Here is a 55,603-nt window from a genome sequence, read left to right on the forward strand (position 1 = left end):
GTTCCGCGGCTTCGTGCAGTTCGTCAACGGGCACCCCAATGCCGGCGGCACGGTGGGCCTGGCGATCGGGCTGGCGTTGGCGCTCGGTGCCGGCGCGGTATTGGGTCCGCTGCTGGCGCCTTCGGTGCGCCGGGAAATCGGCCGCTATCAGTTGCGCGGCCGTGGGCCCCGCGCGCGTCGGCTACGCAGCCCCTACCGGGTCCCGCAGCTGGCCGGTATCCGTTACCGCGGGCGGCGGCCCGGTGGCCCCGGGGGCGTAGCAGGCTGAGCCGGGGAGTCGTCGCGGCCCGATCGCGGCGCGGCCGGTCTCACCGGCTCTTGCACAGGATGGTCAGCGAGCGGGCCGTCACCGGCACCGCGTCACCGGCAAAGACCTCGAGGTCGCTGCGGCCGGCGGGGTCGGCGGTGTCGATCACCGCACGCCAGCCCTGCGCGTAGTCGCTGGCGGGGGTGATGAAGTCCACCGGTGTCTCGCCGGCGTTGAAGCACAGCAGAAACGAGTCGTCGACGATGCGCCGGCCGCGGGCATCGGGTTCGGGCAGTGCCTCGCCGTTGAGGAAAACCATGACGCACCTGCCGAATTCGCTGTCCCAGTCCTGCCGGGTCATCTCGTGCCCGGCCGGTGTCAGCCAGGCGATGTCGCGCACCTCGTCACCGCCGCGGATCGGTCGGCCCTCGAAGAACCGCCGCCGGCGGAACACCGGATGCCCGGCGCGCAGCGCGGTCAGCGCCCGGGTGAACGCCAGCAGATCGGCGTTCTTGTCGACCAGCGACCAGTCCATCCACGACAGCTCGGAGTCCTGACAATAGACATTGTTGTTGCCGTGCTGGGTGCGGCCCAACTCGTCGCCGTGGGCGATCATCGGAGTGCCCTGGCTGATCAGCAGGGTGGCCATGATGTTGCGGACCTGGTGTGCGCGCAACGCCAGGACGGCGGCGTCGTCGGTGGGCCCCTCGACACCGCAGTTCCACGAGCGGTTGTAGCTCTCCCCGTCCCGGTTGTCCTCGCCGTTGGCCTCGTTGTGTTTCTCGTTGTAGGACACCAGATCCGCCAGTGTGAAACCGTCATGGCAGGTGACGAAGTTGATGCTGGCGCCGGGACGCCGGCCGGTCGCCTCGTACAGATCCGACGAGCCGGTCAGCCGGGAGGCGAACTCCCCGAGGGTTTCGGGCACACCGCGCCAGTAGTCGCGCACGGTGTCGCGGTACTTGCCGTTCCACTCCGTCCACAGCCCCGGGAAGTTACCCACCTGATAGCCGCCTTCGCCGACATCCCACGGCTCAGCGATCAGCTTGACCTGGCTGACCACCGGATCCTGTTGCACCAGATCGAAGAAGGCCGAAAGCCGGTCGACGTCGTGCAGCTCGCGGGCCAGCGTCGAGGCGAGGTCGAAGCGGAACCCGTCGACGTGCATCTCGGTCACCCAGTAGCGCAGCGAGTCCATGATCAGCTGCAGGGTGTGCGGGTGGCGGGCGTTGAGGCTGTTGCCGGTGCCGGTGTAGTCGGTGTAGCAGCGCGGATCGTCGTCGGACAGCCGGTAATAGGCGGCGTTGTCGATGCCGCGGAAGTTGATCGTCGGCCCCAGCTGGTTGCCTTCGGCGGTGTGGTTGTAGACCACGTCGAGGATCACCTCGATGCCGGCCTGGTGGAAGGTGCGCACCATCGCCTTGAACTCCGCCACCGCGCCGCCGGCCTGGCGGCTGGCCGCATACGAGTTGTGCGGTGCGAAGAATCCGACGGTGTTGTAGCCCCAGTAGTTTCGCAGCCCCAGCTGCCGCAGCCGGTGGTCGTGCAGGAACTGGTGCACCGGCATCAGTTCGATGGCGGTCACGTTCAGCGACTTGAGGTGATCGATGATCGCCGGGTGTGCCAGGCCGGCGTAGGTGCCGCGCAACTCCTCCGGGACACCCGGATGAGTCTGGGTCATGCCCTTGACGTGCGCTTCGTAGATGATCGTCTCGTGGTAGGGCGTGCGCGGCGCGCGGTCGGCCGCCCAGTCGAAGAACGGGTTGATCACCACGCTGGTCATGGTGTGCCCCAACGAGTCCAGCGCCGGGGGAGGGCCACCAGCGGCTGGGCCGTCCGGGTCGTTCAGGTCGTAGGAGAACAGCGCCGGGCCGAAGTCGAAGTCGCCGTGGAAGGCCTTCCCGTAGGGATCCAACAGCAGCTTGCTCGCGTCGCAGCGTTGTCCCGCGGACGGGTCGAACGGCCCGTGCACCCGGAATCCGTAGTGCTGGCCGGGTTCGACACCGGGCAGATAGGCGTGCCAGACATACCCGTCGACCTCTTCGAGGGCGATCCGGGTTTCGGTGGTGTCGCGGCCGTCGATCAGGCACAGTTCGACACGCTCGGCGACTTCGGAGAACACCGCGAAATTGGTTCCGGCCCCGTCGTAGACGGCGCCGAGCGGGTAACTGTGGCCTGGCCAGACCGTGGCGACCGGGCTCACCACCATCCGGTGGCCGCACCCATCTGCCGGCCGAGTTCACCGGTCATGGTGCGCATATAGGTCGCCGAGAGGTGATGGGAGTCGTGATAGATCAGCACATTGCCCTCCACCGCGCGGCAGATGTCGGTGTCGCACACCGCGTCGGACAGATCCAGCGGCTTGAGCAGCGGGAAGCGTTCGACGAAGTCCAGGGTGGGGTTGCGGTCGACGAGAACTTCGGAGCGTTTGATGCCGCACGACACCGCGTCGCCCCCCGATGCCAGGCAGTCCGCCGGCTGGAACGGTTGGCCGTCGCGTACCAGCCAGGGCGTGTCACGAATTCCGAGGATGGGGATTTTGTTGTCGGACAACTGTTTCCAGATCCCGATGTAGGTCCCCGGCATCACGTCGCCGGGTTTGATGTTCCACGGCCGGGTGGCGGTGGTGAACACGTAGTCGGGGTGATCGGCGATCAGCTTGTTCATCGTCTTGCCCACCCATTCGTAGCACTGCGGGTAGGGCGCGTTGTTGCCCATGATCAGCGGCACCTTCTCGGTGGACAGCGGGCAGCCCATCTTGAGGTAGGTCACCACTTTGAAGTGGTGCCGCTGGCCGAGGATGTCCAGTGCGGGCAACCAGTGTTCGGCATGTGATCCGCCGGCCAGCGCGACGGTGCGGCTGGCTTCCGGGTCGCCGTAGGTGCAGTTGATCAGGGCCGGATTGCTGAAGGTGCTGATGCACCCGTCCCGGGTGGAGCGGGGCAGGTCCTTCTTGGCCTCCAGGATGGTGGGCCGCATCCGCAGCTTGGGGACGCGCTGATGTTTGAGCAGTGCTCGGGCGCCCGGGTAGTCGTCCTTGCTGAGTTTGGCCAGTTCCTTACCGCTGGCGCGCTGGTCGGTGACGTGCTCGCGCCAGGTGAACGACGTCGCGGTCAGCGCCACACCCAGCAGCACCACCGTGGAGCCCAGCGCCAGCGTCGGCCGCTTCCACCAGCCGGGTGACGGCTTGCGCCAGGGTTTGCGCCGCGCCGGAGGGGCCCCGGCGCCGGACGGTGCGCGGTAGCGCAGCGGGTCCTCCACGAGCCGGGTGGTCAGGTAGGCCAGCACGCCGGACAGCAGCAGGATCGCCGCCCCCTCGAGCGCCGAGGCGTGCCGGTTGCCGGTGTAGGACAACCAGAAGATCAGCAGCGGCCAGTGCCACAGGTACAGCGAGTAGGCAATCGCCCCCAGGGTCACCAGCGGCCCGCTCGCCAGCCACCGGTTGGGCCAGGGCAGTTTGCCGCTGGTGCTCGGGTGCGCGTGGCGGTTGGCCCCGGCCAGGATGAACGCCACCGTGGCGCCGACCGGCACCAGCGCCCAGGGGCCGGGGAATTCTTGCACGCCTTCGATCAGGGCGCCGCAGCTCAGGATCGCCGCCAGTGCCACGGTGGCGACGGTGGTCCGCAGCCACATCGGCCAGCGGATATAGGGGATGAGCGCCCCGGCCAGTGCGCCGAGCAGCAGTTCCCAGGCGCGGGCGAAGCTGTTGTAGTAGGCCAGCGACTGGTTGGCCTGGTGGGCGACGATCGCGTACCAGAACGACGCCACGGTCAGTGCGGTGAGCAGCACCACGAACGCCGAGCGCAGGTGGGTGCGCAGCAGGCGCCGGAAGGCGAACGCGAAACCGAAGATCAGCAGCAGGAAACTGAGATAGAACTGGCCCTGCACCGACATCGACCAGATGTGCTGCAGCGGGCTGACGGCCTCACCGGCACGCAGGTAGTCCGAGGCGGTACGCGCCAACTCCCAGTTCTGGTAGTAGCCCAGGCTGGCCAGGCTCTGGTCGGCGAAGGTCTCCCAGCGGGTCTGCGGCTGGATCCATATCGTCAGCACCGCGCACGCTGCCAGCACCACCACCAGGGCCGGCAGTAGTCGGCGGACCAGCCGGATCAGGTCGGGCACCGGTGACAGCGACGAGGACGGGTTCAGCGCCACCCGCAGCAGCTTGCCGCCGAAGAAGAAGCCGGACAGCGCCAGGAAGACGTCGACCCCGCCGGAGACCCGCCCGAACCAGACGTGGAACACCGCCACCAATGCGATCGCGACACCGCGCAGCCCGTCGAGGTCGTGACGGTAGAAACCCTCCTTGCGGGTGCCCATCGCGGCGGCCGGCCCGGCGGCCGGAACGGCTCCGGCGACGGGCCCCCCAGCGGGGGGTGCCGCAACAGGTGTTGCCGCCGGTCGCGGCGGGGAGAGGGCAATCATGATCGCCCGATAATCTACCTAACCGGACGGTGGAAACCGCATTCCAACCGCTGTGACGTCCACCGGGTGTGTCAGGGGATGACCCGGGTCAGGTACGGGACCATGTTGGAGGTACGCGCCGGCGACACCGTGACCGCGGGGCTGGTGCCCTCGATCATCTGGTTGTTGCCGAGGTACAGCGCGACGCTTTGCGTGCCGCCCGGCCCGTAGCAGAGCAGATCGCCGGCCCGGGCCTGCGCGGGCGGGACCTTCTGGCCGACACTGCACTGTTCGCCGGAGGTGCGCGGCATCTTGATTCCGGCGCCGGCGAACGCGTACTGGATCAACCCGGAGGCGTCGAACCCGACGGTGGTGGTGTCGGGGATGTCCTCGGTGGGCGCCGGCGTCGTTCCGGGCAGACCCGGGGTGGTTCCCGGCAGGCCCGGCGTCGTCCCCGGCAGACCCGGGGTGCTGCTGCCGGCCGCGACGGGACCACCGGGCCGGCTGGTGCGGCCGGTGAGATCGGTCAGCGCGCCGCGGGTGGTGGCCGCCCTGGCCCGAGCGTTGTTGGTCGGGCCGTTGATGTCGCCGCCGCCGTAGACGAACGGCACCCCGCGCTGCGACAGCGCACGCTGGACCACGCGGTCCACCAGCTGGCTCTGGCCGGTCTGGGAGAGCGGGTCGGCCCCGGCCGGGCCGGCGGCGCTCAGTGTCGGGGCCATTGCCGCTGCCAGTGCGATAACGGTGGCGCAGATGCGTTTCATCGGACATCTCCTTTCGCGCCGGTAATCACGGCAGCATCATTGGTCACTTCTGTCACAAAGCGTACCGGCGGTTACGCGTGATTCCCCGCCGCCGTGGAGAAATTCGGCAACCTGTGACCGAACGGTTACGCCGGTGGCCGTCCGCACCACTGGTCCGCACTACTGTCGTCAGTCATGTCCGCGTTGAGTCCCGACCAGATCAGCGCGATCGACGCCGCACATCTGTGGCACCCCTACAGCACGATCGGCGCCGGAACACCGGCCCCGACGGTGGCGGTGGCGGCCCGGGGCGCCTACCTGACGCTGATCGTCGACGACGCCCCGGTCGACGTGCTCGACGCGATGAGCTCCTGGTGGACCGCTATCCACGGTCACGGCCACCCGACGCTGGACGCCGCGCTGACCGCGCAGCTGGGCACCATGAACCACGTCATGTTCGGCGGGCTCACCCACGAGCCGGCCGCCCGGCTGGCCCAGCTGCTGGTGGACATCACCCCGGCCGGGTTGGACACGGTGTTCTTCTCCGACTCGGGTTCGGTGTCGGTGGAGGTGGCGGTGAAGATGGCGCTGCAGTATTGGCGCGCGCGCGGACGCCCCGGCAAGCACCGGTTGATGACCTGGCGCGGCGGTTACCACGGCGACACGTTCGCCCCGATGAGCATCTGCGATCCCGACGGCGGCATGCATTCGCTGTGGCGGGACGTCTTGGCCACGCAGCTGTTCGCCCCCCTGGTGCCCCGCGACTACGACCCGGCCTACACCGCCGCGTTCGAGGCGCAACTGGAGCGTCACCGCGATGAACTGGCGGCGGTAGTCGTCGAGCCGGTGGTCCAGGGCGCCGGTGGGATGCGCTTCCACGACCCGCGCTACCTGTCGGATCTGCGCGAGGCCTGCAACCGCCACGGTGTGCTGCTGGTCTTCGATGAGATCGCCACCGGTTTCGGGCGCACCGGTGAGCTGTTCGCCGCCGACCACGCCGGCGTCAGCCCCGACATCATGTGCGTCGGCAAGGCGTTGACCGGCGGTTATCTCAGCCTGGCCGCCACGCTGTGCAGCACCGAGATCGCCCACGCCATCAGCGGTGGCGAGGCCGGCGCGCTGATGCACGGCCCGACCTTCATGGCCAACCCGCTGGCCTGCGCGGTGTCGGTGGCCAGCACCGAGCTACTGCTGGGCCAGGACTGGCGCTCCCGCGTCGGCGAGATCGGTTCCGGACTGGCCGCAGCGCTGCAGCCGGCCCGTGCCCAGCCGGGGGTCGCCGACGTGCGGGTCTGCGGCGCCATCGGGGTCATCGAATGCGAACAGCCGGTGGACCTGGCGCTGGCCACCCCGGCCGCCCTGGCCGCGGGGGTGTGGCTGCGCCCGTTCCGCAACCTGGTGTATGCGATGCCGCCGTATGTCTGCACACCCGAGGAGATCGCCCGGATCGGTGCCGCGATGCTCGGCGTGGTCCGTGCCTTAACCTGAACGGTGTTCAACGACGAGGGAGCGCACGGTGACCCGCACGGATCTGTCGCCACTGGCCTGGCTGGCCGAGGTGGAACAGCGGCGTCGGCAGGCCGGGCTGCGGCGCTCGCTGCGGGTGCGGCCCGCGGTCGCCACCGAGTTGGACCTGGCGTCCAACGACTACCTCGGGCTCTCGACGCACCCTGATGTCATCGCGGGTGGCGTCGAGGCGCTGCGCACCTGGGGTGCCGGTGCCGGAGGCTCCCGGCTGGTCACCGGCAACACCGAACTCCACGCCCGGTTCGAACAGGACTTGGCCGACTTCGTCGGCGCGCCGGCCGGCCTGGTGTTCTCCTCGGGCTACACCGCCAATCTCGGCGCCGTGGTGAGCCTGTCGGGACCGGGTTCGCTGCTGGTCTCCGACACCTACTGCCACGCGTCGCTGGTGGACGCCTGCCGGTTGTCGAAAGCTCGGGTGGTCATCACCGGTCATCGTGACGTCGAGGCGGTGGCCGCAGCCTTGGCCGAGCGCAGCGAGGAGCGCGCCGTGGTCATCACGGAGTCGGTGTTCAGCGCCGACGGTGCGCTGGCCCCGCTGCGCGAGTTGCACGAGGTGTGCCGCCGGCACGGCGCCCTGTTGATCGTCGACGAGGCGCACGCGGTGGGGGTGCGCGGCGACGGCGGCCGCGGACTGGTGCACGAGGTCGGGCTGGCCGGAGCGCCCGACGTGGTCATGACGACGACGCTGTCCAAGGCGCTGGGCAGCCAGGGCGGCGCGGTGCTGGGGCCGGTCGCGGTGCGCGACCACCTCATCGACGCCGCCCGGACCTTCATCTTCGACACCGGCCTGGCCCCGGCAGCCCTCGGCGCCGCGTCGGCCGCCCTGGGCGTGCTGACCGCGGAGCCGTCGCGGGCCACCGACGTACTGCGCCACGCCGGTGCGCTGGCCGAGATCTGCGGGGTGTCCGAACGGCCGGAGTCCGCGGTGGTCTCGGTGATCCTCGGCGACGCCGAGACCGCGGTATCGGCCGCGACCGCCTGCCTGGATGCCGGGGTGCGGGTGGGCTGCTTCCGGCCGCCGACGGTGCCGGCGGGAACGTCGCGGCTGCGGCTGACCGCGCGGGCGTCACTGTCCGACGAGGACCTCGAGCTGGCCGGCCGGGTGCTGACCACGGTGTTGCGCGATCATCCCGCCGTGACCCGATGACGATCCTGGTGATCACCGGCACCGGCACCGGTGTCGGCAAGACGATCACCACCGCGGCGCTGGCCGGTTGCGCACGGCAGGCCGGCCTGGACGTGGCGGTGGGCAAGCCGGTACAGACCGGCACCGCCGACGGCGACGACGACCTGGCCGACGTCGGCCGGCTGTCAGGGGTCACCGAGCTGTTCGGAACCGCCCGGTACCCGGCCCCGCTGGCCCCGCTGGCAGCCGCCGAACTCGCCGGGAGGGCCTTGCCGACCCGTGCCGACCTGCTGGAACTGATCCGTGCCGCCGACCGGCCCGGCCGGTTGACCCTGGTCGAAGGCGCCGGGGGACTACTGGTCGAACTGGCCGCCGGCGGCGTCACGCTGCGCGATCTGGCGGTCGATCTCGGCGCCGCCGTACTGGTGGTGGCGAACGCCGAACTGGGCACCCTCAACCACACCGCGCTTACCTTGGAATCCCTTGCCGGACAGGGGTTGTCGTGCGCCGGTCTGGTCATCGGCAGCTGGTCGGGTCAGCCGGGGCCGGCCGCCGCCGGCAACCGCACCGCGCTGGGCCGGCTGGCGCCGGTGCGCGCGGTGCTGCCGGAGGGCTCGGGCCGGCTCGACGCGTCGCAGTTCTCGGACCTGAGCCGCGCCGCGTTCGACACCGACTGGGTGCGCTCCTTGGTGGGCTGAGCGATGGTGCACTCGATCGAGTTGGTCTTCGACACCGACACCGAGACGGCCATTCGGCGGATCTGGGCGGAGCTGGCCGCTGCCGGAGTGCCCAGCCAGGCGCCGGCCGCCCGCCCACACGTCACCCTGGCGGTCACCCAGCGCATCGATCCGCAGGTCGACGCCGTGCTGGCCACCGTTGCCGACCGACTGCCGATGATCTGCACGCTTGGCGCGACGCTGATCTTCGGCCGCTCCCACGGTGTGCTGGCCCGGCTGGTGGTGCCGACGGTGGCACTGCTGGAGCTGCACGAGCAGGTGTACCGGTTATGCGTGCCCCACCTGATACCCGGGCCGATGCCCAACGTCGCGCCCGGCCAGTGGACGGCGCACACCACGCTGGCACGGCGGGTCGGCCCGGCGCAGTTGGGCCGCGCCCAGCGCATCGCCGGAGGCGCCGATATCACCGGCCGATTCGTCGGGCTGCGACGCTGGGACGGCAACGCCCGCACCGAATATCTCCTGTAGGGGGTGCGTCGGCTAGCCGATCGCGAGTCCGGCCCGTACCGCGAGACCGTCGATCAGCAACCCGAGCCCGAACTCGAACGCGCTGCCCGGGTCGGCGTCTGGCTCGATGTCGGCGGCTCCGGCGGCATCCCACTGCATCCGGGACTGCTCGTCGGCGGTGAACCCGAGCACGTAGTAGACGACGGTGCGCGCCACCTGCCCGGCTTGCTCGGGGTGCACACCCGCCGCCGTCGCCGCCTCGGCCAGCAGTGCCATGACGGCGGTAGCGGCCCGCGACTGGCCGGCGGCCAGGCTCGCCGACACCAGCTCGGCGCCGTCGGTGTGCGACAACAGCGCGTCGCGCAGTCGTTCGCACACCGTCCGGATCCGCCACTGCCAGGCGCCCGGCCCCGGGTCCGCGCACGCCGGGGTCAGCACCCGGTCGGCAACGGCCCCGAGCAATTGCTGTTTGTTGGCGAAATGCCAGTACAGTGCGCCGGGGCTGACATTGAGCTCGCGCGCCAACCGGCGCATCGACAGATCGGCGATGCCGTAGTCGTCCAGGAGGGTGGCCGCCGCGGCGACTATCCGGTCTTTGGAGTCAGGTTTGTGCAGCTGCACCCCGCTACCTTAACCTGAACACCGTTCAAGTCTTGAGGGATCAGCGGGGACCCGCGTCGACGGCGATGCAGGGCGCCCGGCGAGGGGGCCGAAGCGATGAGAAGGAGCTACCGGGCATGACAGACGACATCCTGGCGCTGGCGCGTGAACAGGTACTGGAGCGCGGCGAGGCGTTGGGGGCCGATCAGGTTCTCGAGGTGCTGCGGCTGCCCGACGATCGGCTCGAGGAGTTGCTGGCGCTGGCCCACGATGTGCGGATGCGCTGGTGCGGCCCCGAGATCGAGGTCGAGGGCATCATCAGCCTGAAAACCGGTGGCTGCCCGGAGGATTGCCACTTCTGCTCGCAGTCGGGGCTGTTCTCCTCGCCGGTGCGTAGCGCGTGGCTGGACATCCCCAGCCTGGTCGAGGCGGCCAAGCAGACCGCCAAGACCGGCGCCACCGAATTCTGCATCGTGGCCGCGGTGCGCGGGCCCGACGAGCGGCTGCTGGCCCAGGTCTCGGCGGGTATCGAGGCGATCCGCAACGAGGTCGACATCCAGATCGCGTGCTCGCTGGGCATGCTGACCCAGGAGCAGGTGGACCAGCTCGCCGCGATGGGCGTGCACCGCTACAACCACAACCTGGAGACCGCCCGCTCGCACTTCCCCAACGTGGTCACCACCCACACCTGGGAGGAGCGGTGGGAGACCCTGCGGATGATCGGTAAGGCCGGCATGGAGGTCTGCTGCGGCGGCATCCTGGGTATGGGGGAGACCCTGGAGCAGCGCGCGGAGTTCGCCGCCGAACTGGCCGAGCTGGACCCCGACGAGGTGCCGCTGAACTTCCTCAACCCGCGCCCGGGCACTCCGTTCGGCGACCTGGAGGTGCTGCCGGCGGCCGACGCGCTGCGCGCCGTGGCCGCCTTCCGGCTGGCGTTGCCGCGCACCATGCTGCGGTTCGCCGGCGGCCGCGAGATCACCCTGGGCGACCTGGGCGCCAAGCAGGGCATCCTGGGCGGGATCAACGCCATCATCGTCGGCAACTATCTGACCACGCTGGGCCGTCCGGCCGAGACGGACTTGGAGTTGCTCGACGATCTCCAGATGCCGATCAAGGCGCTCAACGCCACCCTCTGATGGTTCGCGACCTGCCCGCTCCGGTGGGAGCCGGCGACTACAACGTCTACACGGGCGTGCAGCGCGACGACCCCGCCGGTGGATCGCTGCCCACGGCCGCCCAATTGGGCCTGGAGCCGCCGCGGTTCTGTGGCGCCTGCGGACGCCGGATGATGGTGCAGGTTCGGCCGGATGGCTGGTGGGCCAAGTGTTCGCGGCACGGGCTGGTGGATTCTGCCGACCTGGACACTCGGCGATGAGGGCCCCCGGCGCACCGTCGGACCGCGCCGCGCCGCGGCTGAGCCGCCGGCGGGCGTGCCTGATCCTCGCCGGCGGGCTGGGCATCGCCGGGCTCCCGGTCGGGGCGCTGTGGGGGTGGATCGCCCCACCGGTGCACGGCGTGGTGGCACTCACCCGCGGTGGTGAGCGGGTGCAGGCCTACCTGGGCAACGAAGCCGATCACTTCTTCGTCGCCCCGTTTCTGCTACTGGGCATGTTGGGCGTGCTGGCGGTGGTGGCGGCCACGCTCGCCTGGCAGTGGCGAGCCCATCGGGGACCCGGCATGGTGGCCGGGCTGTCGGTGGGCCTGACCGCGGGCGCGGCGCTGGCGATGCTGGTCGGCGGCGCGGTGGTGCGTCACCGTTACGGCGTGATCGACGTGGACGGTGCGCCGGTGTCACCGGAGAATCGGGTGCACTACGTCGTGGAAGCCCCGCCGGTGTTCTTCGGACACACGCCGTTGCAGATCGCGGCCACGCTGCTGTTGCCGGCGGCGACGGCGGCGCTGGTCTACGGCCTCTGCGCCACCTGGAGCACCTACGATGACCTGGGCGGTTATCCGCCCGAGCCGGAGCAGCGCCTGCCGCCGTTGCCGGCCGTCACAGCGGAAGGCGGCGCAGCGCCCCACCGGTGACCACCCGCGCCGCCACCAGGCCCAGCCGCGCCAGGCCGAGGTAGGTCTTGGGGTTCAGCAACGTGGGCCATTGGCTCTGCACCGCGCCTGCGGGCAGCGGCCGGCCCGCGAACCGGTCCCGCAACCAGTCCAGCACCATCGGCGCCGACAGCGGGTGCAGCGAGATGTGCTCACTGAACGGGTCGCGGTGGTAGGTCAGCCGGGCGCCGGCGGCGATATAGGCCTCCGCCAAGTGGTCGATGTGCACGACGGAAATCACCTGGTCGTGAACTGCCTGCAGCATCAACACCGGTGGTTTCGGAGCATGGTTACCGAGCTTGGTGTCCTCGAAGACGTGTTGTACCGCGGGGAGTTCCACCAGGTCCTGGAGCGGCTGATCGATGAACTCCCCGAGTGACTTGTGGTGCATCCGCATGATGGCGCCGACCGTGGTCATGGACTCCAGCGAACGCATCAATGCCTTGCCCTCGGCGGTGGCGTGGTCGTCGATCACCTTCTGCAAGTCGGGGTAGACCTTCGCCAAGGTGGCGATCATCACCGCGGGCAATCCGGAGAAGAACGTCCCGTCCAACCCGAGGAAGGTGTGCCCGAGATCACCCACCGGCGACCCGAGCACCGCACCGACGATGTTGAGTTCGGGGGCGTAATCGCCGCCGACTTCCGCCGCCCAGCCGGTGGCCAAACCGCCGCCGGAATAGCCCCACAACCCCACCGGGGCGTCGCGGGACAGCCCCAGTTGCTCGGCGCCCAGGGCGGCACGCACCCCGTCGAGCACGCAGTAGCCCGGTTCGTACGGTGCTCCCCAGTGCCCGTCGCGGCCCTCGTGGTCGGGGATCGACACCGCCCAGCCTTGCTCGAGGGCCGCGACGATGAGCACGAACTCGAGCTGGGTGAACGAGCCGTAACCCCTGGCCCGCCGGCGCAGCGCATAGGAGGGAAAGCAGCGGCTGTCCACCGCGTCGATCGCGCACTGGTACGACACGATCGGACAGGGGCGGTTGCGATCGCGGTCCGCGGGGACCAGCACCGTCGTCACCGCCGCCTGCGGCACGTTGTTGCGATCGACGGTGCGGTAGAGCAGCTGGGTGGCCACCAGTTGCTGCGGGATCAGACCGAGAAATGCCAGGTCGACCTCGCGGGAGCGCAGCACGGTGCCGGCCACCGCGTGCTGGAAGCCGGCCGGCGGTTCGTAGAACGGGTCCTCGGCCGGCCGCAGCGGGCGGTCGCCGGCCGACAGTGGCTGGTGGGGGGCCTGCCCGATCCACTCGACAGATGTTTCGCGGGCCAGGTTGTCCAAGTCCATCCCGCCATTGTCGCTTAAGAAGGTATTAAGAATCCAGTCCGACATACCCTGGCGGCCGCAATGCCGCGAATTCGTCGGTGACGCGCAGCTCGGAGTCGGTGAATCGGTAGCGCGCGGCCGGCCGGCCCCCGCTGCGGCCGGAGCGGGCGGTGGTGCCGGTGCGCGTAATCACCCCCCGGCGGACCAGCACCCGCTGAAGATTGGTGGCGTCCACCTGGTATCCGAGCACGACGCTGTAGATGTCGCGCAGCGTTGAGATGATGAATTCGGTTGGCGCCAAGCCGAATCCGATATTCGTGTAGGACATCTTGGCCACCAGCCGGCTGTGGGCGTGCGCCACCATCGGGGCGTGGTCGAACGCCATCGGCGGGAGGTCGTCGACCGGATGCCAGTGGGTGTCGCCGGGCAGCTCGGGGTCGGCGGGGGAGGGCACCAGGCCCAGAAACGTCGAAGCGATGGTGCGGGCGCCCGGCACCCGGCCCGGGTCGGAGAACACAGCCAGCTGCTCAAGGTGGGCGATCTCACGTAGGTCCACCTTCTCGGCCAGCTGACGGCGCGCCGACGTGGTCACGTCCTCGTCGTCGCGCAACAGTCCACCCGGCAGCGACCACCGTCCGAGCTGGGGTTCTCGCGCCCGTTGCCACAGCAGAACGTTGAGCCGGGGGTGGCGGCTGTCGACGTCGCCAACCTGGAAGACCGCGGTGAGGACTTCATGCGCGGTGCTAGTATGAACCATGTTTTCGATTGTAAGTCGAAAACCTAATTCGCGAGAGGAGTCACCATGACCACCCTCACCGACAGCGGTGTGCAGGCGGGCCGCCTGGCCGACCGCATCATCAACTCGCCGGCCGGCTACAGCGGTATCGAGCCCGACCAAGAGTGGGTGGCCGAGATCCTCCGGCTCAAGAAACAGCGCAACGCCACGATCCTGGCGCACAACTACCAGCTGCCGCCGATCCAGGACATCGCCGACCACGTCGGGGATTCGCTGGGGCTGGCCCGCATCGCTGCCGAGACCGACGCCGACACCATCGTGTTCTGCGGCGTGCACTTCATGGCCGAGACCGCCAAGATCCTGTCTCCGGACAAGACGGTGCTGATCCCCGACGCCCGGGCGGGCTGCTCGCTGGCCGACTCGATCACCGCCGAGGACCTGCAGGCCTGGCGGGACGACCACCCCGGCGCGGTGGTGGTGTCATATGTGAACACCACCGCGGCGGTCAAGGCGCTCACCGACTACTGCTGCACGTCGTCGAACGCCGTCGACGTGGTCAATGCCATCGACCCGGACCGTGACGTGCTGTTCCTGCCCGATCAGTTCCTGGGCCAACACGTAGCGCGGGTCACCGGGCGCAAGAACATGCACATCTGGGCGGGCGAATGCCACGTGCACGCGGCGATCAACGGCGACGATCTCGAGGAGAAGGCCCGGGCCAACCCGAATGCCGAATTGTTCGTGCACCCCGAATGCGGGTGCGCGACGTCGGCGCTATACCTGGTCGGCGAGGGCCACTTCCCCGAAGAGCGGGTCAAGATCCTGTCCACCGGCGGGATGCTCGAGGAGGCCCGGCGCACCCAGGCCGAAAAGGTGCTGGTGGCCACCGAGGTCGGCATGATCTACCAGCTGCAGAAGGCGGCGCCGCAGGTCGACTTCGAGGCGGTCAACTCCAAGGCGGCCTGCAAGTACATGAAGATGATCACCCCGGCGGCCCTACTGCGCAGCTTGACCGAAGGCGCCGACGAGGTCCACGTCGACCCCGAGACGGCGCGGCTGGCGGCACGCAGCGTGCAGCGCATGGTCTCGATCGGGCACTCCGCCCCGGTCAGCAAGTGACCGGTGGCCCCAGCTGGCAGCAGCGCGCCGACGTCGTCGTCATCGGCACCGGGGTCGGCGGGCTGGCCGCCGCCCGCGCGGCACGCCGGGCCGGCCGGGACGTGGTGGTGCTCAGTAAGGCAGACACCGGATACGCGGTGACCGCGACGCACTACGCCCAGGGCGGGATCGCGGTGGTGCTGCCGGGTACCGACGACTCGGTGCAGGCCCACGTCGCCGACACGCTGGCCGCCGGGGCCGGACTGTGCGACCGCGACGCGGTGACCTCGATCGTCGCCGACGGCTATCGTGCGGTCTCCGAATTGGCCGGTGCCGGTGCGCAATTCGACCGGGTAGGCGATGGCAACTGGGCGCTCACCCGCGAGGGCGGGCACTCACGGCGGCGCATCATCCATGCCGGCGGCGACGCCACCGGAGCCGAGGTGCAGCGGGCACTGGATCACGCCGCGGCCGGTCTGGACATCCGGCACGGCCAGCTGGTGCTGCAGATCCTGCGTGACGCCGACACCGTCACCGGCGTGCTGGTGGCCAACGCCGACGGCATCGGGGTGATCCAGGCCCCGTCGGTGGTGCTGGCCACCGGTGGTCTGGGCCAGCTGTACCGGGCGACCACCAATCCCGGCGGCGCCACCGGGGACGGCGTGGCCCTGGCGTTGCGGGCCGGGGCCACGGTGAGCGATCTGGAATTCATCCAGTTTCACCCGACCATGCTCTACAGCAACGCCGCCGGCGACAGGCGACCGCTGGTCACCGAGGCGGTGCGCGGGGAGGGCGCGAAGCTGATCGACTCCCGGGGTGACTCGGTCACCGCCGGGGTGCACCCGATGGGCGATCTGGCGCCGCGCGACGTGGTGGCGGGTGCCATCGACACCCGGCTGCGGGAGACCGGTGACGCCTGCGTCTACCTGGATGCCCGCGGGATCTCCGGCTTCGAGAACCGGTTTCCGACCGTCACCGCGGCCTGCCGCGACGCCGGTGTCGACCCGGTCAGCCAACCGATCCCGGTGGTGCCCGGCGCCCACTACAGCTGCGGCGGCGTCGTCACCGACGTCGCCGGCCGCACCGAGCTGGCCGGGCTGTTCGCCGCCGGCGAGGTGGCCCGCACCGGTATGCACGGCGCGAATCGCTTGGCCTCCAACAGCCTGCTGGAAGGCTTGGTGGTGGGAGAGCGCGCCGGGTCGGCGGCGGCGGCGCACGCGGTGGCGGCCGGACACGTGCGGGCCGTCGCGGCCGAACCGGGCCGGCAGGCCGTAGTCGAGCGACAAACCGTGCAGCAGGCGATGTCGCGTGATGCGTCGGTGGTCCGCGACGCCGAGGGACTGCGGCGTCTCGACGAGCTGTTGTCAGTTGCCGAGGAGCGGACGGTCGCGGACCGCAAGGGTTGCGAGGACGCCGCGCTGACGCTGGCGGCCCGGGTGGTCGCCGAAGCCGCGTTGGCGCGCACCGAGAGTCGCGGCTGCCACCACCGGGCCGAATACGCCGGCGCCGACGGCGGGCAGGCCCGCAGCACCACGGTCCGGTTGCGCGACGGCGCGGTGACGCTCGAGGCGCCGACAGCGGTGGCATTGTGACACCGCCACAGCCGTTGTCGCCGAACGATCTCGACGAAGTTCGCCGCATCATCGCCCGGGCGCTGGACGAGGACCTGCGATACGGATCCGACGTCACCACCACCGCGACGGTGCCGGCCGACGCGGTGACCGAGGCGGCGCTGGTGACCCGGGCGGCCGGTGTGATCGCCGGGGTCGACGTCGCCCTGCTGGTGCTGGACGAAGTGCTCGGGCGCGAGGCCTACCGGGTGCGCGACCGGGTGGCCGACGGCGCCCGGCTGGATCCCGGCGCGACGGTGCTGAGTCTGCAGGCCGACACCCGCGGGCTGCTGACCGCCGAACGCACCATGCTCAACCTGATCTGTCACCTGTCCGGGATCGCCACGGCCACCGCGTCCTGGGTGGATGCCGTGGACGGCACGTCGGCACAGATCCGCGACACCCGCAAGACGCTGCCTGGCCTGCGGGTGCTGCAGAAGTACGCGGTGCGCGTCGGTGGCGGCGTGAATCATCGGATGGGGCTGGGAGACGCGGCGCTGATCAAGGACAACCATGTCGCCGCGGCGGGATCGGTGGCCGAAGCGCTGCGCGCGGTGCGCGCCGCCGCCCCCGACGTGGCCTGCGAGGTCGAGGTCGATTCACTGGAACAGTTTGACGAAGTGCTCGCCGAGGGGCCCGAACTGGTGCTGTTGGACAACTTCCCGGTGTGGCAGACCCAGACCGCGGTGCAGCGCCGCGACTCCCGGGCGCCCGGGGTGCTCCTGGAATCGTCCGGCGGGCTGACCCTGGACAGTGCGGCCGCCTACGCCGCCACCGGCGTCGACTATCTGGCCGTGGGTGCGCTCACCCACTCGGTCCAGGTGCTCGACATCGGCCTGGACATGTAGGCGGCGTCAGCTGACGTCGGCGATGAGCACCGCCACCTTGTTGTTCTGCAGGCGCACCGCGAACGGCAACGACTTGTCCGCCGAGCCCGCCGGCAGGATCCGCGGGTTGGTCAGGTGCAACTCCCGGCGGAACAGGCGCACGTCGGCCTCCCCGGCGGCCAGCACGTTCTTGACCCAGTCGGCCTTGCCGTGGCCCAACGCGATCGCCAGCACGCCGCCTTTGCGGTAGGTGGTCACCACCGTCTCGTAGGGCTTACCGGATCTGCGGCCCCGATGCTTGATCACCGACATGCCCGGCAGGAACTTGGACAGCGGTTTGACCACCGGGTTCATGTACTTGATCTGTAGCCGGTCCAGCCACGGCGGGAACACCACCGGCAGCTTGGACGTGCCATCGGCACTCTTGTCGGCAGCCATACGGACTCCGTTCGTCGTGGGTGATCAGGTGATGTCTGCGACCAGTATCCCGACCCATCGGGCGCCCACCCGGGTGATCCACGGCAGGCCATCGGTGTTGCCGCCGACCGGCACGATCCGCGGGTTGGTGACATGGACCTCGCGCCGGAACAGGCGCACGTCGGCTTCGCCGGCGGCCAGCACGTTCTTGACCCAGTCGGCTTTGCCGTGACCGAGCATCACCGCCAGTCGTGGGCCCTTGCAGAATGCGCGCACCACGGTCCGGTAGGGGTTGCCGGACTTGCGGCCCCGATGCGCGATGACCGCGAAGGTGGGGAGGTGGAATCGTTTGACGACGGGGCTTTGGATCTTGCGCTGCAGGTAGTCCAGCCAGTCCGGGAAGACATACGGCACCCCGGGAATGCTCTTGGGGTGATCATTGGTCGACAACCGGCAACTCCGCTCTTGAGCTCACATCTGCTGACCACCCTAGTCGGGCTGTCGACCGCACCGGAGCGGCTTGGACCGCCGACGTTCAGGGCGACTCCCAGGGCGCAGACCGACGTGACGAAATCCACTTGAGCCGTTCTGGGACAATGGTCGGCGTGACCACACCGCTGATGTCGCGCATCGATTTGCGTGGCGCGAACCTGTCGGCAGCGTCGCTGCGGGCCGCCCTGCCACGCGGCGGTGTCGACATCGAGGCGGTGTTGCCGCAGGTGCGCCCGATCGTCGAGGCGGTCGCCGAGCGGGGGGCCGTTGCGGCACTGGAGTTCGGCGAGTCCTTCGACGGGGTACGCCCTACCGCGGTCCGGGTGCCCGCTCCGGCGCTGCAGGACGCACTGACCGGGTTGGATCCCGCCGTGCGGGCCGCCCTGGAGGTGGCGATCAGCCGCGCCCGTGCGGTGCATGCCGACCAGCGGCGCACCGACACCACCACCACGCTGGCGCCGGGGGCGACCGTCACCGAACGCTGGGTTCCGGTCGAGCGGGTCGGGTTGTACGTGCCGGGCGGCAACGCGGTCTACCCGTCCAGTGTGGTGATGAACGTCGTCCCGGCCCAGACCGCGGGGGTGGACTCGCTGGTGATCGCCAGCCCGCCGCAGAGCGGCCTGCAGGGCCAGTTCAACGGCCTGCCGCACCCGACCATCCTGGCCGCGGCCCGCCTGCTCGGCGTGGACGAGGTCTGGGCGGTCGGTGGTGCGCAGGCGGTGGCGCTGCTGGCTTATGGCGGTGTGGACTTGGGGGACGCGGCTCAGGCCGAACTGGCCCCCGTCGACATGATCACCGGGCCCGGCAACATCTACGTGACCGCCGCCAAACGACTGTGCCGTTCGCAGGTCGGCATCGACGCCGAAGCCGGACCCACCGAGATCGCGATCCTCGCCGACCACACCGCCAACCCGGCTCATCTGGCCGCCGACCTGATCAGCCAGGCCGAGCACGACGAGCTGGCCGCCAGCGTGCTGGTCACCACCGACCCCGAGGTGGCCGATGCCACCGACCGCGAGGTCGCCGCGCAACTCGAGACCACCGTGCACCGCCAGCGGGTGACCACGGCACTGTCCGGACCGCAGTCAGCGATCGTTCTGGTCGACGACCTGAACGCCGGCGTCGCCGTCGTCAACGCCTACGCCGCCGAGCACCTGGAGATCCAGACCGCCGATGCCGCCGCGGTGGCCTCGCGAATCCGTTCGGCGGGAGCGATTTTCGTCGGCCCGTACACACCGGTGAGCCTCGGCGACTACTGCGCGGGCTCCAATCACGTGTTGCCGACCGCCGGCAGCGCGCGGCACTCCAGCGGGCTGTCGGTGCAGACCTTCCTGCGCGGTATCCACGTGGTGGACTACACCGAGGCCGCGCTCAAGGACGTCAGCGGACACGTGATCGCGCTGGCGAACGCCGAGGATCTGCCGTCGCACGGCGAAGCGGTCCGGCGGAGGTTCGAGCGGTGACCGGCGGTGACCGGCGGCCGGGTTCCGACATCACGCTGACCGACCTGCCGCTGCGCGAGGATCTACGCGGCAAGTCGCCCTACGGTGCACCGCAACTCGAGGTGCCGGTGCGGCTGAACACCAACGAGAATCCGCACCCGCCCAGTGCGGCGCTGGTCGACGACGTCGCGGCCTCGGTGCGCGAGGCCGCCGCCGAGTTGCACCGCTATCCCGACCGTGACGCGGTGGCGCTGCGCACCGATCTGGCCGGATATCTGAGCACCCAGACCGGCGTCGAAGTCGGGCCGGAGAACGTCTGGGCGGCCAATGGCTCCAACGAGATCCTGCAGCAACTGCTGCAGGCCTTCGGCGGCCCCGGCCGCAGCGCGATCGGATTCGTCCCGTCGTATTCGATGCACCCGATCATCTCCGACGGCACCCAGACCCGGTGGCTGGCCGCGAACCGGGCCGAGGACTTCGGCTTGGACGTCGCGGTCGCGGTCAGCGCGATCACCGACCGCAGCCCCGATGTGGTGTTCGTCGCGAGCCCGAACAACCCGTCGGGGCAGAGTGTTTCGTTCGATGACCTGCGCAGGCTGCTCGACGTGGCGCCGGGAATCGTGATCGTCGATGAGGCCTACGGGGAGTTCTCGTCGCAGCCCAGCGCGATCGGGCTGATCGCCGACTATCCGGCGAAGCTGATCGTCACCCGCACCATGAGCAAAGCCTTCGCGTTCGCCGGCGGCCGGCTCGGCTATCTCATCGCCGCCCCCGCGGTGATCGAGGCGATGCTGCTGGTGCGGTTGCCCTATCACCTGTCGGTGGTCACCCAGGCCGCCGCCCGCGCCGCGCTACGGCACGCCGATGACACCCTCGGCAGTGTCGCGCAGCTCGTCGCCGAACGGGAACGTGTCTCGGCGGCATTGGCGAACATGGGATTTCGGGTCATCCCCAGCGACGCCAACTTCGTGCTGTTCGGCCGCTTCGCCGATGCGCCCGCAACCTGGCAGCGCTATCTGGACGCCGGCATCCTCATCCGCGACGTCGGCATCCCGGGATATCTGCGCGCCACCACCGGTTTGCCGGAGGAGAACGACGCGCTGCTGGCCGCCAGCGAACGACTCGCGGCCACCGAACTGGCTCGCCACCAACAGCTAGGAGCATCATGACCCGCCGTGCCCGGGTGGAACGCACCACCCGTGAATCCGAGATCACCGTCGAACTCGACCTGGACGGCACCGGAATCGTCGACATCGACACCGGGGTGCCGTTCTACGACCACATGCTGACGGCGCTGGGCAGCCACGCCAGCTTCGACCTGACGGTGCGCGCCAAGGGCGACATCGAGATCGAAGCGCACCACACCGTGGAGGACACCGCGATCGTGCTCGGACAGGCGTTGGGCGAGGCGCTCGGTGACAAGAAGGGCATCCGCCGGTTCGGCGACGCCTTCATCCCGATGGACGAGACCCTGGTGCACGCCGCCGTCGACGTGTCCGGGCGGCCCTACTGCGTGCACACCGGCGAGCCGGATCACCTGGTGCACACCACGATCGCCGGAACGCAGGCGCCGTACCACACCGTGATCAACCGGCACGTGTTCGAGACGCTGGCCTCCAACGCCCGCATCGCTTTGCACGTGCGGGTGCTCTACGGGCGCGATCCGCACCACATCACCGAGGCCCAGTACAAGGCGGTCGCCCGTGCGCTGCGCCAGGCGGTCGAGTCCGACCCGCGGGTGACCGGTGTGCCGTCGACCAAGGGTGCGCTGTGACCGCCGGACCCGCGGTGGTGATCCTGGACTACGGCTCCGGCAACCTGCGCTCGGCCCAGCGCGCCCTGCAGCGCGCCGGCGCGGTCGTCGAGGTGACCGCGGACCCCGACGCGGCGGCCGCCGCGGACGGTCTGGTGGTCCCGGGCGTCGGGGCGTTCGCGGCCTGCATGGCCGGGCTGCGCCGGGTGCACGGCGAGAAGATCATCGCCGAACGGGTGGCTGCCGGGCGTTCGGTGCTGGGGGTCTGCGTCGGCATGCAGATCCTGTTCGCCCGCGGCGTGGAGTTCGGCGTCGAGACGGCCGGCTGCGGCCAGTGGCAGGGCGTGGTCAGCAGGCTGGACGCCCCGGTGATCCCGCACATGGGCTGGAACGTCGTGGACGCCGCCCCCGGCAGCACGCTGTTCGCCGGGATGGCTGCCGACACCCGGTTCTACTTCGTGCACTCCTATGCCGCGCAGCACTGGGAGGGCCGTCCGGAGGCTTTGGTGACCCGGGCGACCCATCGGGTACCGTTCCTGGCGGCTGTCGAGGACGGGCCGTTGGCCGCCACCCAGTTTCACCCCGAGAAGAGCGGGGATGCCGGGGCGAGACTGCTGAGCAACTGGGTGGAGGCATTGTGAGTACGTCTGTGAACGAGACATTGGTTCTGCTGCCGGCCGTCGACGTGGTCGACGGGCGTGCGGTGCGACTGGTGCAGGGCAAAGCCGGCAGCGAGACCGAGTACGGCTCGGCGCTGGACGCCGCATTGGGCTGGCAGCGGGACGGCGCGGAGTGGATTCACCTGGTCGACCTGGACGCCGCCTTCGGACGGGGTTCGAATCGGGAACTGCTCGCCGATGTGGTTGGGCGCCTTGACGTGAAGGTCGAACTGTCCGGCGGCATCCGTGACGACGATTCGCTGACGGCGGCGCTGGCCACCGGTTGCGCGCGGGTGAATCTGGGCACGGCCGCCCTGGAGAACCCGCAGTGGTGCGCTCGTGCCATCGCCGAACACGGCGAGAAGGTCGCGGTCGGGCTGGACGTTCAGATCGAGCCCGGGCACCCCGGCGGCGCACACCGGCTGCGGGGCCGCGGTTGGGAGACCGACGGCGGTGATCTCTGGCCGGTTCTGGAACGCCTTGACCGGGAAGGCTGTTCGCGCTATGTCGTCACCGATGTGACCAAGGACGGCACGTTGGGCGGCCCCAACCTGGAACTGCTCGGCGAGGTCGCCGCCCGCACCGACGCACCGGTGATCGCATCCGGGGGAGTGTCCAGTGTCGATGACCTTCGCGCCATCGCGACGTTGGTGGACCGCGGCGTCGAGGGCGCGATCGTCGGCAAAGCGCTCTACGCCGGGCGGTTCACCCTGCCCGAGGCGCTCGCCGCGGTGCGGGGCTAGGACCGCGCGTGGCGCTGGACACCGCGGAACTGGACGCCCTGGTCGCCGAGGCGTCGAGAATCCTGGATGTCGCGGCGCGACCCTTCCTCGACGGCCATCGGGCGGGATCTGCAGTCCGCAAGGGAGGCAACGACTTCGCCACCGAGGTCGATCTGGCCCTGGAGCGCCAGATCACCGACGGGCTGGTGTCGGCGACCGGCATCGGTGTGCACGGCGAAGAGTTCGGCGGTCCACCGATCGACTCGCCGCTGGTGTGGGTGCTGGACCCGATCGACGGCACGTTCAACTACGCCGCCGGATCACCGATGGCCGCAATCCTGCTGGGTCTGCTGCGCGACGGTGAACCCGTCGCCGGGCTGACCTGGCTGCCGTTCACCGGCCAGCGCTACACCGCGGTGGCCGGTGGCCCGCTGCTGCGCAACGGGGCGGTGCAGCCGACGCTGGGTCCGGCGGCGCTGTCGGACTCCTTGGTCGGCGTGGGCACGTTCAACGTCGACTGGCGTGGGCGCTTCCCGGGCCGCTACCGGCTCGAGGTGTTGACCGGCCTGAGCCGGGTGACGTCGCGGCCGCGGATGCACGGCGCGACCGGGATCGACCTGGCTTATGTCGCCGACGGCATCCTCGGCGGCGCGATCAGCTTCGGCGACCACATCTGGGATCACGCCGCCGGCGTCGCCCTGGTGCGCGCCGCCGGCGGGATCGTCACCGACCTCAACGGCGCGCCCTGGACGGCGCAGTCACGCTCGGCGCTGGCCGCCGCACCGGGGGTGCACACCGAGATGCTCGACATCCTTTCCGCGGTCGGCGCACCGGAGGACTACTGACATGCAGCAGCACAGCGATGTGGCGGTGCGGGTCATCCCGTGCCTGGATGTCGACGGCGGCAGGGTCGTCAAGGGCGTCAATTTCGCCAACCTGCGCGATGCCGGTGACCCGGTCGAGCTGGCTGCGGCCTATGACGCCGAGGGCGCCGACGAACTGACCTTCCTCGACGTCACGGCGTCGTCGTCCGGTCGGGCCACCATGCTCGAGGTGGTCGCCCGCACCGCCGACCAGGTGTTCATCCCGCTCACCGTCGGCGGCGGTGTCCGCACCGTGGCCGATGTCGACGTGTTGCTGCGGGCCGGTGCGGACAAGGTGTCGGTGAACACCGCCGCCATCGCCCGCCCGGAGCTGCTGGCCGAGCTGGCCCGCCAATTCGGCTCCCAGTGCATCGTGCTGTCGGTCGACGCGCGCACCGTTCCGGCCGGATCGGCGCCCACCCCGTCCGGGTGGGAGGTCACCACCCACGGTGGACGACGCGGCACCGGTATCGACGCGGTCGAATGGGCGGTGCGCGGTGTGGAACTCGGGGTGGGCGAGATCCTGCTGAACTCGATGGACGCCGACGGCACCAAGGCGGGATTCGATCTGCCGATGCTGCGCGCGGTGCGTGCGGCGGTGCGGGTGCCGGTGATCGCCAGCGGGGGCGCCGGCGCGGCCGAGCATTTCGCCCCTGCGGTCGACGCGGGCGCCGATGCGGTGCTGGCGGCCAGCGTGTTTCACTTCCGGGAGCTGACCATCGGACAGGTCAAGGCGGCGATGGCGGCCGCCGGGATTGTGGTCCGATGACGGTCCCCGGGCTGGACCGGGCGATCGCGGCCCGGCTCAAACGCAACGCCGAGGGCTTGATCGCCGCGGTGGCACAGCAGCGCGGCAGCGGCGAGGTGCTGATGGTCGCCTGGATGGACGACGCCGCGCTGGCCCGCACCCTGGCTACCCGTGAGGCGACGTATTTTTCGCGGTCCCGGAACGAGCAGTGGGTCAAGGGCGCGACGTCCGGCCACACCCAGTACGTGCATGCGGTGCGGTTGGACTGCGACGGCGACACGGTGCTGTTGGAGGTCAATCAGACCGGCGGAGCCTGCCACACCGGAGACCGCAGTTGCTTCGACGCCGACGTGTTGCTCGGTCCCGCAGATTGATTCACCCGCGGCGGCCGGGCGGTATGCTGGCCGACTGTGAACTCCGACGAGTCTGACGACTGGTACCTGTTGGAACACAAGCAGCGACCCAGAGGCTTGGAGCTCGAGCGACTGTCGCTGCAGATCGACACCCACTACGCCAAGGGCACGGTCAGCGACATCGAGGCGCACATGCCGCGCGATGGGTCGCGGATCGTCGCGCTGACGAATCAGTTGAGTGAATCGCAGGCGAACCTGGAGTCGACCTCGGCGCGTTTCAACGAGGTGGCATCGGAAATCCCGGGGGATATCGTCGGGTTAAGCGAACGACTGTCCGGAATTCTCAACGGTGCGGTCGCTGAGGCGGACGATATTCGCGCTGAGGCGCAGCGCTTCGCCGATGAGGTGCGCGGCGCCGCCCAGGACGAGGCGGCCGCGATTCTCGAAGACGCCGAGGCGCAACGCCGAGAGGCGGCCGAGTTGCGGGCCGAACTGGAGACACAGCACAAGCAATTGCGCACCCAGGCCGCCCACCTGCGCCGACAGGCCGTGATGAGCGCCGCCGAGATCATGCGGGAAGCCGAGAACCACGCCTCGGTGATCTTGACCGAGATGAATCAGGCGATCAACAGCCACGTGGCCGACGCCCAGCAGCGCCTGGCCGAACTCATCGATGCGCGGGCGAAAATCGTCAACCAGATCGAGCGCACGACGTTTCAAGTTAATCGCAAATCCGAAGTTAACGATAATAACCAGAGTGCCGGTGCCGTTCAGGTCAGCCGTGAATCGACGCCGCCGCCCAGGGAATCGTGGTTCCGCGAGAACCGCCCGCACTGACGCCATTTTTTGCTGTAGCAATTTCGGCAACACCTCCGCGACGGTCTGCTACGCTTCCTCGCACGGCAGCCGAATCATGCCTACTGAGCTGCCGTTATTCGGAGAAAATCGCTGGATGCGCAGTGCTGTCCAGCCGAAGGGCAAATCCTGTCGGGAGGAGTTGAATCGGTGGTGTCAGCAATTCCGGAATTCGAAACGCAGCTGCGCGGCTTCGATCGCAATGAGGTCTCCAATTACATTGCGCGTCTCCATCACAAAATCGAAATTCTGCAGCAGAACGCCAAATCACTCGACGCCGTCAAAGCGCAGGGTCGATTTGACCGGGAACAGCTCGCCGCCGAGGTGAAACGGCTGCAGAACGACATTGTCCGGATGACCGCCGACGCCGAGGCGCAACGGCAGGAACTCACCGCGGAACTGGCACAACTGCAAAGCCAGTTCGAGCAGGTCAGCGGTCCGGTCGACTCGGTGGAAGGCATGTCGGATCGCATCTCGCGGATGATGCGGATCGCCTCCGAGGAAGCCCGTCGCACCAAGGAACTGGCCCAACAGGACGCCGAGTCGCTGACCGAGGAACTTCGCGAGCAACTGGAGGCCGCCCGGTACGACCGCGCCGCCGCCGGCGAGGCGTTGGCTGAACTGCAGGCCTCCGCCAACTCGCGGCGGGCGAAGATCCTCGACGTCGCGACCGCCGAGGCCGAGGAGATCCTTCGGCTCGCGCACCGGGAACGCGACCAGATCACCCGGGAGATCGAAGACGCCGAGCGCAGCCGCCGCGAGGTCTACCAGCGGCTGGCCGAAGAGGACGAGCGCAACCGCCGCGCGGCGCAGGAGGCCCTCGACGAGCAGGTCAAGCTGGCCTGGGAGGAAGACGAGAACAACCGCCGGGAGGCGCGGCGGCGACTGGACCAGAAGATGCAGGCCGCGTGGGAGCAGACCGAGGCCAGCATCGCCAAGCTCGACGCGGAAGCCCGGCTGGAAGCCTCGACGCTGATCGCCACTGCCCAGCGGGAGGCCAACGCGCTCGGCGAGCGGACTCGGACGGCGGTGGAGCTGCTGGGACGGGAGCGGGCCGGAATCCTGACGCATCTCAACGCGATCAGGAGCTGGATCGACACCGCCGTCGGCGACGACGGCGAGCGGCATTCCTCGGCTTGAAGCAAACGGCGGATCCTCCGGACGGGCAAAAGAGTCCTCATTTCGCGGAAGCCGTCCGCACCTAAGCGGACGTTTGCCCACCGTGAGACCGGTGACACGCATTGCCGGGTCTGATACGCTCCGTCGCACGGTGAGTTGGATGAGCATGCCCATTTAGGCTCGCGCACAAGCTAACTCAGTGGAACGCTGCTTGGCTGCGGAACCGAGAACCGAACCCGACAGGTACCTAGGAGTAACGCCGGTGGCGCTGGAGATTCCGGAATTCGAAACGCAGATGCGCGGTTTCGATCGCAATGAGGTTGCCGACTACATCGCTCGTCTGCACCACGAGATCGATATCCTGCAGGACCGCAACAAGTCCCTCGAGGCCGCCAAGTCGCAAACTCGATTCGACCGGGAGCAACTCGGCGCGGAGGTCACCCGGCTGCAGAACGACATCGTGCGGTTGACCGCTGAAGCGGACTCCGAACGGCAACGCCTCACCGGCGAACTGGCGCAACTGCAAAGCCAGTTCGAGCAGGTCACCGGCCCGGTCAACTCGGTGGAGGGAATGTCGGACCGGATCGCGCGGATGATGCGCATCGCCTCCGAGGAAGCGCGGCGCACCAAGGAACTGGCCCAACAGGACGCCGAGTCGCTGACCGGACAACTGCGCGAGCAGTTGGAGGCGGCCAGCCACGACCGTGCCGCCGCCAGCGAGGCGCTGGCCGAATTTCAGGCTTCCACCAACGCGCGCCGGGCGAAGATCCTCGATGCCGCGACCGCCGAGGCCGATGAGATCCTGCGGATCGCGCACGAGGAGCGCAGCCGCATCGCCCAGGAGATCGAAGAGGCCGAGCGCAGCCGCCGCGAGGTCTACCAGCGTCTCGCCGAGGAGGACGAGCGCAACCGCCGTGCGGCGCAGGAGTCCCTGGACCAGCAGATCAAGCTGGCCTGGGAGGAAGACGAACGCAACCGCCGGGAAGCCCAGCACCGGCTGGACCAGAAGATGCAGGCGGCCTGGGAGCAGGCCGAGGCGAACATCGCCAAGCTCGACAAGGAAGCCCGGCTGGAGGCGTCCTCGTTGATCGCCACCACCAAACGCGAGGCCAAACAGCTCACCGAGCGCACCCAGTCCGAAGTGGCTCTGCTGGTACGGGAGCGATCCGGCATCGTCACCCACCTCAACGAGATCCGCAACTGGATCGACACCGCCGTGGGCGAGAACCTGCGGGCCGCCGACGACGTCGCGTCCGACGACGAACTCGAGGCCGAACCGGCCGAGACCGACGACAGCGACACCGACGCAGCCGACAGCGACACCGCCGCCGACGAGTAGACGTCCCGGACCGCCGGCTAGGCCGAGGAACGCGCCCGCAGCAGCTCCAGCGCCGTATCGGCGTGGGTGGCCATGGAGAACTCGCTGGCGATCACGCCCAGCACGGTGCGGTCGGTGTCGATGACGAACGTGGTCCGCTTCACCGGCAGCAGCTTGCCCAGCAGCCCGCGCTTGACGCCGAACTGGCCGGCCACCGTGCCCGCGGTGTCGGACAGCAGCGGGTAGTCGAAGCCCTGCTGGTCGGCGAATTCGGCCTGCTTGGCCACCGCGTCGGCGCTGATGCCGACCCGTTGCGCCCCGACCGCGGCGAACTCGCCGGCCAGATCGCGGAAGTGGCACGCCTCCTTGGTGCAGCCGGGCGTCATTGCCGCCGGGTAGAAGAACAGTACGACCGGCCCGTCGGCCAGCAGCGCACTGAGTCGCCGCGGTGTGCCGGTCTGGTCGGGGAGTCCGAAGTCGGCCACGGTGTCGCCAGTTTTCATGGCCGCCAGGCTACTCCCGGCCGCACGGGTGGGGTCTGGGAAGATGGGCCCGTGCAAACCCCCAGCAACGCCGGCGTCACGTCCAGGGCGGACTTTCGGGCGCTGGCCGCCGAGCACCGCGTGGTCCCGGTGATCCGCAAGGTGCTGGCCGATGCCGAGACCCCGCTGTCGGCCTACCGCAAGCTGGCCGCGAACCGGCCCGGCACCTTCCTGCTGGAATCGGCCGAGAACGGTCGGTCCTGGTCGCGGTGGTCGTTCATCGGTGCCGGGACGTCGTCGGCGCTGACGGTTCGGGACGGCCAAGCGGTGTGGCTGGGTCAGGTGCCCCAGGACGCTCCCACCGGCGGCGACCCGCTGCAGGCGCTGCGCGAGACGCTGGAACTGCTGGAAACGGCCGCCATTCCCGGGCTGCCGCCGCTGTCGAGTGGTCTGGTGGGCTTTTTCGCCTACGACATGGTGCGCCGGCTGGAACGCCTTCCGGAGCTGGCCGTCGACGACCTGCAGCTGCCCGACATGCTGTTGCTGCTGGCCACCGACATGGCCGCGGTCGACCACCACGAGGGCACCATCACGCTGATCGCCAATGCGGTCAACTGGAACGGCACCGACGAGCGGGTCGACGAAGCCTACGACGACGCGATCGCCCGGCTCGACGTGATGACCGCGGCGCTGAGTCAGCCGCTGGAGTCCAGCGTCGCCACCTTCGACCGGCCCGATCCGGTCTACCGGCGGCAGCGCACCCCCGAGGACTACGGCGCCATCGTCGACCGGCTGGTCGGTGAGATCGAGGCCGGCGAGGCGTTTCAGGTGGTGCCGTCGCAGCGTTTCGAGATGGACACCGACGTGGATCCCATCGATGTCTACCGGATGCTGCGGGTGTCCAATCCGAGCCCGTACATGTATCTGCTGCAAGTGCCCGATGACGTGGGGGGAGTGGCCTTTTCGATCGTGGGTTCCAGCCCCGAGGCATTGGTGACGGTCCAGGACGGCCGGGCGACCACCCACCCGATCGCCGGAACCCGCTGGCGCGGCGCGACCGAGGAGGAAGACCAGCTCCTGGGCAAGGATCTGCTCAACGACGAGAAGGAGCGCGCCGAGCACCTGATGCTGGTCGACCTCGGGCGCAACGATCTGGGCCGGGTATGCGTACCGGGCACGGTGCGGGTCTCCGATTACAGCCACATCGAGCGCTACAGCCACGTCATGCACCTGGTCTCGACGGTCAGCGGGCTGCTCGCCGAGGACCGCACCGCGCTGGACGCGGTGACCGCCTGCTTCCCGGCCGGCACGCTGTCCGGGGCGCCCAAGGTGCGCGCCATGGAGTTGATCGAAGAGGTCGAGAAGACCCGCCGCGGGCTCTACGGCGGTGTGGTCGGCTATCTCGACTTCGCCGGCAACGCCGACTTCGCGATCGCGATCCGCACCGCGTTGCTGGCCGGAGGTACCGCTTACGTGCAGGCCGGCGGCGGCGTGGTGGCCGACTCCAACGGCCCGTATGAGTACACCGAAGCCTCCAACAAGGCCCGCGCGGTGCTGGCGGCGATCGCGGCCGCCGAAACGCTGACTGCCCCCGGCAGCGATGACTGAGGATCGGGCCCGGGGCGGCAAGCGGGTACTGCGTGTGGCGCAACTGCTGCTGGTGCTGGCCGCCGGCGGGTTGTGGGGCGCCTCGCGGCTGCCGTGGGTGCTGATCCACTCGTCCGACGGGCTGGGGCAGCCCAAGGACGTCACGGTCACCGGCGCGTCGTGGTCGACGGCGCTGGTGCCCCTGGCGCTGCTGTGCCTGGCCGCCGCGGTCGCCACGGTGGCGGTGCGGGGCTGGAAATTACGGGTGCTGGCCGTGTTGATGGCCGCAGTGAGCCTGGCAGCCGGATATCTGGCCGTCAGCATGTGGGTGGTTCGCGACATCACGCTGCGGGCCCTCGACATCGCCGAGATCCCGCTGACATCGCTGCTGGCATCCGACCGGCGCCTCACCGGCGCGGTGTTGAGCCTGCTGGCAGCCCTGGCTGTGCTGGCCGCTGCGGCGCTGCTGATGCGGGCCGCCGCACACCACACCGACGACAACGCCAAATACGAGACGCCGGCGGCGCGGCGGGCGGCCACGCGGGGCGCCGACGCCGTCGCCGGTGCCTCAGAGATGTCGGAACGAATGATGTGGGACGCGCTCGACGAGGGTTGCGACCCGACAGACCCGCCGCCCGGCCCGGACGCCGAGGGCCGGTGACACCGGTGGCGGTGACGGTGGTTACCCTTCGATGAAGGTCCCGGACAAGGGGAGCCAAGCGGGGAGAGGAACCGGCAGACATGAGTTCGGCAACCGTGCTCGACTCCATCATCGAGGGAGTCTGCGCCGACGTTGCCGCCCGGGAGGCCGTGGTCAGCCTGGCGGAAGTCAAGGCGGCAGCCGAGGCCATGCCCGCGCCGCGAGACGTCATGGCAGCCCTGCGAGAGCCCGGAATCGCGGTCATCGCCGAGGTCAAACGCGCCAGCCCGTCCAAGGGGCAACTGGCCCCGATCGCCGATCCGGCCGAACTCGCCTGCGCCTACGCCGACGGCGGTGCCCGCGCGATCAGCGTGCTGACCGAACAGCGCCGCTTCAACGGCTCGCTCGCGGACCTCGACGCGGTCCGCGCCGCGGTGTCGGTTCCGGTCCTGCGCAAAGACTTCATCGTGCGGCCCTACCAGATTCACGAAGCCCGGGCCCACGGCGCTGACATGCTGCTGCTCATCGTCGCCGCACTCGAACAGCAAGCCCTGGTCTCGATGCTGGACCGCACCGAGTCGCTCGGGATGACCGCTCTGGTCGAGGTGCACACCGAGGAAGAGGCCGACCGGGCCCTGACCGCCGGCGCCAAGGTGATCGGGGTCAACGCCCGCGACTTGCACACGCTGGAGGTCGACCGGGACTGCTTTGCGCGGATCGCGCCGGGCCTGCCGACCGAGGTGGTCAAGATCGCCGAGTCCGGTGTGCGCGGCACCGCGGACCTGCTGGCCTATGCCGGTGCCGGCGCGGACGCCGTCCTCGTCGGCGAGGGCCTGGTCACCAGTGGCGACCCGCGGGCGGCCGTTGCCGATTTGGTCAGTGCGGGTAAGCATCCGTCCTGCCCGAAGCCCGCCCGCTAAATGTCGGATACCGCGCACCCGAACCTTCCGCGCGCCAGCGCCGGAGTCGCCGAACCCAGCCGGCACGATCCCGATGCCCGCGGGCACTTCGGCGCCTACGGCGGCCGCTATGTCGCCGAGGCGTTGATGGCGGTCATCGAGGAGGTCACCGCCGCCTACGACAAGGTGCGCAATGACCGGGAGTTTCTCGACACCCTCGACAACCTGCAGACGCATTACACCGGCCGCCCGTCGCCGCTGTACGAGGCGCAGCGTCTGACCGCCCACGCCGGCGGCGCCCGCATCTTCTTGAAGCGCGAGGACCTGAACCACACCGGCTCGCACAAGATCAACAACGTGCTGGGCCAGGCCCTGCTGGCGCGGCGGATGGGCAAGACCCGGGTGATCGCCGAGACCGGTGCCGGTCAGCACGGGGTGGCCACTGCCACCGCCTGCGCCCTGCTGGGCCTGGAGTGCGTGATCTACATGGGAGCCGTCGACACCCGCCGCCAGGCGCTCAATGTGGCTCGGATGCGGTTGCTGGGCGCCGAGGTGGTCTCGGTGGAATCGGGCTCGCAGACGCTCAAGGACGCCATCAACGATGCGTTCCGGGACTGGGTGACCAACGCCGATCGCACCTACTACTGCTTCGGAACCGCGGCCGGGCCGCACCCGTTCCCGACCATGGTGCGCGACTTCCAGCGGATCGTCGGGCTGGAAACCCGCACGCAGATCCAGCAGCTGGCCGGCCGGCTGCCCGATGCCGTGGTGGCGTGTGTCGGCGGCGGGTCGAACGCCATCGGCATCTTCCATGCGTTCATCGACGACCCGGCGGTGCGGCTGATCGGGTTCGAAGCCGGCGGCGACGGCGTGGCCACCGGCCGGCACGCCGCGACGTTCGCCGGCGGATCGCCGGGGGCGTTTCAGGGCTCGTTCTCCTACCTGCTGCAGGACGAGGACGGCCAGACCATCGAGTCGCACTCCATCTCGGCGGGTCTGGACTATCCGGGAGTCGGCCCGGAGCACGCCTGGCTGCGCGAGACCGGGCGCGCCGAGTACCAGCCGATCACCGACGCCGAGGCGATGGAGGCGTTCGGAATACTCTGCCGCACCGAGGGCATCATCCCGGCGATCGAATCGGCGCACGCGGTGGCCGGCGCGCTCAAGCTGGCCGCCGAGCTGGGACCGGGCAAGGTCATCGTGGTCAACCTATCCGGACGCGGCGACAAGGACGTCGAAACCGCCGGGAAATGGTTCGGCCTGCTGGGCGACGAGGGCGGCCCGGCATGACCGATCACACCGGTGACCGGCTGGGCCCGATGTTCGCCGCGTGCCGGGCCGAGGGGCGCGCTGCGCTGATCGGCTACCTTCCCACCGGTTACCCGGACGTGCCGGGGTCGGTCGCGGCGATGACCACCCTGGTCGAATCGGGTTGCGACCTCGTCGAAGTCGGCGTGCCCTACTCCGATCCGGGTATGGACGGCCCGACCATCGCACGCGCCACCGAGGTGGCCCTGCAGGGTGGCGTCCGGGTTCGTGACACCTTGACCGCGGTCGAGGCGATCACCGGTGCCGGCGGCCGTGCGGTGGTGATGACCTATTGGAATCTGGTGCTGCGCTACGGCGTTGACGCGTTCGCCCGCGATCTGGCCTCGGCCGGCGGGCTGGGGCTGATCACGCCCGATCTGATCGTCGACGAGGCGGACGATTGGCTGGCGGCATCCGAGCAGCACCGGCTGGATCGCATCTTCCTGGTGGCACCGTCGTCCACACCGCAGCGCTTGGCCGAGACCGCACGGGCATCGAGCGGCTTCGTCTACGCGGCGTCGACGATGGGTGTCACCGGTGTCCGTGACACGGTGTCGAATGCGGCGCCGGAACTGGTGCGCAGGGTCCGGGAGGTCTCGGACATTCCGGTCGGGGTGGGTCTGGGTGTGCGTTCCGGGGCGCAGGCCGCCGAGATCGGCGGTTACACCGACGGTGTCATCGTCGGCTCGGCGCTGGTCACCGCACTCGCCGACGGCCTGGGCGCGCTGCGCTCGCTGAGCGAGGAACTGGCGTCCGGTGTGCGTCAAAGGATTCCACAGCCATGACGTTGAACTGGCTCACCTACTTTCCCAGTCCGGCTCGCGGTGTCTGGCATCTCGGCCCGGTCCCGATCCGCGCCTATGCCCTGTGCATCATCATCGGCATCGTCATCGCCCTGCTGATCGGTGACCGCCGGTGGCGGGCGCGGGGCGGTGAGCCGGGGGTCATCTACGACATCGCGTTGTGGGCGGTGCCGTTCGGCTTGATCGGTGGGCGGCTGTACCACCTGATGACCGACTGGCGAACCTACTTCGGTGAGGGCGGCGCCGGCTGGGAGGCCACGCCGCGGATCTGGGACGGTGGCCTGGGGATCTGGGGTGCGGTGGCACTCGGCGGGATCGGCGCATGGATCGGCTGCCGACGTCGCGGGATCCCGTTACCGGCGTTCGGTGACGCTGTCGCGCCCGGGATCGTGTTGGCGCAGGCGATCGGCCGGCTCGGCAACTACTTCAACCAGGAGCTCTACGGCCGCGAGACGACCTTGCCGTGGGGTCTGGAGATCTTCTGGCGGGAGGATGCCGCCGGGGTGCGCGATCCGCACTTGCTCGACGGCGTGTCGACCGGCGAACTGTACAAGATCGTGCAACCGACGTTCCTGTACGAATTGCTCTGGAACCTGGCCGTATTCGTGGTGTTGATCTATGCCGACCGGCGGTTCCGCATGGGGCACGGCCGGTTGTTCGCGCTCTACGTCGCCGGCTACTGCGTCGGGCGCTTCGGCATCGAACTGCTGCGCGATGACGCGGCCACCCACATCGCCGGGATCCGGGTCAACTCGTTCACGTCGACGTTCGTGTTCATCGGGGCGGTGGTCTACATCCTGCTCGCCACCAAGGGCCGCGAGGATCCCGACGTCATCCGCCGCGGGTGGGAACCCGGCGAAGTGGACGACCAGGTCGCTGCGGACGAGCCCGAGCCGGCGCCCGAAGAAGAGTTGGTGGCGGTCGGCGCCGCGAACGGCGTCGGGTCCGTGGTCCGGGTACCGAAAAGACTTACCGGCGAAGACGAAACCGAGCTGGATGAGGTCGGTGCCGACGCCGGTACCGAGCTCGAAGACGCCGAGAACGCCGAACTCGACGCGGAGACCGACCAGGACGAGGCCGACGCTGACGAGGCCGAGTCCGACGAACCCGTCGCCGACGCAGGTGACGAAGACGCCGGCGGCGTCGAGGACGAAGCCGTCGAAGACTCCGGTGGCACAGGCGACGAACCGGCCGAGGACGACGAGCCGGCCGAGGCCGAAGAAGAGCGCGCCGAGGTCGACGAGGGCGGCGAGGAAGCGGCCGAGGTCCCGGAGTCGGCACCGCAGAGCGATGACCAGGCCGAGGAACCCGACACCGACGACCCTGACGACACCGAAGACCCTGACGACGCCGAAGACCCTGAAGACGCTGAAGATTCCGAGGCGGCACCGGAGTCCGACGACGTGCCCGAGGCCGAGGCGGACGCGGTCGCTGCGGCCAACGACGACGCCGAAGACCACGAGGAAACCGCGACCGACGACGAGGACGACGAAGACGACGAGGACGACGAGTCTGAGGACTCCGACCAGCGCTGATTTTTCTCCCACCGGCATCGCCGGTTTTTCTGGCATGCTGCAAGACATGACCGATCCGTCGTGGCCGCCGGGTTATCCGCCCCCGTACCCGGGCTACCCCGACGCGCTGGCGCCCTATGGTCGTGATCCGGCCACCGGGCAGCCGTACTCCGACAGGTCGAAAGTGATCGCAGCCCTGCTGCAGCTGCTGGGCTTGTTCGGCTTCCTCGGATTCGGGCGTATCTATCTGGGCCGAACCGGGCTGGGAATCGTGCAGTTACTGGGCTGTCTGCTCGTCGTCGCGGCGACGTGGGGCATCGGTATCGGCGTTCCGGCCGTCTGGGGCGTCGTCGAGGCGATTCTGATACTCGCAGGGCGGGTGCACGACAAGCAGGGCCGACCGCTGCGCGCCGGGATCTGACGTGCCAGACGGCCGCTCGCCACGCGGCTTTCGGCCGGCGCCAAGCGTTCCTGAGCGGAGCGGCTCAGCCGGCCCGACTATGCTTGGGTCGTGAATCGACGCGGCAAGATCGTCTGTACTCTCGGTCCAGCGACCCACTCCGCGGAGATGGTCAGGGCATTGGTCGACGCGGGCATGGATGTGGCCCGGCTGAACTTCAGCCACGGCGACCACAAGGACCATCAGGCCTCGTACGAATGGGTTCGTAGCGCCTCGGACGCGACCGGGCGGGCGGTGGGCGTGCTGGCCGACCTGCAGGGACCCAAGATCCGGCTGGGACGTTTCGCCGACGGCTCGGCCTACTGGGCCAACGGGGAGACCGTCCGCATCACGGTCTCCGACTGCCCGGGCGGCCATGATCGGGTGTCCACCACCTACAAGCGCCTCGCGGCCGACGCCGAGCCCGGCGACCGTGTCCTGGTCGACGACGGCAAGGTCGGCCTGGTGGTGGAGCACATCGACGGCGAAGATGTGGTGTGCACCGTCACCGAGGGCGGCACGGTCAGCAACCACAAGGGCATCTCGCTGCCCGGCATGAAGGTCTCCGCACCCGCGCTGTCCGAGAAGGACATCGAAGACCTCGAATTCGCCCTGGACCTCGGCGTCGACATGGTGGCGCTGTCCTTCGTGCGCTCGCCGTCGGATGTGGAGTTGGTGCACGAGGTGATGGACCGGGTCGGTCGCCGGGTCCCGGTGATCGCCAAGCTGGAGAAACCGGAGGCGATCGAGAACCTCGAGGCCGTGGTGCTGGCGTTCGACGCGGTGATGGTGGCCCGCGGTGACCTGGGGGTGGAGCTGGCGCTCGAAGAAGTCCCGTTGGTGCAGAAGCGCGCCATTCAGGTGGCGCGCGAGAACGCCCGCCCGGTGATCGTCGCGACCCAGATGCTGGAGTCGATGATCTCCAACTTCCGGCCCACCCGCGCCGAGGCGTCCGACGTGGCCAATGCGGTGCTCGACGGCGCCGATGCGGTGATGCTGTCCGGTGAGACGGCCGTCGGCAAATTCGCCCTGGAGGCGGTGCGGACGATGAGCCGGATCGTGTGCGCGGTAGAGGAGAATTCCACTGCGGCACCGCCGTTGTCGCATGTGCCGCGTACCAAGCGCGGGGTGATCTCCTATGCGGCGCGCGAGATCGGCGAGCGCCTCGACGCCAAGGCGCTGGTGGCGTTCACCCAGTCCGGTGACACCGTTCGCCGGCTGGCCCGGTTGCACACCCCACTGCCGTTGCTGGCTTTCACCGCGCTTCCCGAGATTCGTAGCCAGCTCGCAATGACCTGGGGCACTGAGACTTTCATCGTTCCGCAGATGCAGTCGACCGATGGGATGATCCGTCAGGTCGACAAGGCACTGCTGGAGATGTGCCGTTACAAGCGCGGTGACCTGGTGGTGATCGTCGCGGGCACCCCGCCGGGCACCGTCGGCTCGACCAACCTGATCCACGTGCACCGGATCGGGGAGGACGACGTCTAGTGCCGACCGAGTCGAACACGGACTTCCAGGAGCTGTTGGCCGTCCTGGATCTCAAGGCCAGCGAACCCGACGTGTTCACCGGATCGCACCCCAGCAAGACGCCGCTGCGCACCTTCGGCGGACAGCTGATGGCGCAATCGTTCGTGGCCGCCAGCCGCACCGTCTCGGAGCATCTGCCGCCGGGCGCACTGTCGGTCCACTTCATCAACGGCGGGGATCCGGCCCACGACATCGAATTCCGGGTCCACCGGCTGCGCGACGAACGGCGGTTCGCCAACCGCCGGGTCGACGCGTTGCAGGGCGACACCCTGATCGCCACCGCGATGGTCTCCTATCTCTCCGGCGGCCGCGGGCTCGAACACGGCGTGGAAGCGCCGGCGGTCGCCGATCCGGAGACGCTGCCCCGGGTCCGAAAACTCCTGGAGGGATATGAGGAGGTCGTGCCCGGCTTCGTCAATGCGCCGCACCCGGTCGACTGGCGCTACACCAACGATCCCGCCTGGGTGATGCGCGACAAGGGTGGGCAACTCGGCCATAACCGGGTCTGGATGAAGGCCGATGGGGTTTTGCCCGAGGATCCGGTGCTGCACACCGCCCTGATGGTGTACTCGTCGGACACCACCGTGCTCGACTCGATCATCACCAGCCATGGGCTGTCATGGGGCTTCGACCGGATCTTCGCCGCGAGTGCCAACCACACCCTGTGGTTCCACCGGCCGGTCCGGTTCGACGACTGGGTGCTCTACGCGACGTCATCGCCGGTGGCGGCGGACTCCCGCGGATTGGGCGCCGGACACTTCTTCGACCGGTCCGGGCAGGTGATCGCCACCGTCACCCAGGAGGGCGTCCTGATGTACTTTCCCAACGCCAAGCGCTGAGCAAAGCGGCGGCCGGCTTCGCCTCGCTTGCAGTCTTCGCTAGGCCGGCATCAGCGCCGAGTCCGAGGACTCCTGCACCATCGGGGCTTCGGCGGTGCCGAACTTGTTCTCGAAATGCTCGCGGAACCGGTCGGTGCACTGCTGTTGAGCGGCCGCGTCCGACCCCGCCTTCGTCATGCAGTCCACGTAGTCGCCGCCGCCGGCCGTCCGCCAGATGCCGACGTAGACGAAGATGCAGCCGATTCCGGCGACGACCGCCAGGGCACCGAGCACGATGCCGGAGATCGCGACCCCGCCGTTGTCGGCTTCACCGCGTTTGGCGCGGCCGCGGCCGATGAACCCGAGCACCACCGCCACGATTCCCAGCACCACACCGCCGACCACCGACAACGCGGTCACGATGCCGGCGATGGCGACCACCAGGGCGGCGATGCCCGCACCGTTGCGGGGGGCGCTGACCTGGCCGGGGGGTGGATAGCCCGGGTAGTTTCCGGGCGCCGGATATGGGTACGGGTACGCCGGCGGGGGGTAACCACCGCCGGCCGGAGGCCAGGACGGTTGAGACTCGGGCATTGCGTGCGCTCCACATCAGGGCATTCGACAGGTGTCAGCAGGGTCAGATCTCAGGGTACCCGCGTCGGCCCGTTCGGGCGCTGGAGCAGGCGGGCACCCGGCCCGGGGGACCGGGTCAGGCGGTGGCGCCCCTGCGGGAGGCCCGTCGGATGCTGACGGCGGTGATGATCTCGGCGATGCCGATGACGATCAGCCAACTGCCGACGACCAGCGCCAGGATCCACAGCGAGGTGAACGGCGCCGCCAGAGTCACCAACCCGGCCAGCAGGCTGACCACACCCATGAAGATCTGCCAGCCGCGGCCGGGCAGCGCCGGGTCGCTGATCGCGGCAACGGCGGTGGCCACACCGCGGAAGATGAAGCCGACCGCGATCCAGATGGCCAGCAGCAACACCGCGAGAGCTTCCTCGTCGGAATTGAAATGCCGGAAGCACAGTATGGCCAGGATCAGCGAAGCCGCCCCGCTGATGAAGAGCAGCACCCGCCCGCCCGCCGATATCACCGGCAGGCTGAACGCGAAAATCGTCTGTGCCACACCGGTTATCAGCAGGTAGATGCCGAACAGTACGGCCGCGGCCAGGATGGTCCGGCCAGGCCAGGCCAGGATCAGCACGCCCAACACCAAGGCCAGGACGCCGGAGATCAGCGTCGACTTCCACAGATGCGGTAGCAGCTTCGGAGCAGCGTTCGTTTCCATGCCCGGAGCATGGCACACGGGCCGCTGCCAGGGACGGATTCAGCGTGACCGGTGCGCCGCGTCCCTGGCGTAGACCTCGGCGAGGAACTGCTCGACGGCTACCGCCGTGTGCGCCGCCCGGGGTGAGCCGAAGATGTCGAACGCGTGCTGGGCCACCGGCAACTCCGCATAGACGACGGGGTTCGCGCTGACATCGCGCAGCCGGGCGGTGAAGGCGCGGGCCTGCTCGACCGGGACCAGCGAGTCGTTGCTGCCGTGCAGCACGAAAAAGGGCGGGGCGTCAGCCGAGATGTACGTCATCGACGACGCGGTGCGATAGGTATCCGGGAATCGGCGCCGGCTCTGCTTGAACACATAAGCGCTGAGCGCGGGTGTCAGCAGCGGATGCAGATCGGTGTCGCCGGTGAAGTCGTAGACGCCGTAGAAGGGAACCGCCGCGCGCACACTGGTGTCGGCATCGGCGAAGCCCGGCTGGAACTGCGGGTCGCCCGCGGTCAGTGCGGTCAGCGAGCACAGGTGCCCACCCGCCGAACCGCCGGTGACCGCGACCCAGTCCGGGTCGCCGCCGTAGTCGGCGATGTGGGCTTTGGTCCAGGCCAGGGCACGCTTGACGTCGATGATGTGATCCGGCCAGGTCGAGCGCGGGCTGAGCCGGTAGTTGATCGACACACACACCCAGCCCCGTTCGACCAGATGGCTCATCAGCGGATGCGCCTGGCCGCGTTTGCTTCCCACCATCCAGGCGCCGCCGGGCACCTGCAGCAGCACCGGAGCGCGGCCGTCGTGGGGCAGGTCGCGATGCCGCCATATGTCGAGGGTGTTGCGGCCACCGTATTCGCCGTAGGGGATATCGGCGTCGGTGGCGTAGTCGCGGTAGGCCCGCATCATGCGGACCAGGCCGGGCGCTTTGGCGATCTCGCCGTCGGGTCCCGGACTCTTCCAGAGCTCACGGCCGTCGGTGCGCCGGTCCGCACCGAGCTCGGCATCCAGGGCCGCGGTCAGGGGCCGATCCGCGGTGCGTCCGAGATGGTTGAGCCCGAGCAGGCCCAGCCACGACAGCACCGACACCAACCAGCTGAACCGCCGCGCCCGGGGCGGCAACCACCGCGACACCGCTGCCAGCGCCGCGGACTGCCCGGCCAGCAGTTGCAGCGGGAGTTCCGAGGCGAACACGCCGAACGCGAACGCATACAGCGACGGATAGCCGTGCTTGCTAAGCGGGCGGTAGCCATTGAGCGTGGTGGCGAGCCCGGCCAGCGAGCCGAGCACAGCCAGAAGCCTCGTCATTGCGCTCCTTCGCGTGGGGGACAACCCTCCGGCACCCTACCGAAACCGGTCGAGTCGCCCCGTCAGTGCGCAGGCACCGACAGTGAGCGCGACGCCGGACCGCGGGAGGCCGGCGGGTGGGCACCGACCAGGAACCAGGTGTGCATGACGCCTTTGCCCTTGACCTCGACGTCGCCGCGCTCCTCGAACACGAACTCGCTGCTCAACCGCTCGTAGACGTCCTGCGGAACCTGGACACGGTCCGCTACGCCGGTCGACTCCATCCGGGAGGCGAGGTTGACCGCGTCCCCCCACACGTCGTAGAAGAAGCGGCGGTTTCCGACCACACCGGCGACGACCGGGCCGGCGGCCAGACCGATCCGCAGCGACACCGGCCGGCCCAGCGGATCCCGCAGTGCGGCGATGGTGTCGGCGATGTCCAGTGCCAGCCGCGCCAGCGCGTGCAGATGATCGGGCCGCGGGTCGGGGACTCCGCTGACCACCATGTAGGAATCACCGCTGGTCTTGATCTTCTCCAGCCCGTGCCGCTCGACGAGCCGGTCGAGGCCGGTATAGAGCTCATTGAGGAATTCGACGAGCTGCCCCGGGTCGGTTTGGCTGGCCCGCCGGGTGAAGTCGGCGATATCGGCGAACAGCACCGAGGCATCGGGGTAGCTGTCGGCGATGACGTCGACCGCCGGGTTCTTCAGCCGGTCGGCGACGGCCGTGGGCAGGATATTGGCCAGCAGCGCTTCGGAACGCTCGTATTCAGCCTCCATCGCCGCTTCGGCGTGGGCGATCTCGCGCAGCGCGTACCAGATGGTGGCGACCACCATGAAGCAGGCCGAGACGACCACCAGCACGAAGGACAGGTCGCGGAGCCAGCCCGGCTGATCCAGCTTGTAGGTAGGAACCAGGAACTGCAGGGCGATCGTCAGCGCGGCGCCGACGCCTGCTACCACGGCGGCCAGCTTGATCCGGTCCACGCCGAGAATGAGCAAGCTGATCGACGCCGAGGCCAGGAAGTAGAACTGGATGCCCGACCCGGTGCCGACCACCCAGCAAATTACGAACGTCGTCAGGTAGGCGATCCCGACGAACGTCAGCGGCGCGATGAGTTCGCCGTAGCGGTAGAGCATCGGGGTGAAGACGAAGGCGGCGGCGGCGACCAGATTCATCGCACCGATCCACCAGTAGGTTGGGGCGGCCCAGATCTCCAGCATCCCGAAGCCCGCGCTGATGATCGCGGCGAGGCCGGCGGAGACCTTGAGGATCCGCAGTCGCTGCGACAGCCGCGCCGCGTAGTGGCGGGTGCGCGCCGGCATGCAGTGCCAGTGCCGGTCGGGAGGCCTCGACTCCGCCGACACCGCGAGAAACCGCTTGACGGTCACCTTCAACAGCCTAATCCCGTGAGCAGCGGCGCTGGGCTTTCCTTCGGCGGCTAGGGTCACCGAGCATGGTGCTGCGTTCCATCGCGCTGTTCGTGCTGGCCGCCGTCGCGGAGATCGGCGGCGCCTGGCTGGTGTGGCAGGGGGTGCGTGAGCACCGTGGTCTGCTGTGGGCCGGGGCCGGTGTGATCGCCCTGGGCTTGTACGGCTTTGTGGCGACGCTGCAGCCCGACGCTCACTTCGGCCGGATCCTGGCCGCCTACGGCGGGGTGTTCGTCGCGGGCTCATTGGCCTGGGGCATGGCCTTCGACGGGTTCCGGCCCGACCGCGCCGATGTCCTCGGCGCGCTGATCTGCCTGATCGGGGTGAGCGTGATCATGTACGCGCCCCGCTGAGCGGTTCCGCGTCAGCAGGCGAGCGGGCGGATCGGCGGTCGGTGATCGGGTGTTTCTCGGTGCCCTCGGTGAGATTCGAACTCACACTGTACGGGTTTTGAATCCGTTTCCTCTGCCAGTTGGGATACGAGGGCCGAGCGCCTGTCGCGCGGGTCTCCACGATAGACGATGCCCCGAAGGGTTGCCGCCGCCGGCAGGCGCGACAGAATGGGGTGATGACTGCGTCGACATCCGAGGGCGGCCCGCGTCCTGCCCGCCGGGTCCTGATCGCCGAGGACGAAGCGCTGATCCGGCTCGACCTCGCCGAAATGCTGCGGGAAGAGGGCTATGAGGTGGTCGGTGAGGCCGGCGACGGCCAGGAGGCCGTCGAGCTGGCGGAGCTGCTGCGCCCCGATCTGGTGATCATCGACGTCAAGATGCCGCGCCGCGACGGCATCGACGCGGCCTCGGAGATCGCCGGAAAACGCATCGCGCCGATCGTCATGCTCACCGCGTTCAGCCAGCGCGACCTGGTGGAGCGGGCCCGCGACGCCGGGGCGATGGCCTATCTGGTCAAACCGTTCTCGGCCGGGGACCTGGTGCCCGCCATCGAGCTGGCGGTCAGCCGCTCGGAGGAGATCACCGCGCTGGAACGCGAAGTCAGCAGCCTGTCGGAGCAACTCGAGACCCGCAAGCTCATCGAGCGCGCCAAGGGACTGCTGCAGACCAAGCAGGGCCTGAGCGAGCCGGACGCGTTCCGGTGGATTCAGCGGGCGGCGATGGACAAGCGGACCACGATGCGCCAGGTGGCCGAGGTGGTGCTGGAAACCCTCGACACTGCGGCGAACCCCCCGGCCTGAGCACCGTTGCCCCGGTTCAACCAGTAGTCTCGATGACGTGCAGCGCAGAATCATGGGCATCGAGACCGAGTTCGGTGTCACCTGCACCTTCCACGGCCACCGCCGACTGTCACCCGACGAGGTGGCGCGGTACCTGTTCCGCCGGGTGGTGTCCTGGGGCCGCAGTTCGAATGTGTTCCTGCGCAACGGCGCTCGGTTGTACCTGGACGTGGGCAGTCATCCGGAGTACGCCACCGCCGAATGCGACAGCCTGGTCCAGCTGGTCACCCACGACCGGGCCGGCGAACGGGTGCTCGAAGATCTGCTGATCGACGCCGAGCAGCGGCTGGCCGATGAGGGGATCGGCGGCGACATCTACCTGTTCAAAAACAACACCGACTCGGCGGGCAACTCCTACGGCTGCCACGAGAACTACCTGATCGTCCGCGCCGGGGAGTTCTCCCGGATCTCCGACGTGCTGCTGCCGTTCCTGGTGACCCGCCAACTGATCTGCGGCGCCGGCAAGGTGCTGCAGACCCCCAAAGCCGCCACCTTCTGCCTGTCGCAGCGCGCCGAGCACATCTGGGAGGGCGTGTCGAGCGCCACGACCCGATCGCGTCCCATCATCAACACCCGCGACGAGCCGCACGCCGACGCCGAGAAGTACCGCCGGCTGCACGTCATCGTCGGGGACTCCAACATGTCCGAGACCTCCACCCTGCTCAAGGTGGGCAGCGCGGCACTGGTGCTGGAGATGATCGAGGCGGGGGTGCCCTTCCGCGACTTCTCGCTGGACAACCCGATCCGGGCGATCCGCGAGGTCAGCCACGACGTCACCGGCCGACGCCCGGTGCGGCTGGCCGGCGGGCGCCAGGCCGGCGCGCTGGACATCCAGCGCGAGTACTACGGGCGGGCGGTGGACTACGTACAGACGCGGGCCAGCAACCCGCAGCTCGCGCAGGTCATCGACCTGTGGGGCCGCCAGCTCGACGCCGTCGAAACCCAGGATTTCGCCAAGGTGGACACCGAGATCGACTGGGTGATCAAACGAAAGCTGTTCCAGCGCTACCAGGATCGCTACGACATGGAGCTGTCCGATCCGAAGATCGCGCAGCTGGACCTGGCCTATCACGACATCAAGCGGGGCCGCGGGGTGTTCGATCTGCTGCAGCGCAAGGGGCTGGCCGCCCGGGTCACCACCGACGAGGAGGTCGACGAGGCGGTCGACACGCCGCCGCAGACCACCCGCGCCAAGCTGCGCGGCGAATTCATCAGTGCCGCACAGGCCGCCGGCCGGGACTTCACCGTCGACTGGGTGCACCTCAAGCTCAACGATCAGGCCCAGCGCACCGTGCTGTGCAAGGACCCGTTCCGGTCGGTCGACGAGCGGGTCAAGCGCCTGATCGCCAGCATGTAGCACCCACTTCCGACCGACCCGCCCGCCGCCAACGCCTATCCTCCTTGCATGGCGACTGCCAAAGTCGAACGACTACTGAACCTGGTCATCGCACTGCTGTCCACGCGCGGTTATCTCACCGCGGAGAAGATCCGCGCCACCGTGATCGGCTACGGTGAAAGCCCCAGCGACGAAGCGTTCTCCCGGATGTTCGAGCGGGACAAGAACGAGCTGCGGGATCTGGGCATTCCGCTGGAAACCGGGAAGGCTTCGGTGTTCGACACGGTCGACGGCTACCGCATCAACCCCGATGCTTACGCGCTGCCCGCCATCGAGCTCACCACGGAGGAGGCCGCCGCCGTTGCCGTGGCGGTCCAGCTGTGGCAGTCGCCCCAGCTACGGGCCAACGCCCAGGGGGCGGTGGCCAAACTGCACGCCGCCGGTGTCGAGGTGGACCCGGCGCGCGCCGACGTACTGGTGGCGCCCCCGGCGGCGCTCCCGGGCATCCACCGAGCCGAGCCGGCGCTGGGCGCCCTGATGGACGCCGTGCAGGCGGGGCAGGCCGTGCAGTTCGGCCACCGCCCGTCGCCGGTTGATCCGTACGTCACCCGCACCGTCGAGCCGTGGGGGGTGGTGACCCACGGCGGCCGCTGGTACCTGGTGGGCCATGACCGCGACCGCGATGCGGTACGCACCTTCCGGATGTCACGGATCGCCGACGAGGTCACCTCGATCGGGCCGCCGGGCTCGGTCACCCGCCCCGACACCGCCGACCTGCGCGCGATCGTCGCCGAGGCGGTCGGCGAAGCCCCGAGCGGGCTGCAGGCCCGGATCTGGGTCGCCGACGGTCGGGCGGTGGCACTGCGCCGGGCCGGCACGGTGCTCGAGCGCCACACCCTGGCCGGCCGCGACGGCGACATCGTCGGCGTCGACATCGGCACCCACGACCGGCTGGCCCGCGACATCGCCGGGCACGGCGCCGACGCCGTCGTGCTGGATCCGCCGTCACTGCGCGACGACGTGGTGGCCCGGCTGACCGCCAGCGCCCAGGGGGTGCTCGCGTGAGCCAACTGTCCAAGCGGCTGGTCCGGCTGCTGAACATGGTGCCGTATCTGCAGGCGCGTCCGGGTATCACCAAGAAGCAGGCCGCCGCCGAGCTCGGCGTGAGCCTGACGCAGCTGCAGGCCGACCTGCATCAGCTGGTGATGTGCGGCATGCCCGGTTACGGGCCGGGCGAGCTGATCGACGTGACGTTCTACGACGACCGCCTCGACGTCCACGAGACCGCGGGCGTGGACCGGCCGTTGCGCCTGACGTCGCCGGAGGCCACCGCCATGCTGATGGCGCTGCGGGCGCTGGTCGACATGCCCGGCATCGTCGACCCCCGAGCGGCGCGCAGCGCGATCGCCAAGATCGAGAACGCCGCCGGCCAGGCCGCCCACCGGGCACCCGAAGCCGCGGAAGATGACGACCCGGTCGCCGGCGTCGTCCGCGACGGTGTGCACCGTCACCGGGCTATCAGCATCGACTACTACGCCGCCTCCCGGGACACCTCGTCGCGCCGGGTCGTCGACCCCATCCGGGTGGTGTTGATCGCCAACCACAGCTACCTGGAGGCCTGGTGCCGCGACTCCGCCGGCGTGCGGTTGTTCCGCTTCGACCGCATCGACGACGCCGAGCTGCTCGACGAACCCTCGGCGCCGCCGGAACCGGCACGCCAGGCCGAGACCGACACCTCGCTGTTCGACGCCGACCCGTCCCTGCCGGTCGCCACCGTGCGGGTGGCGCCCGCGGCGGCCTGGATGTTCGAGTACTACCCGATGCGCCTGATCGGTGAGTCGGCCGACGGCTGGCGGGAAGCGGAGATGACCTACGCATCCGACGAGTGGCTGACGCGGCTGCTGCTGGGCATGGGCGACGAGGTGCAGATCGTGGCGCCCGCATCGGTGGTCGACCGGGTGCGCGACGCCGCGACCGCCGCGCTGGCGGCCTATGGGAAAGTAGGCGCGTGACCGCATTCAACGCCGGAATCCTGATGGCCGATATCGTCTTCCTGGCCGTGGTGATCGGTGTGGTGGCGGCCATCGTTTTCCTGGTCAAGGCCAAGTCGAAGCCGGCGAGCCAACCGCCGGTGCCCCCGAATTGGTATCCCGATCCCGTCGACCCGGAACTGCTCCGCTATTTCGACGGTCAGAGCTGGACCGGGGCCACCCGCCCGCGGCGTGCGCTGCCGGAATCCTGAGCTGCGGTAGCATCGAGGCGACGTCTGGAGGTAGGCAAAGTGAACGCTTTAGCACCGTCTCACCTGGCGATCCTCGCCGTCGCCGTGATCATCTTGTTCGGCGCCAAGCGACTGCCCGACGCGGCGCGCTCGCTCGGTAAGTCGATGCGCATCTTCAAGTCCGAGGTTCGCGAACTGCAGAACGAGGCCAAGCCGGATTCGACCGCCACGTCGACCACCGTCTCCTCCGAGCGGGTCGACCCGCCGGCGGCCGGTGGCCACTCGGCGTAGCCCGGCCTCCCGTCGCGGCATCCGCGTCTGATCCACTGTGCCCACGCTCGGAGCTCTGCGGCGGCTGGACCCGCGGCTGCGTCGCAGCCGTACCAATCCCGACGGGACGATGTCGCTCGTCGACCACCTGCGTGAGCTGCGCACCCGGCTGCTGATCTCCCTCGCCGCGATCGTGGTGACCACGATCATCGGCTTCGTGTGGTACGGCCGGCCGTTGTTCGGGCTGGAGAGTCTCGGTGAGTGGCTGCGCCACCCGTACTGCGAGCTGCCGGCCTCCTCGCGCGCCGCGATCGCCCCCGACGGGCAGTGTCGCTTGCTGGCCACCGCGCCCTTCGACCAGTTCATGCTGCGCCTCAAGGTGGGGTTGGCCGCCGGAGTCGTGCTGGCCTGTCCGGTCTGGTTCTACCAGTTGTGGGCGTTCATCACGCCGGGCCTCTACCGCAAGGAGCGGCGCTTCGCGGTGGTGTTCGTCGTGTCGGCGGCGGTGCTGTTCGTCACCGGCGCCATCCTGGCCTATCTGGTGTTGTCCAAGGCGCTGGGTTTTCTGCTCACCGTGGGCAGCGATGTGCAGGTGACCGCCCTGTCCGGTGACCGCTATTTCGGCTTCCTGCTCAACCTGCTGGTGGTGTTCGGCATCAGCTTCGAGTTCCCGCTGCTGATCGTCATGCTCAACCAGGTCGGGGTCCTGAGTTACGCCCGGTTGAAGGAGTGGCGACGCGGCCTGATCTTCGCGATGTTCGTGTTCGCCGCTTTCTTCACCCCCGGGTCGGACCCGTTCTCGATGATCGTGCTCGGCTGCACGCTGAGCCTGCTGCAGGAGTTCGCCATCCAGATCGCCCGGTTGCACGACAGACGCAAGGCCCGGCGGGAGGCCACCACGCAGCTACCCGACGAAGAAGCCTCGCCCCTCGAGGCGCCGGCACCCGTGACAGCCCCGCATGAGTAGTCCTCCCGCAACCCCCGGCGCCAGTGAGCTCGAGCGGTTCACCGCGGAACTGCCGTTCGGGCTGGACGACTTTCAGCGCCGGGCGTGCCAGGCGCTGGCGGACGGTCGGGGAGTGCTGGTCTGCGCACCGACCGGTGCGGGCAAGACCGTCGTCGGCGAGTTCGCGGTGCATCTGGCCCTGGCCGCCGGCGGAAAGTGTTTCTACACCACCCCGATCAAGGCGCTGAGCAATCAGAAGCACACCGATTTGGTGGCCCGCTACGGCAAGGGCCGGGTGGGTCTGCTGACCGGCGATCTCTCCGTCAACGCCAACGCGCCGGTGGTGGTGATGACCACCGAGGTGTTGCGCAACATGCTGTATGCGGATTCACCTGCGCTGCAAGGGCTTTCCCATGTCGTCATGGACGAGGTGCACTTCCTGGCCGACCGGATGCGAGGCGCGGTCTGGGAAGAGGTCATCCTGCACCTGGCCGAGGAGGTGCGGTTGGTCAGCCTCTCGGCGACGGTGAGCAACGCCGAGGAGTTCGGCGGCTGGATCCAGACGGTGCGCGGGGACACCACGGTCGTCGTCGACGAGCACCGCCCGGTGCCGCTGTGGCAGCACATGATGGTCGGCAAACGGCTCTTCGACCTGTTCGAATCCGGGCCCGACACCGACGAGAAGGGAACTGCGGGACGGCCTCGCGTCGACCCACAACTGCTGCGGCACATCGCACATCGTCGCGAAGCCGACCGGCTCACCGACTGGCCGCCGCGCCGCCACTCCGGCAGGGGAGGCCCCGGCCGGCCGAGCTACCGGCCGCCGATGCGCCCCGATGTGATCGCGGTGCTCGATTCGGCCGGCCTGCTGCCGGTGATCACCTTCGTGTTCTCCCGGGTCGGCTGCGATGCCGCCGTCAAACAGTGTCTGCGTTCACCGCTGCGGCTGACCACCGAGTCGGAACGGGCCCGCATCGCCGAAGTGATCGACCACCGCTGCGGGGACCTCGCCGACGACGACCTGGACGTGCTGGGCTACTACGAATGGCGGGAGGGGCTGCTGCGCGGGCTGGCCGGCCACCACGCCGGGCTGCTGCCGGTGTTTCGCCACACCGTCGAAGAGCTGTTCGCCGCGGGTCTGGTCAAGGCCGTGTTCGCCACCGAAACCCTGGCGCTGGGCATCAACATGCCGGCCCGCACCGTGGTGCTCGAGCGGTTGGTCAAGTTCAACGGGGAACAACATGCCGCCCTGACACCGGGCGAGTACACCCAGTTGACCGGCCGGGCCGGCCGGCGCGGCATCGACGTCGAGGGCCACGCGGTGGTGTTGTGGCATCCGGGGGAGAGCACCGCCGAGCCCGACCAGGTGGCCGGGCTGGCCTCCACCCGTACCTTCCCGTTGCGCAGTTCCTTCGCGCCGTCGTACAACATGACGATCAACCTGGTCCAGCGGATGGGCCCCGAGCAGGCCCACCGGCTGTTGGAACAGTCGTTCGCCCAGTATCAGGCCGACCGCTCCGTCGTCGGCCTGGTGCGCGGCGTCGAACGCGGCGAACGCAGCCTCGACGAGATCGCCGCCGAAATCGGCGGCCGCGATTCGCCGGTACTCGACTATGCCCGGTTGCGGGCGCAGATCTCCGAACGGGAACGGGCCCAGGCGCGCGCCTCACGGCTGCAACGCCGTCGGGCCGCCAGTGACGCGCTGGCCGCGCTGCGCAAGGGCGACATCATCACGCTCGCCCATGGCCGGCGCGGTGGACTGGCGGTGGTGCTGCAGTCCGATCGGGATTCGGACGAGCCGCGGCCACTGGTGCTCACCGAGCATCGCTGGGCGGGCCGGATCTCCTCGGCGGACTACTCCGGCGCCGAGGGGCCGATCGGCACCATGAGCCTGCCCAAGCGGGTGGAGCACCGCCAACCGCGGGTCCGCCGCGATCTGGCCTCGGCGTTGCGGTCCGCGGCGGCCGGCCTGGCGGTGCCCCAACACAGCGGCAGGCGCCGCGGTGGCCAGCCCGACGCCCCGGCCGACCCGGAACTGGCCGCCCTGCGGCAGCGGATGCGTGACCATCCCAGCCACGGCGACGCCGACCGCGAGGTCAAAGTGCGCACCGCCGAGCGCTACCTGCGCGTGGAGGCCGACAATGCGCAATTGCGCAAGAAGGTCGACGCGGCCACCAACTCGCTGGCCCGTACCTTCGACCGGATCGTCGGGTTGCTGGCCGAACGGGGTTTCATCGCGATCGGTGACGGCGATCCGAACGTCACGACCGACGGCCGGATGCTGGCCCGGATCTACAGCGAGAGCGACCTTTTGGTCGCCGAATGCCTGCGCACCGGCGCCTGGGACGGGTTGGGCCCCGCCGAACTGGCCGCAGTGGTCTCCGCGGTGCTCTACGAGTCACGCGGCGGCCAGGATTCCGGCGGGCCGGCCGGCTTCTCGCCCCTGCAGCCGCCCACCGAGCCGGTGCGCCGCGCGCTGCATCACACCCGCAGGCTCTCGGCGTCGCTGCGGGCCGACGAGCGCCGTCACCGGATCAATCCCAGCCGCGAGCCCGATGAAGGCTTCGTCGCCGCGATGTACCGCTGGGCCCGCACCGGCGACCTGGCGTCGGCATTGGACGCCTCGGAAGGATTGGGGGCCGGCTCGACCGCGCCGTTGTCGGCGGGGGACTTCGTGCGCTGGTGCCGTCAGGTGCTCGACCTGCTGGATCAGCTGCGCAATGCCGCTCCCGGCGCCGAGTTGCGGACGACCGCAAAACAGGCGATCGACACGGTTTTACGCGGCGTCGTCGCCGTTGACGCCGGGTAGGCTGGTCCGGGCGCTACGGTGGAGAGCCGGCGGTGATCAGCACCCGCTACGTGAGAGGACTTGGGGAACAACGATGAGCGGACCGCAGGGATACGACCCGACGCAGCCGTGGCAGCCTCAGCAGCCCGGGCAGCCCGAAGAGCAGCCGGGCACCGGACAGGGGCCGGCCGCCGGCGCCGAGCAGCAGTGGCAGCAGCCGGCCTACACGCCGTCGCAGTACCCGCAGTCCTACCCGTCGGCGCCGCAGTATCCCGGCTACCCGCAGCCCGAGCAGTACGGCCAGCCCGGCGGTTACGGCCAGCCCACCCCGTACGGCCAGCCCGGCGGTTACGGCCAGCCGGGACAGTACGGCCAGCCCGGCGGTTACGGTCAGCCGGGACAGTACGGTCAACCCGGCCAGTACGGTCAGTACCCGCAGCAGCCGGGCCAGTTCGGTCAGCCCGGCTCCGGCGGCAAGCGCCCGAATGCGTTGGTGGGCACCGTGCTCGCCGCGTGCTTGGGGATCGCCGCCCTGGTGGTGCTGGTGCTGGGCTTCTGGAAGCCGGGGTTCTTCGTCACCACCAAACTCGATATCGACAAGGCGCAGCAGGGCGTGCAGCAGATCCTGGCCGACCAGACCAACGGCTACGGCGCCAAGAACGTCAAGGACGTGCGCTGCAACAACGGTCAGAGCCCGGTGGTCAAGCAAGGCGACACGTTCAACTGCGAGGTCAGTATCGACGGGACCAAACGCCAGGTGACCGTCACCTTCCAGGACAACTCCGGCACCTACGAGGTCGGCCGGCCCAAGTAGTCCCGGCTGGGACCGCCGCATCAACCCGGCTCAGTCCGGCAGCGTGTCCAGGGCCCGCTGCAGCCGGGCTATCGATGACCCGACACCGAGACGGTCCGCCAGCGCGGCGACCCGGGCCGGGTCGGCAGCCACCCGCGGCAGGGTGTCCGACGGCGTCGACAGCGTGACGGGTGCGTCGGTGGCCACCTGCACCACCGGGCCGGCGGCGACGATGTAGTCATGGGCCGCCAGCAGTTTCGCCCGCACGCCCTTGGCCATCGAGGAAGCCGGGTCGGCGGCAGCGGCCAGCACCGCCGCCAGCGAACCGTACTGGGCCAGCAGCCCGACCGCGGTCTTCTCGCCGACGCCGGGAACGCCGGGCAGGCCGTCGGACGGATCACCGCGCAGCAGTGCCATTTCGGCGTAGGCGGCGCCGGCGCGCGCGGCCGGCAGCCCGTAGCGCTCGGCCACCTCCGCGGGCCCGAACAGGGTGGCCCGTGCCAGCCCGCGTCCCAGGTAGAGCACCGAGACCGGTACCGGGTCGTCGGTGACCACCTGCAGCAGATCGCGGTCGCCGCTGACGACGATCACCGGGTCGCGGCGCTCGGCTGCCGCCAGCGTGCCCAGTACGTCGTCGGCCTCGAAGTCGGGCGCGCCGGCGGTGGCGATCCCGAAGGCATCGAGCAGGTCGGCGATCATGTCCACCTGGGGACTCAGCTCGTCGGGCACCTCCTCGATATCGGCGGTGTCAGCGCCTTCCGGGGCCGGTTCGGCGACGCGGTGTTCCTTGTAGGACGCGACGAGGTCGACCCGCCACTGCGGGCGCCAGTCCAGATCCAGGCAGACCACCAGCCGGCCGGGTTCGTGTCGGGTGATCAGGGTGGTTACCGAGTCGAAGAATCCGCGTACCGCGTTCACCGGCCGGCCGTCGGGCGCGGTGATCGAGGACGGGACGCCGAAGTAGGACCGGAACCACATACTGGCACCGTCGAGCAACAGCACGGGAGCAGGCATGAGTGCCAGCTTATTTGCGGCCGGTTAGCCTGATGTGCGTGACTTCCCGGTTCGACAGCAGCGTCTACGCCCACCGCCTGGCCGCCGCGGCCGCCGCCACCGGAAAGGCCGGCCTGGCCGGTCTGGTGATCACACCGGGCTACGACCTGCGCTACCTGACCGGGTCGCGGGCTCAGACCTTCGAACGGCTCACCGCGCTGGTGCTGCCGGTTTCGGGCCCGCCCACCATGGTGGTGCCGCGACTGGAACTGGCGGCGCTGCGCGAATCGGCGGTGGCGGATCTGGGCGTGGCGGTGCGGGACTGGGTCGACGGCGAGGACCCGTACCGCATGGTGGGTGAGGCGCTGGGGGGCCGGCCGGCAACCGCGGCGGTCACCGACGCGATGTCGGCGCTGCATCTGCTGCCGCTGATCGATGTCCTCGGGGCGACCCCGGTGCTGGCCACCGACGTGTTACGTCAACTGCGAATGATCAAGGATCCCAGCGAGATCGATGCACTGCGCAAGGCCGGTGCGGCGATCGACCGGGTGCACGCCCGGGTGCCGGAGTTCCTGGTGTCGGGCCGCACCGAAGCCGACGTCGCCGCCGACATCGCCGACGCGATTGTGGCCGAGGGCCATTCCGAGGTGGCTTTCATCATCGTCGGTTCGGGCCCGCACGGCGCCGACCCGCATCATGAGTGCTCGGAGCGTGAACTCGCGCTCGGCGACATCGTGGTGGTCGACATCGGTGGTCCGGTCGAACCCGGATATCACTCCGACTCGACTCGAACCTACAGCCTGGGTGAGCCGGAACCCGAGGTTGCCCACCGGTATTCGGTGTTGCAGCGAGCGCAACGCGCCGCGGTCGAGTGTGTTCGTCCGGGAGTCACGGCGGCGCAGGTCGACGCGGCGGCACGCGATGTGCTGGCCGAAGCGGGTCTGGCGGAATACTTCGTGCATCGCACCGGTCACGGTATCGGCCTGTCGGTGCATGAGGAGCCTTACATCGTCGCCGGTAACGACATCGCCCTGGCGGCCGGGATGGCGTTCTCGGTCGAGCCCGGCATCTACTTTCCCGGCGAGTGGGGCGCACGTATCGAGGACATCGTGCTCGTCACCGCCGACGGCGCCGAAGCACTGAACAACCGGCCGCACGATCTGGTGGTGGTCGGGGTCTAGCGGGTGCCGCGGTCGAGCAGATCCGCCGATCCCAGTACCCGTTCCACCTGCACTTCGATCACCACACGCTGCGGATTGACCCGCGGCGTCCGGTATCGCTGCGCGTAGCGCAGTTCGGCGTCGCGGACCGCGGCGACCGCATCGTTGACGGTTGCGCGGCCCTCCAGGGAGAGCCACCGCGCGCCGTCGACCTGGCTGAGCACGGCCACGCCGGCGCGGTCGGCGTTGACCGCCTTCTGCGAGCCACCGGTGGTGATCACCCGGGCGATATGGGTTTTCGGGTCGAAGGTGAAACCGACCGCGACCACATGGGGCGAGTTGTCGGCGCGCAGTGTGGTCAGCATCGCCAGGTGCCGTTCCGTGAGGAACGCCAGCGCGTCACTGGTGAGCCGGGTCGTTGCGTTCGCCATCACCGCTCACGCTAGCGCAGGTGATAATCACAGCCGTGAACGACACGGTGGACGGGCCGGTGGTGATTTTCGGCGGGCGCAGCGAGATCGGGGGAGAACTGGCGCGCCGGCTGGCACCCGGGGCGACGGTGGTGCTGGCCGCCCGGTCCGCCGACCGGCTCGACGCCGAGGTCGACGCGGTGCGCAACGCGGGTGCCGCTGCCGTGTACACCGTCGAGTTCGACGCCGACGACCTGGCGGGCCACGGCCCGCTGGTCGCGCGGCTGGTTGCCGAGCACGGACCGATCGGCACCGCCGTGGTGGCCTTCGGGATTCTGGGCGACCAGGCACGCGCCGAGGCCGACGCCGCACATGCGGTCGCCATCGTTCATACCGACTACGTCGCTCAGGTCAGCCTGCTCACTCACCTGGCCACGGCGATGCGAGCAGCCGGCCGGGGCCGCATGGTGGTGTTCTCGTCGGTGGCCGGGATGCGGGTGCGGCGGGCCAACTACGTCTACGGCTCGGCCAAAGCCGGCCTCGACGGCTTCGCCGGTGGACTCGCGGACGCACTGCACGGCAGCGGGGTGGGGTTGCTGATCGTTCGGCCCGGGTTCGTGATCGGGCGGATGACGGCCGGCATGAAGCCGGCTCCGCTGGCCAGCACCCCGGCGCAGGTGGCGGCGGCGACGGCTCGCGCACTCGAGCGGGGGCGGCGCACGGTTGCGGTTCCCCGGCGACTGCGGATCATGTTCATCGTCATGCGCCTGGTGCCGCAGACCGTGTGGCGGCGGATGCCGCGTTAAGGCACCGAATAGCCCCGCGACCGGGTAATTTCGAGGTTCGAAACGCCCGAACTTATCAAGTTAATTAAAATTCACACCTAAATCACATGTGACGAGCTGGTTTCCGCCCGCCGAACAGGACTATGGTGTAAAACCATGGACGATCGTGATAAAGACCCGTCGGTGGTGCTGCCATACCTGATCGGACGGCCGCTGCCCGCCACCGAAGTTTACGAGGCCTTCGGCTATCGCAAGTCGGCCTATTACAAGGCAGCCCACGAGGGCAGGCTGATCACTGCCGACAACCTGCTCCGGGTGGCCCAGCACTTCGGCTTGAACGCTGTGGACCTGCTGGTGCGCTACGGGTTGATCTCGCCCGACGCGGTGGCCGCCTACATCGACTCGGCGCAGCCGAACGGCTCGCCGTTGCCCAAGCTCGCCGAACTGCACCCGGTCGCGAGCCGGCCCCCGCTGTAGCCGCGCCGGCTCAGCCCGCCCATCGGCGAATCG

The 55,603-nt window shown here is 69.4% G+C and carries 59 protein-coding genes and 1 tRNA gene (1 of these 60 running past the window's edge); 44 read left to right on the forward strand and 16 right to left on the reverse strand.

Annotation, left to right across the window (positions count from 1 at the left end; genetic code table 11):
• Window positions 1-268: the 3' portion of a threonine/serine exporter family protein gene (locus AWC24_RS10030; protein WP_085084480.1), read on the forward strand. It extends 1,103 nt beyond the left edge of the window; only the last 268 of its 1,371 coding nucleotides appear in the window; its start codon lies off the left edge, out of view; it ends in the stop codon at window positions 266-268.
• A 40-nt stretch (window positions 269-308) separates the two neighbouring features.
• Here the strand turns inward: AWC24_RS10030 and glgX are convergent, their stop codons facing one another.
• From glgX to ripD, 3 genes are all read right to left on the reverse strand, one after another.
• Window positions 309-2,456, reverse strand: a complete 2,148-nt coding sequence (gene glgX, locus AWC24_RS10035) for a glycogen debranching protein GlgX (protein WP_085084482.1) — start codon at window positions 2,454-2,456, stop codon at window positions 309-311.
• Complete coding sequence (gene sucT, locus AWC24_RS10040; protein ID WP_109560391.1) at window positions 2,447-4,672, reverse strand: acetyltransferase SucT; 2,226 nt, start codon at window positions 4,670-4,672, stop codon at window positions 2,447-2,449. Before sucT ends, glgX begins: the two co-directional genes overlap by 10 nt.
• A gap of 71 nt (window positions 4,673-4,743) precedes the next feature.
• Window positions 4,744-5,415 (reverse strand): NlpC/P60 family peptidoglycan-binding protein RipD, encoded by a 672-nt coding sequence (gene ripD / locus AWC24_RS10045; RefSeq protein ID WP_085084486.1) that lies wholly within the window; start codon window positions 5,413-5,415, stop codon window positions 4,744-4,746.
• A 174-nt stretch (window positions 5,416-5,589) separates the two neighbouring features.
• On the opposite strand from ripD, the gene bioA reads away from it, so the two are divergent.
• Genes bioA through AWC24_RS10065 form a run of 4 tightly spaced genes read left to right on the forward strand, consistent with a single transcriptional unit; the run spans window position 5,590 to window position 9,252 of the window.
• On the forward strand, window positions 5,590-6,882 hold the full coding sequence (gene bioA / locus AWC24_RS10050) for an adenosylmethionine--8-amino-7-oxononanoate transaminase (protein WP_163705325.1): 1,293 nt from the start codon (window positions 5,590-5,592) through the stop codon (window positions 6,880-6,882).
• Window positions 6,883-6,910: 28 nt separating this feature from the next.
• Window positions 6,911-8,068 carry an 8-amino-7-oxononanoate synthase gene (bioF, locus tag AWC24_RS10055; protein WP_085084490.1) on the forward strand — a complete coding sequence of 386 codons (1,158 nt, stop codon included), beginning with the start codon at window positions 6,911-6,913 and terminating at the stop codon, window positions 8,066-8,068.
• Window positions 8,065-8,745, forward strand: coding sequence for a dethiobiotin synthase (gene bioD / locus AWC24_RS10060; RefSeq protein ID WP_085084492.1), 681 nt, complete (start codon window positions 8,065-8,067; stop codon window positions 8,743-8,745). The genes bioF and bioD overlap by 4 nt, the downstream gene beginning before the upstream one ends.
• 3 nt (window positions 8,746-8,748) lie before the next feature.
• Complete coding sequence (locus AWC24_RS10065) at window positions 8,749-9,252, forward strand: 2'-5' RNA ligase family protein (RefSeq protein WP_085084494.1); 504 nt, start codon at window positions 8,749-8,751, stop codon at window positions 9,250-9,252.
• Between the two features lie 12 nt (window positions 9,253-9,264).
• Here AWC24_RS10065 and AWC24_RS10070 read toward each other — a convergent pair whose 3' ends face one another.
• Window positions 9,265-9,852 (reverse strand): TetR family transcriptional regulator, encoded by a 588-nt coding sequence (locus tag AWC24_RS10070; protein WP_085084496.1) that lies wholly within the window; start codon window positions 9,850-9,852, stop codon window positions 9,265-9,267.
• 116 nt (window positions 9,853-9,968) lie between these two features.
• Between AWC24_RS10070 and bioB the strand changes: the two genes are divergently transcribed.
• Genes bioB through AWC24_RS10085 form a run of 3 tightly spaced genes read left to right on the forward strand, consistent with a single transcriptional unit; the run spans window position 9,969 to window position 11,859 of the window.
• Complete coding sequence (bioB, locus tag AWC24_RS10075; RefSeq protein WP_085084498.1) at window positions 9,969-10,967, forward strand: biotin synthase BioB; 999 nt, start codon at window positions 9,969-9,971, stop codon at window positions 10,965-10,967.
• On the forward strand, window positions 10,967-11,206 hold the full coding sequence (bsaP, locus tag AWC24_RS10080) for a biotin synthase auxiliary protein BsaP (protein ID WP_085084500.1): 240 nt from the start codon (window positions 10,967-10,969) through the stop codon (window positions 11,204-11,206). Before bioB ends, bsaP begins: the two co-directional genes overlap by 1 nt.
• The gene (locus AWC24_RS10085) at window positions 11,203-11,859 is read left to right on the forward strand and encodes a DUF2567 domain-containing protein (RefSeq protein WP_085084502.1); all 657 of its coding nucleotides are present in this window, start codon (window positions 11,203-11,205) and stop codon (window positions 11,857-11,859) included. The genes bsaP and AWC24_RS10085 overlap by 4 nt, the downstream gene beginning before the upstream one ends.
• Here the strand turns inward: AWC24_RS10085 and AWC24_RS10090 are convergent.
• The gene (locus AWC24_RS10090; protein WP_085084504.1) at window positions 11,825-13,162 is read right to left on the reverse strand and encodes a lipase family protein; all 1,338 of its coding nucleotides are present in this window, start codon (window positions 13,160-13,162) and stop codon (window positions 11,825-11,827) included. The two genes, AWC24_RS10085 and AWC24_RS10090, sit on opposite strands and share 35 nt — an antisense overlap.
• 25 nt (window positions 13,163-13,187) lie before the next feature.
• Entirely contained in the window at window positions 13,188-13,898 is a 711-nt protein-coding gene (locus tag AWC24_RS10095; protein WP_085084506.1) for an NUDIX hydrolase, read from the reverse strand.
• 45 nt (window positions 13,899-13,943) lie between these two features.
• On the opposite strand from AWC24_RS10095, the gene nadA reads away from it, so the two are divergent.
• From nadA to nadC, 3 genes are read left to right on the forward strand one after another with little or no spacing between them, the layout of a single operon-like run.
• Window positions 13,944-14,996: a quinolinate synthase NadA gene (gene nadA / locus AWC24_RS10100; protein WP_085084508.1), complete on the forward strand. Its 1,053-nt coding sequence runs from the start codon at window positions 13,944-13,946 to the stop codon at window positions 14,994-14,996.
• Entirely contained in the window at window positions 14,993-16,567 is a 1,575-nt protein-coding gene (locus tag AWC24_RS10105) for an L-aspartate oxidase (protein ID WP_085084510.1), read from the forward strand. Before nadA ends, AWC24_RS10105 begins: the two co-directional genes overlap by 4 nt.
• The gene (gene nadC, locus AWC24_RS10110) at window positions 16,564-17,433 is read left to right on the forward strand and encodes a carboxylating nicotinate-nucleotide diphosphorylase (RefSeq protein ID WP_085084512.1); all 870 of its coding nucleotides are present in this window, start codon (window positions 16,564-16,566) and stop codon (window positions 17,431-17,433) included. Before AWC24_RS10105 ends, nadC begins: the two co-directional genes overlap by 4 nt.
• 6 nt (window positions 17,434-17,439) lie before the next feature.
• Here nadC and AWC24_RS10115 read toward each other — a convergent pair whose 3' ends face one another.
• Together AWC24_RS10115 and AWC24_RS10120 are read right to left on the reverse strand one after the other, a co-directional pair.
• Window positions 17,440-17,850 (reverse strand): nitroreductase family deazaflavin-dependent oxidoreductase, encoded by a 411-nt coding sequence (locus AWC24_RS10115; protein ID WP_085084514.1) that lies wholly within the window; start codon window positions 17,848-17,850, stop codon window positions 17,440-17,442.
• A gap of 24 nt (window positions 17,851-17,874) precedes the next feature.
• Window positions 17,875-18,279, reverse strand: a complete 405-nt coding sequence (locus tag AWC24_RS10120) for a nitroreductase family deazaflavin-dependent oxidoreductase (RefSeq protein ID WP_085084516.1) — start codon at window positions 18,277-18,279, stop codon at window positions 17,875-17,877.
• Between the two features lie 146 nt (window positions 18,280-18,425).
• Here AWC24_RS10120 and hisD point away from each other — a divergent pair, with 146 nt between their 5' ends.
• The 11 genes from hisD (at window position 18,426) to AWC24_RS10175 (ending at window position 28,174) form a co-directional block, all read left to right on the forward strand.
• Window positions 18,426-19,784: a histidinol dehydrogenase gene (gene hisD / locus AWC24_RS10125; protein ID WP_085084518.1), complete on the forward strand. Its 1,359-nt coding sequence runs from the start codon at window positions 18,426-18,428 to the stop codon at window positions 19,782-19,784.
• 29 nt (window positions 19,785-19,813) lie between these two features.
• The gene (locus tag AWC24_RS10130; RefSeq protein ID WP_109560399.1) at window positions 19,814-20,932 is read left to right on the forward strand and encodes a histidinol-phosphate transaminase; all 1,119 of its coding nucleotides are present in this window, start codon (window positions 19,814-19,816) and stop codon (window positions 20,930-20,932) included.
• Window positions 20,929-21,537, forward strand: coding sequence for an imidazoleglycerol-phosphate dehydratase HisB (gene hisB, locus AWC24_RS10135; RefSeq protein ID WP_085084522.1), 609 nt, complete (start codon window positions 20,929-20,931; stop codon window positions 21,535-21,537). Before AWC24_RS10130 ends, hisB begins: the two co-directional genes overlap by 4 nt.
• Window positions 21,534-22,157 carry an imidazole glycerol phosphate synthase subunit HisH gene (hisH, locus tag AWC24_RS10140; RefSeq protein WP_085084524.1) on the forward strand — a complete coding sequence of 208 codons (624 nt, stop codon included), beginning with the start codon at window positions 21,534-21,536 and terminating at the stop codon, window positions 22,155-22,157. The genes hisB and hisH overlap by 4 nt, the downstream gene beginning before the upstream one ends.
• Window positions 22,158-22,177: 20 nt before the next feature.
• Window positions 22,178-22,918 carry a bifunctional 1-(5-phosphoribosyl)-5-((5-phosphoribosylamino)methylideneamino)imidazole-4-carboxamide isomerase/phosphoribosylanthranilate isomerase PriA gene (gene priA, locus AWC24_RS10145; protein WP_085084631.1) on the forward strand — a complete coding sequence of 247 codons (741 nt, stop codon included), beginning with the start codon at window positions 22,178-22,180 and terminating at the stop codon, window positions 22,916-22,918.
• A gap of 8 nt (window positions 22,919-22,926) precedes the next feature.
• Window positions 22,927-23,742: an inositol monophosphatase family protein gene (locus AWC24_RS10150; RefSeq protein WP_109560393.1), complete on the forward strand. Its 816-nt coding sequence runs from the start codon at window positions 22,927-22,929 to the stop codon at window positions 23,740-23,742.
• 1 nt (window position 23,743) lies between these two features.
• Window positions 23,744-24,529: an imidazole glycerol phosphate synthase subunit HisF gene (gene hisF, locus AWC24_RS10155; RefSeq protein WP_085084526.1), complete on the forward strand. Its 786-nt coding sequence runs from the start codon at window positions 23,744-23,746 to the stop codon at window positions 24,527-24,529.
• Entirely contained in the window at window positions 24,526-24,882 is a 357-nt protein-coding gene (hisI, locus tag AWC24_RS10160; protein ID WP_085084528.1) for a phosphoribosyl-AMP cyclohydrolase, read from the forward strand. The genes hisF and hisI overlap by 4 nt, the downstream gene beginning before the upstream one ends.
• Before the next feature lie 36 nt (window positions 24,883-24,918).
• A complete protein-coding gene (locus tag AWC24_RS10165; protein WP_085084530.1) occupies window positions 24,919-25,698 on the forward strand; it encodes a coiled-coil domain-containing protein in 780 nt (259 codons plus the stop codon).
• A gap of 168 nt (window positions 25,699-25,866) precedes the next feature.
• Entirely contained in the window at window positions 25,867-26,856 is a 990-nt protein-coding gene (locus AWC24_RS10170) for a coiled-coil domain-containing protein (protein ID WP_085084532.1), read from the forward strand.
• Window positions 26,857-27,097: 241 nt separating this feature from the next.
• Window positions 27,098-28,174: a coiled-coil domain-containing protein gene (locus tag AWC24_RS10175; RefSeq protein ID WP_085084534.1), complete on the forward strand. Its 1,077-nt coding sequence runs from the start codon at window positions 27,098-27,100 to the stop codon at window positions 28,172-28,174.
• A gap of 17 nt (window positions 28,175-28,191) precedes the next feature.
• On the opposite strand, the gene AWC24_RS10180 is transcribed toward AWC24_RS10175, so the two are convergent.
• Entirely contained in the window at window positions 28,192-28,656 is a 465-nt protein-coding gene (locus AWC24_RS10180) for a peroxiredoxin (RefSeq protein WP_085084536.1), read from the reverse strand.
• A gap of 51 nt (window positions 28,657-28,707) precedes the next feature.
• On the opposite strand from AWC24_RS10180, the gene AWC24_RS10185 reads away from it, so the two are divergent.
• The 9 genes from AWC24_RS10185 (at window position 28,708) to AWC24_RS10225 (ending at window position 38,194) form a co-directional block, all read left to right on the forward strand.
• Entirely contained in the window at window positions 28,708-30,243 is a 1,536-nt protein-coding gene (locus AWC24_RS10185; protein WP_085084538.1) for an anthranilate synthase component I, read from the forward strand.
• The gene (locus AWC24_RS10190) at window positions 30,236-30,883 is read left to right on the forward strand and encodes a TIGR02234 family membrane protein (protein ID WP_085084540.1); all 648 of its coding nucleotides are present in this window, start codon (window positions 30,236-30,238) and stop codon (window positions 30,881-30,883) included. The genes AWC24_RS10185 and AWC24_RS10190 overlap by 8 nt, the downstream gene beginning before the upstream one ends.
• An 80-nt stretch (window positions 30,884-30,963) precedes the next feature.
• Window positions 30,964-31,782: an indole-3-glycerol phosphate synthase TrpC gene (gene trpC / locus AWC24_RS10195; protein WP_085084542.1), complete on the forward strand. Its 819-nt coding sequence runs from the start codon at window positions 30,964-30,966 to the stop codon at window positions 31,780-31,782.
• The gene (trpB, locus tag AWC24_RS10200) at window positions 31,783-33,051 is read left to right on the forward strand and encodes a tryptophan synthase subunit beta (RefSeq protein ID WP_085084544.1); all 1,269 of its coding nucleotides are present in this window, start codon (window positions 31,783-31,785) and stop codon (window positions 33,049-33,051) included.
• Window positions 33,048-33,854: a tryptophan synthase subunit alpha gene (trpA, locus tag AWC24_RS10205; protein WP_085084546.1), complete on the forward strand. Its 807-nt coding sequence runs from the start codon at window positions 33,048-33,050 to the stop codon at window positions 33,852-33,854. Before trpB ends, trpA begins: the two co-directional genes overlap by 4 nt.
• A complete protein-coding gene (lgt, locus tag AWC24_RS10210; protein ID WP_085084548.1) occupies window positions 33,851-35,407 on the forward strand; it encodes a prolipoprotein diacylglyceryl transferase in 1,557 nt (518 codons plus the stop codon). The genes trpA and lgt overlap by 4 nt, the downstream gene beginning before the upstream one ends.
• A gap of 34 nt (window positions 35,408-35,441) precedes the next feature.
• Entirely contained in the window at window positions 35,442-35,807 is a 366-nt protein-coding gene (locus AWC24_RS10215; protein ID WP_085084550.1) for an NINE protein, read from the forward strand.
• Between the two features lie 90 nt (window positions 35,808-35,897).
• Window positions 35,898-37,316 carry a pyruvate kinase gene (gene pyk, locus AWC24_RS10220; protein ID WP_085084552.1) on the forward strand — a complete coding sequence of 473 codons (1,419 nt, stop codon included), beginning with the start codon at window positions 35,898-35,900 and terminating at the stop codon, window positions 37,314-37,316.
• Window positions 37,316-38,194: an acyl-CoA thioesterase II gene (locus tag AWC24_RS10225; RefSeq protein ID WP_085084553.1), complete on the forward strand. Its 879-nt coding sequence runs from the start codon at window positions 37,316-37,318 to the stop codon at window positions 38,192-38,194. The genes pyk and AWC24_RS10225 overlap by 1 nt, the downstream gene beginning before the upstream one ends.
• A gap of 39 nt (window positions 38,195-38,233) precedes the next feature.
• Here the strand turns inward: AWC24_RS10225 and AWC24_RS10230 are convergent, their stop codons facing one another.
• From AWC24_RS10230 to AWC24_RS10245, 4 genes are all read right to left on the reverse strand, one after another.
• Window positions 38,234-38,767: a DUF4190 domain-containing protein gene (locus AWC24_RS10230; RefSeq protein ID WP_085084555.1), complete on the reverse strand. Its 534-nt coding sequence runs from the start codon at window positions 38,765-38,767 to the stop codon at window positions 38,234-38,236.
• A gap of 115 nt (window positions 38,768-38,882) precedes the next feature.
• Window positions 38,883-39,482 (reverse strand): HdeD family acid-resistance protein, encoded by a 600-nt coding sequence (locus AWC24_RS10235; protein WP_407663420.1) that lies wholly within the window; start codon window positions 39,480-39,482, stop codon window positions 38,883-38,885.
• A 21-nt stretch (window positions 39,483-39,503) separates the two neighbouring features.
• Window positions 39,504-40,751 (reverse strand): alpha/beta hydrolase, encoded by a 1,248-nt coding sequence (locus tag AWC24_RS10240; RefSeq protein WP_085084559.1) that lies wholly within the window; start codon window positions 40,749-40,751, stop codon window positions 39,504-39,506.
• 62 nt (window positions 40,752-40,813) lie between these two features.
• Window positions 40,814-42,121, reverse strand: coding sequence for an adenylate/guanylate cyclase domain-containing protein (locus AWC24_RS10245; RefSeq protein ID WP_174813609.1), 1,308 nt, complete (start codon window positions 42,119-42,121; stop codon window positions 40,814-40,816).
• 65 nt (window positions 42,122-42,186) lie between these two features.
• Here AWC24_RS10245 and AWC24_RS10250 point away from each other — a divergent pair, with 65 nt between their 5' ends.
• On the forward strand, window positions 42,187-42,513 hold the full coding sequence (locus AWC24_RS10250) for a YnfA family protein (RefSeq protein WP_085084563.1): 327 nt from the start codon (window positions 42,187-42,189) through the stop codon (window positions 42,511-42,513).
• 60 nt (window positions 42,514-42,573) lie between these two features.
• Here the strand turns inward: AWC24_RS10250 and AWC24_RS10255 are convergent.
• Window positions 42,574-42,647, reverse strand: a tRNA-Leu gene (locus AWC24_RS10255).
• Window positions 42,648-42,728: 81 nt separating this feature from the next.
• On the opposite strand from AWC24_RS10255, the gene AWC24_RS10260 reads away from it, so the two are divergent.
• The 9 genes from AWC24_RS10260 (at window position 42,729) to AWC24_RS10300 (ending at window position 51,766) form a co-directional block, all read left to right on the forward strand.
• On the forward strand, window positions 42,729-43,352 hold the full coding sequence (locus AWC24_RS10260; protein ID WP_085084565.1) for a two-component system response regulator PdtaR: 624 nt from the start codon (window positions 42,729-42,731) through the stop codon (window positions 43,350-43,352).
• A 37-nt stretch (window positions 43,353-43,389) separates the two neighbouring features.
• Window positions 43,390-44,748 (forward strand): Pup--protein ligase, encoded by a 1,359-nt coding sequence (gene pafA / locus AWC24_RS10265; protein WP_109560394.1) that lies wholly within the window; start codon window positions 43,390-43,392, stop codon window positions 44,746-44,748.
• 48 nt (window positions 44,749-44,796) lie between these two features.
• Entirely contained in the window at window positions 44,797-45,792 is a 996-nt protein-coding gene (locus AWC24_RS10270; protein ID WP_085084569.1) for a helix-turn-helix transcriptional regulator, read from the forward strand.
• Entirely contained in the window at window positions 45,789-46,739 is a 951-nt protein-coding gene (locus tag AWC24_RS10275) for a helix-turn-helix transcriptional regulator (RefSeq protein WP_085084571.1), read from the forward strand. The genes AWC24_RS10270 and AWC24_RS10275 overlap by 4 nt, the downstream gene beginning before the upstream one ends.
• Window positions 46,736-46,969, forward strand: coding sequence for a DUF2510 domain-containing protein (locus AWC24_RS10280; RefSeq protein ID WP_085084573.1), 234 nt, complete (start codon window positions 46,736-46,738; stop codon window positions 46,967-46,969). The genes AWC24_RS10275 and AWC24_RS10280 overlap by 4 nt, the downstream gene beginning before the upstream one ends.
• Before the next feature lie 39 nt (window positions 46,970-47,008).
• Window positions 47,009-47,239: a Sec-independent protein translocase subunit TatA gene (gene tatA, locus AWC24_RS10285; RefSeq protein WP_085084575.1), complete on the forward strand. Its 231-nt coding sequence runs from the start codon at window positions 47,009-47,011 to the stop codon at window positions 47,237-47,239.
• Between the two features lie 109 nt (window positions 47,240-47,348).
• The gene (gene tatC / locus AWC24_RS10290) at window positions 47,349-48,185 is read left to right on the forward strand and encodes a twin-arginine translocase subunit TatC (RefSeq protein ID WP_234807326.1); all 837 of its coding nucleotides are present in this window, start codon (window positions 47,349-47,351) and stop codon (window positions 48,183-48,185) included.
• Window positions 48,178-50,973, forward strand: coding sequence for a DEAD/DEAH box helicase (locus tag AWC24_RS10295; protein WP_085084579.1), 2,796 nt, complete (start codon window positions 48,178-48,180; stop codon window positions 50,971-50,973). Before tatC ends, AWC24_RS10295 begins: the two co-directional genes overlap by 8 nt.
• A 73-nt stretch (window positions 50,974-51,046) precedes the next feature.
• The gene (locus AWC24_RS10300) at window positions 51,047-51,766 is read left to right on the forward strand and encodes a DUF4333 domain-containing protein (protein ID WP_085084581.1); all 720 of its coding nucleotides are present in this window, start codon (window positions 51,047-51,049) and stop codon (window positions 51,764-51,766) included.
• 30 nt (window positions 51,767-51,796) lie between these two features.
• Here AWC24_RS10300 and AWC24_RS10305 read toward each other — a convergent pair whose 3' ends face one another.
• Complete coding sequence (locus AWC24_RS10305; protein WP_085084583.1) at window positions 51,797-52,759, reverse strand: 5'-3' exonuclease; 963 nt, start codon at window positions 52,757-52,759, stop codon at window positions 51,797-51,799.
• A 32-nt stretch (window positions 52,760-52,791) separates the two neighbouring features.
• On the opposite strand from AWC24_RS10305, the gene AWC24_RS10310 reads away from it, so the two are divergent.
• The gene (locus AWC24_RS10310) at window positions 52,792-53,919 is read left to right on the forward strand and encodes a M24 family metallopeptidase (RefSeq protein WP_085084585.1); all 1,128 of its coding nucleotides are present in this window, start codon (window positions 52,792-52,794) and stop codon (window positions 53,917-53,919) included.
• On the opposite strand, the gene AWC24_RS10315 is transcribed toward AWC24_RS10310, so the two are convergent.
• Window positions 53,916-54,329 carry a F420-dependent biliverdin reductase gene (locus AWC24_RS10315; protein ID WP_013829042.1) on the reverse strand — a complete coding sequence of 138 codons (414 nt, stop codon included), beginning with the start codon at window positions 54,327-54,329 and terminating at the stop codon, window positions 53,916-53,918. The genes AWC24_RS10310 and AWC24_RS10315 overlap by 4 nt on opposite strands.
• A 35-nt stretch (window positions 54,330-54,364) precedes the next feature.
• Between AWC24_RS10315 and AWC24_RS10320 the strand changes: the two genes are divergently transcribed.
• Together AWC24_RS10320 and AWC24_RS10325 are read left to right on the forward strand one after the other, a co-directional pair.
• Window positions 54,365-55,114 carry an SDR family NAD(P)-dependent oxidoreductase gene (locus tag AWC24_RS10320; protein WP_085084587.1) on the forward strand — a complete coding sequence of 250 codons (750 nt, stop codon included), beginning with the start codon at window positions 54,365-54,367 and terminating at the stop codon, window positions 55,112-55,114.
• 135 nt (window positions 55,115-55,249) lie between these two features.
• Window positions 55,250-55,570 (forward strand): hypothetical protein, encoded by a 321-nt coding sequence (locus AWC24_RS10325; protein WP_085084589.1) that lies wholly within the window; start codon window positions 55,250-55,252, stop codon window positions 55,568-55,570.
• The last annotated feature ends 33 nt before the right edge of the window (window positions 55,571-55,603 follow it).

The sequence above is a fragment of the Mycolicibacter senuensis genome (genome assembly GCF_002101885.1).
Lineage (GTDB): Bacteria > Actinomycetota > Actinomycetes > Mycobacteriales > Mycobacteriaceae > Mycobacterium > Mycobacterium senuense.

Excerpts from the sequence above, each read along its gene's own strand:
- glgX (WP_085084482.1), bottom strand. The coding sequence starts at position 2,456 with ATGGTGGTGAGCCCGGTCGCCACGGTCTGGCCAGGCCACAGTTACCCG.
- trpC (WP_085084542.1), top strand. The coding sequence starts at position 30,964 with ATGAGTTCGGCAACCGTGCTCGACTCCATCATCGAGGGAGTCTGCGCC.
- trpB (WP_085084544.1), top strand. The coding sequence starts at position 31,783 with ATGTCGGATACCGCGCACCCGAACCTTCCGCGCGCCAGCGCCGGAGTC.
- AWC24_RS10240 (WP_085084559.1), bottom strand. The coding sequence starts at position 40,751 with ATGACGAGGCTTCTGGCTGTGCTCGGCTCGCTGGCCGGGCTCGCCACC.
- hisF (WP_085084526.1), top strand. The coding sequence starts at position 23,744 with ATGCAGCAGCACAGCGATGTGGCGGTGCGGGTCATCCCGTGCCTGGAT.
- AWC24_RS10250 (WP_085084563.1), top strand. The coding sequence starts at position 42,187 with ATGGTGCTGCGTTCCATCGCGCTGTTCGTGCTGGCCGCCGTCGCGGAG.
- AWC24_RS10230 (WP_085084555.1), bottom strand. The coding sequence starts at position 38,767 with ATGCCCGAGTCTCAACCGTCCTGGCCTCCGGCCGGCGGTGGTTACCCC.
- AWC24_RS10065 (WP_085084494.1), top strand. The coding sequence starts at position 8,749 with ATGGTGCACTCGATCGAGTTGGTCTTCGACACCGACACCGAGACGGCC.
- AWC24_RS10115 (WP_085084514.1), bottom strand. The coding sequence starts at position 17,850 with ATGGCTGCCGACAAGAGTGCCGATGGCACGTCCAAGCTGCCGGTGGTG.
- sucT (WP_109560391.1), bottom strand. The coding sequence starts at position 4,672 with ATGATTGCCCTCTCCCCGCCGCGACCGGCGGCAACACCTGTTGCGGCA.
- hisD (WP_085084518.1), top strand. The coding sequence starts at position 18,426 with ATGGTCGGCGTGACCACACCGCTGATGTCGCGCATCGATTTGCGTGGC.
- AWC24_RS10095 (WP_085084506.1), bottom strand. The coding sequence starts at position 13,898 with ATGGTTCATACTAGCACCGCGCATGAAGTCCTCACCGCGGTCTTCCAG.
- AWC24_RS10305 (WP_085084583.1), bottom strand. The coding sequence starts at position 52,759 with ATGCCTGCTCCCGTGCTGTTGCTCGACGGTGCCAGTATGTGGTTCCGG.
- bioB (WP_085084498.1), top strand. The coding sequence starts at position 9,969 with ATGACAGACGACATCCTGGCGCTGGCGCGTGAACAGGTACTGGAGCGC.
- hisB (WP_085084522.1), top strand. The coding sequence starts at position 20,929 with ATGACCCGCCGTGCCCGGGTGGAACGCACCACCCGTGAATCCGAGATC.
- AWC24_RS10190 (WP_085084540.1), top strand. The coding sequence starts at position 30,236 with ATGACTGAGGATCGGGCCCGGGGCGGCAAGCGGGTACTGCGTGTGGCG.
- AWC24_RS10300 (WP_085084581.1), top strand. The coding sequence starts at position 51,047 with ATGAGCGGACCGCAGGGATACGACCCGACGCAGCCGTGGCAGCCTCAG.
- AWC24_RS10315 (WP_013829042.1), bottom strand. The coding sequence starts at position 54,329 with ATGGCGAACGCAACGACCCGGCTCACCAGTGACGCGCTGGCGTTCCTC.
- AWC24_RS10215 (WP_085084550.1), top strand. The coding sequence starts at position 35,442 with ATGCTGCAAGACATGACCGATCCGTCGTGGCCGCCGGGTTATCCGCCC.
- ripD (WP_085084486.1), bottom strand. The coding sequence starts at position 5,415 with ATGAAACGCATCTGCGCCACCGTTATCGCACTGGCAGCGGCAATGGCC.
- AWC24_RS10090 (WP_085084504.1), bottom strand. The coding sequence starts at position 13,162 with ATGGACTTGGACAACCTGGCCCGCGAAACATCTGTCGAGTGGATCGGG.
- nadA (WP_085084508.1), top strand. The coding sequence starts at position 13,944 with ATGACCACCCTCACCGACAGCGGTGTGCAGGCGGGCCGCCTGGCCGAC.
- AWC24_RS10310 (WP_085084585.1), top strand. The coding sequence starts at position 52,792 with ATGTGCGTGACTTCCCGGTTCGACAGCAGCGTCTACGCCCACCGCCTG.
- trpA (WP_085084546.1), top strand. The coding sequence starts at position 33,048 with ATGACCGATCACACCGGTGACCGGCTGGGCCCGATGTTCGCCGCGTGC.
- bioD (WP_085084492.1), top strand. The coding sequence starts at position 8,065 with ATGACGATCCTGGTGATCACCGGCACCGGCACCGGTGTCGGCAAGACG.
- bsaP (WP_085084500.1), top strand. The coding sequence starts at position 10,967 with ATGGTTCGCGACCTGCCCGCTCCGGTGGGAGCCGGCGACTACAACGTC.
- AWC24_RS10325 (WP_085084589.1), top strand. The coding sequence starts at position 55,250 with ATGGACGATCGTGATAAAGACCCGTCGGTGGTGCTGCCATACCTGATC.
- AWC24_RS10085 (WP_085084502.1), top strand. The coding sequence starts at position 11,203 with ATGAGGGCCCCCGGCGCACCGTCGGACCGCGCCGCGCCGCGGCTGAGC.
- AWC24_RS10295 (WP_085084579.1), top strand. The coding sequence starts at position 48,178 with ATGAGTAGTCCTCCCGCAACCCCCGGCGCCAGTGAGCTCGAGCGGTTC.
- AWC24_RS10270 (WP_085084569.1), top strand. The coding sequence starts at position 44,797 with ATGGCGACTGCCAAAGTCGAACGACTACTGAACCTGGTCATCGCACTG.
- AWC24_RS10180 (WP_085084536.1), bottom strand. The coding sequence starts at position 28,656 with ATGAAAACTGGCGACACCGTGGCCGACTTCGGACTCCCCGACCAGACC.
- bioA (WP_163705325.1), top strand. The coding sequence starts at position 5,590 with ATGTCCGCGTTGAGTCCCGACCAGATCAGCGCGATCGACGCCGCACAT.
- lgt (WP_085084548.1), top strand. The coding sequence starts at position 33,851 with ATGACGTTGAACTGGCTCACCTACTTTCCCAGTCCGGCTCGCGGTGTC.
- tatC (WP_234807326.1), top strand. The coding sequence starts at position 47,349 with ATGTCGCTCGTCGACCACCTGCGTGAGCTGCGCACCCGGCTGCTGATC.
- AWC24_RS10260 (WP_085084565.1), top strand. The coding sequence starts at position 42,729 with ATGACTGCGTCGACATCCGAGGGCGGCCCGCGTCCTGCCCGCCGGGTC.
- hisI (WP_085084528.1), top strand. The coding sequence starts at position 24,526 with ATGACGGTCCCCGGGCTGGACCGGGCGATCGCGGCCCGGCTCAAACGC.